The 55,905-nt window shown below is 67.7% G+C and carries 52 protein-coding genes, 1 pseudogene and 1 riboswitch; of the genes and pseudogenes, 20 read left to right on the top strand and 33 right to left on the bottom strand.

Annotated elements, in window-relative coordinates:
- The 3 genes from E0T84_RS26060 to thiC form a co-directional block, all read right to left on the bottom strand.
- On the bottom strand, window positions 1-633 hold a 633-nt coding region (locus E0T84_RS26060; protein ID WP_070946568.1), incomplete at its 3' end, for an alpha/beta family hydrolase.
- Window positions 630-1,466 carry a bifunctional hydroxymethylpyrimidine kinase/phosphomethylpyrimidine kinase gene (gene thiD / locus E0T84_RS26055; RefSeq protein ID WP_070185153.1) on the bottom strand — a complete coding sequence of 279 codons (837 nt, stop codon included), beginning with the start codon at window positions 1,464-1,466 and terminating at the stop codon, window positions 630-632. The genes thiD and E0T84_RS26060, both read right to left, overlap by 4 nt.
- On the bottom strand, window positions 1,463-3,097 hold the full coding sequence (gene thiC / locus E0T84_RS26050; protein ID WP_371726361.1) for a phosphomethylpyrimidine synthase ThiC: 1,635 nt from the start codon (window positions 3,095-3,097) through the stop codon (window positions 1,463-1,465). Before thiC ends, thiD begins: the two co-directional genes overlap by 4 nt.
- Window positions 3,086-3,195, bottom strand: a riboswitch (TPP riboswitch). It overlaps the preceding gene by 12 nt.
- Before the next feature lie 225 nt (window positions 3,196-3,420).
- On the opposite strand from thiC, the gene E0T84_RS26045 reads away from it, so the two are divergent.
- Genes E0T84_RS26045 through E0T84_RS26035 form a run of 3 tightly spaced genes read left to right on the top strand, consistent with a single transcriptional unit; the run spans window position 3,421 to window position 6,588 of the window.
- Window positions 3,421-5,190, top strand: a complete 1,770-nt coding sequence (locus E0T84_RS26045) for an MFS transporter (RefSeq protein WP_171055180.1) — start codon at window positions 3,421-3,423, stop codon at window positions 5,188-5,190.
- 22 nt (window positions 5,191-5,212) lie between these two features.
- Window positions 5,213-5,854, top strand: a complete 642-nt coding sequence (locus tag E0T84_RS26040) for a class I SAM-dependent methyltransferase (protein WP_070185155.1) — start codon at window positions 5,213-5,215, stop codon at window positions 5,852-5,854.
- Window positions 5,851-6,588, top strand: a complete 738-nt coding sequence (locus tag E0T84_RS26035; RefSeq protein ID WP_070185156.1) for a TIGR00730 family Rossman fold protein — start codon at window positions 5,851-5,853, stop codon at window positions 6,586-6,588. Before E0T84_RS26040 ends, E0T84_RS26035 begins: the two co-directional genes overlap by 4 nt.
- On the opposite strand, the gene E0T84_RS26030 is transcribed toward E0T84_RS26035, so the two are convergent.
- The 7 genes from E0T84_RS26030 to E0T84_RS31965 form a co-directional block, all read right to left on the bottom strand.
- Window positions 6,566-7,882, bottom strand: a complete 1,317-nt coding sequence (locus E0T84_RS26030) for a CoF synthetase (protein ID WP_110764893.1) — start codon at window positions 7,880-7,882, stop codon at window positions 6,566-6,568. The genes E0T84_RS26035 and E0T84_RS26030 overlap by 23 nt on opposite strands.
- Window positions 7,875-8,489: a hypothetical protein gene (locus E0T84_RS31970; protein ID WP_070185158.1), complete on the bottom strand. Its 615-nt coding sequence runs from the start codon at window positions 8,487-8,489 to the stop codon at window positions 7,875-7,877. The genes E0T84_RS26030 and E0T84_RS31970 overlap by 8 nt, the downstream gene beginning before the upstream one ends.
- On the bottom strand, window positions 8,482-10,350 hold the full coding sequence (locus E0T84_RS26015; RefSeq protein ID WP_070185159.1) for a VWA domain-containing protein: 1,869 nt from the start codon (window positions 10,348-10,350) through the stop codon (window positions 8,482-8,484). The genes E0T84_RS31970 and E0T84_RS26015 overlap by 8 nt, the downstream gene beginning before the upstream one ends.
- Complete coding sequence (locus tag E0T84_RS26010; protein WP_070185160.1) at window positions 10,347-10,964, bottom strand: hypothetical protein; 618 nt, start codon at window positions 10,962-10,964, stop codon at window positions 10,347-10,349. The genes E0T84_RS26015 and E0T84_RS26010 overlap by 4 nt, the downstream gene beginning before the upstream one ends.
- Window positions 10,961-12,529 (bottom strand): MoxR family ATPase, encoded by a 1,569-nt coding sequence (locus tag E0T84_RS26005; RefSeq protein WP_070185161.1) that lies wholly within the window; start codon window positions 12,527-12,529, stop codon window positions 10,961-10,963. Before E0T84_RS26005 ends, E0T84_RS26010 begins: the two co-directional genes overlap by 4 nt.
- A gap of 93 nt (window positions 12,530-12,622) precedes the next feature.
- Window positions 12,623-13,435, bottom strand: coding sequence for an exodeoxyribonuclease III (locus E0T84_RS26000; protein WP_070185162.1), 813 nt, complete (start codon window positions 13,433-13,435; stop codon window positions 12,623-12,625).
- Window positions 13,436-13,439: 4 nt separating this feature from the next.
- A complete protein-coding gene (locus E0T84_RS31965; protein WP_159437508.1) occupies window positions 13,440-13,610 on the bottom strand; it encodes a hypothetical protein in 171 nt (56 codons plus the stop codon).
- Between E0T84_RS31965 and E0T84_RS25995 the strand changes: the two are divergent.
- A pseudogene (locus E0T84_RS25995) lies at window positions 13,597-14,073 on the top strand (SDR family oxidoreductase); the annotation flags it as partial. The gene E0T84_RS31965 and the pseudogene E0T84_RS25995 overlap by 14 nt on opposite strands.
- Here the strand turns inward: E0T84_RS25995 and E0T84_RS25990 are convergent.
- Together E0T84_RS25990 and E0T84_RS25985 are read right to left on the bottom strand one after the other, a co-directional pair.
- Window positions 14,060-14,989 carry a GNAT family N-acetyltransferase gene (locus E0T84_RS25990; protein ID WP_070185163.1) on the bottom strand — a complete coding sequence of 310 codons (930 nt, stop codon included), beginning with the start codon at window positions 14,987-14,989 and terminating at the stop codon, window positions 14,060-14,062. The pseudogene E0T84_RS25995 and the gene E0T84_RS25990 overlap by 14 nt on opposite strands.
- Entirely contained in the window at window positions 14,989-15,582 is a 594-nt protein-coding gene (locus E0T84_RS25985; protein ID WP_070185164.1) for a peptide deformylase, read from the bottom strand. The genes E0T84_RS25990 and E0T84_RS25985 overlap by 1 nt, the downstream gene beginning before the upstream one ends.
- Before the next feature lie 138 nt (window positions 15,583-15,720).
- Here E0T84_RS25985 and E0T84_RS25980 point away from each other — a divergent pair, with 138 nt between their 5' ends.
- The 6 genes from E0T84_RS25980 (at window position 15,721) to E0T84_RS32095 (ending at window position 19,306) form a co-directional block, all read left to right on the top strand.
- A complete protein-coding gene (locus tag E0T84_RS25980) occupies window positions 15,721-16,032 on the top strand; it encodes a DUF3263 domain-containing protein (RefSeq protein WP_070185165.1) in 312 nt (103 codons plus the stop codon).
- Window positions 16,033-16,107: 75 nt separating this feature from the next.
- Entirely contained in the window at window positions 16,108-16,578 is a 471-nt protein-coding gene (locus E0T84_RS25975; protein ID WP_070185166.1) for a LytR C-terminal domain-containing protein, read from the top strand.
- Window positions 16,579-16,588: 10 nt separating this feature from the next.
- Window positions 16,589-17,299, top strand: a complete 711-nt coding sequence (locus E0T84_RS25970; RefSeq protein WP_070185167.1) for a superoxide dismutase family protein — start codon at window positions 16,589-16,591, stop codon at window positions 17,297-17,299.
- Complete coding sequence (locus tag E0T84_RS25965) at window positions 17,280-18,410, top strand: glutamate--cysteine ligase (protein ID WP_070185168.1); 1,131 nt, start codon at window positions 17,280-17,282, stop codon at window positions 18,408-18,410. The genes E0T84_RS25970 and E0T84_RS25965 overlap by 20 nt, the downstream gene beginning before the upstream one ends.
- Window positions 18,411-18,449: 39 nt before the next feature.
- Window positions 18,450-19,076 carry an LON peptidase substrate-binding domain-containing protein gene (locus E0T84_RS25960; RefSeq protein ID WP_070185169.1) on the top strand — a complete coding sequence of 209 codons (627 nt, stop codon included), beginning with the start codon at window positions 18,450-18,452 and terminating at the stop codon, window positions 19,074-19,076.
- Between the two features lie 17 nt (window positions 19,077-19,093).
- Window positions 19,094-19,306 carry an alpha/beta fold hydrolase gene (locus E0T84_RS32095; protein ID WP_070185170.1) on the top strand — a complete coding sequence of 71 codons (213 nt, stop codon included), beginning with the start codon at window positions 19,094-19,096 and terminating at the stop codon, window positions 19,304-19,306.
- A 98-nt stretch (window positions 19,307-19,404) separates the two neighbouring features.
- Here the strand turns inward: E0T84_RS32095 and E0T84_RS25950 are convergent, their stop codons facing one another.
- From E0T84_RS25950 to E0T84_RS25905, 10 genes are all read right to left on the bottom strand, one after another.
- On the bottom strand, window positions 19,405-20,307 hold the full coding sequence (locus E0T84_RS25950) for an SAM-dependent methyltransferase (protein ID WP_070185171.1): 903 nt from the start codon (window positions 20,305-20,307) through the stop codon (window positions 19,405-19,407).
- Entirely contained in the window at window positions 20,294-20,647 is a 354-nt protein-coding gene (locus tag E0T84_RS25945) for a monovalent cation/H(+) antiporter subunit G (RefSeq protein ID WP_070185172.1), read from the bottom strand. Before E0T84_RS25945 ends, E0T84_RS25950 begins: the two co-directional genes overlap by 14 nt.
- On the bottom strand, window positions 20,644-20,928 hold the full coding sequence (locus E0T84_RS25940; RefSeq protein ID WP_019345791.1) for a monovalent cation/H+ antiporter complex subunit F: 285 nt from the start codon (window positions 20,926-20,928) through the stop codon (window positions 20,644-20,646). Before E0T84_RS25940 ends, E0T84_RS25945 begins: the two co-directional genes overlap by 4 nt.
- Window positions 20,925-21,464, bottom strand: a complete 540-nt coding sequence (locus E0T84_RS25935; protein ID WP_070185173.1) for a Na+/H+ antiporter subunit E — start codon at window positions 21,462-21,464, stop codon at window positions 20,925-20,927. Before E0T84_RS25935 ends, E0T84_RS25940 begins: the two co-directional genes overlap by 4 nt.
- Window positions 21,461-23,059 carry a Na+/H+ antiporter subunit D gene (locus tag E0T84_RS25930; RefSeq protein WP_070185192.1) on the bottom strand — a complete coding sequence of 533 codons (1,599 nt, stop codon included), beginning with the start codon at window positions 23,057-23,059 and terminating at the stop codon, window positions 21,461-21,463. Before E0T84_RS25930 ends, E0T84_RS25935 begins: the two co-directional genes overlap by 4 nt.
- Window positions 23,059-23,520, bottom strand: a complete 462-nt coding sequence (locus E0T84_RS25925; RefSeq protein WP_070185174.1) for a Na(+)/H(+) antiporter subunit C — start codon at window positions 23,518-23,520, stop codon at window positions 23,059-23,061. Before E0T84_RS25925 ends, E0T84_RS25930 begins: the two co-directional genes overlap by 1 nt.
- Window positions 23,517-26,369 carry a Na+/H+ antiporter subunit A gene (locus tag E0T84_RS25920; RefSeq protein ID WP_070185175.1) on the bottom strand — a complete coding sequence of 951 codons (2,853 nt, stop codon included), beginning with the start codon at window positions 26,367-26,369 and terminating at the stop codon, window positions 23,517-23,519. Before E0T84_RS25920 ends, E0T84_RS25925 begins: the two co-directional genes overlap by 4 nt.
- Window positions 26,370-26,603: 234 nt before the next feature.
- Window positions 26,604-27,053 (bottom strand): DUF1707 domain-containing protein, encoded by a 450-nt coding sequence (locus E0T84_RS25915; RefSeq protein WP_070185176.1) that lies wholly within the window; start codon window positions 27,051-27,053, stop codon window positions 26,604-26,606.
- 61 nt (window positions 27,054-27,114) lie between these two features.
- A complete protein-coding gene (locus tag E0T84_RS25910; RefSeq protein ID WP_070185177.1) occupies window positions 27,115-27,609 on the bottom strand; it encodes a hypothetical protein in 495 nt (164 codons plus the stop codon).
- Window positions 27,606-27,995 (bottom strand): hypothetical protein, encoded by a 390-nt coding sequence (locus E0T84_RS25905; RefSeq protein WP_070185178.1) that lies wholly within the window; start codon window positions 27,993-27,995, stop codon window positions 27,606-27,608. Before E0T84_RS25905 ends, E0T84_RS25910 begins: the two co-directional genes overlap by 4 nt.
- 21 nt (window positions 27,996-28,016) lie before the next feature.
- Between E0T84_RS25905 and E0T84_RS25900 the strand changes: the two genes are divergently transcribed.
- Together E0T84_RS25900 and E0T84_RS25895 are read left to right on the top strand one after the other, a co-directional pair.
- Window positions 28,017-28,598, top strand: coding sequence for a TetR/AcrR family transcriptional regulator (locus tag E0T84_RS25900; RefSeq protein ID WP_070185179.1), 582 nt, complete (start codon window positions 28,017-28,019; stop codon window positions 28,596-28,598).
- A gap of 112 nt (window positions 28,599-28,710) precedes the next feature.
- A complete protein-coding gene (locus E0T84_RS25895; protein ID WP_110764898.1) occupies window positions 28,711-29,166 on the top strand; it encodes an SRPBCC family protein in 456 nt (151 codons plus the stop codon).
- Window positions 29,167-29,214: 48 nt separating this feature from the next.
- Here the strand turns inward: E0T84_RS25895 and E0T84_RS25890 are convergent, their stop codons facing one another.
- From E0T84_RS25890 to E0T84_RS25870, 5 genes are read right to left on the bottom strand one after another with little or no spacing between them, the layout of a single operon-like run.
- Complete coding sequence (locus tag E0T84_RS25890; protein ID WP_138745912.1) at window positions 29,215-31,428, bottom strand: AAA family ATPase; 2,214 nt, start codon at window positions 31,426-31,428, stop codon at window positions 29,215-29,217.
- Between the two features lies 1 nt (window position 31,429).
- Entirely contained in the window at window positions 31,430-32,311 is an 882-nt protein-coding gene (pssA, locus tag E0T84_RS25885) for a CDP-diacylglycerol--serine O-phosphatidyltransferase (protein WP_070185182.1), read from the bottom strand.
- A complete protein-coding gene (locus E0T84_RS25880; RefSeq protein WP_070185183.1) occupies window positions 32,308-33,006 on the bottom strand; it encodes a phosphatidylserine decarboxylase in 699 nt (232 codons plus the stop codon). The genes pssA and E0T84_RS25880 overlap by 4 nt, the downstream gene beginning before the upstream one ends.
- Before the next feature lie 39 nt (window positions 33,007-33,045).
- Window positions 33,046-34,242 carry a gephyrin-like molybdotransferase Glp gene (glp, locus tag E0T84_RS25875; RefSeq protein WP_070185184.1) on the bottom strand — a complete coding sequence of 399 codons (1,197 nt, stop codon included), beginning with the start codon at window positions 34,240-34,242 and terminating at the stop codon, window positions 33,046-33,048.
- Window positions 34,243-34,244: 2 nt separating this feature from the next.
- Window positions 34,245-35,168, bottom strand: coding sequence for an SDR family NAD(P)-dependent oxidoreductase (locus tag E0T84_RS25870; protein ID WP_070185185.1), 924 nt, complete (start codon window positions 35,166-35,168; stop codon window positions 34,245-34,247).
- A gap of 64 nt (window positions 35,169-35,232) precedes the next feature.
- Between E0T84_RS25870 and E0T84_RS25865 the strand changes: the two genes are divergently transcribed.
- Genes E0T84_RS25865 through E0T84_RS25850 form a run of 4 tightly spaced genes read left to right on the top strand, consistent with a single transcriptional unit; the run spans window position 35,233 to window position 39,041 of the window.
- Complete coding sequence (locus E0T84_RS25865; RefSeq protein ID WP_070185186.1) at window positions 35,233-36,228, top strand: HAD family phosphatase; 996 nt, start codon at window positions 35,233-35,235, stop codon at window positions 36,226-36,228.
- Window positions 36,225-36,719 (top strand): PH domain-containing protein, encoded by a 495-nt coding sequence (locus E0T84_RS25860; RefSeq protein ID WP_070185187.1) that lies wholly within the window; start codon window positions 36,225-36,227, stop codon window positions 36,717-36,719. The genes E0T84_RS25865 and E0T84_RS25860 overlap by 4 nt, the downstream gene beginning before the upstream one ends.
- Entirely contained in the window at window positions 36,716-38,200 is a 1,485-nt protein-coding gene (locus E0T84_RS25855) for a PH domain-containing protein (RefSeq protein ID WP_070185188.1), read from the top strand. The genes E0T84_RS25860 and E0T84_RS25855 overlap by 4 nt, the downstream gene beginning before the upstream one ends.
- 25 nt (window positions 38,201-38,225) lie before the next feature.
- Entirely contained in the window at window positions 38,226-39,041 is an 816-nt protein-coding gene (locus E0T84_RS25850) for an HAD-IIA family hydrolase (protein ID WP_070185189.1), read from the top strand.
- Between the two features lie 6 nt (window positions 39,042-39,047).
- Here the strand turns inward: E0T84_RS25850 and E0T84_RS25845 are convergent, their stop codons facing one another.
- The 5 genes from E0T84_RS25845 to E0T84_RS25830 form a co-directional block, all read right to left on the bottom strand.
- Window positions 39,048-41,339 (bottom strand): DUF1214 domain-containing protein, encoded by a 2,292-nt coding sequence (locus E0T84_RS25845; RefSeq protein ID WP_138745911.1) that lies wholly within the window; start codon window positions 41,337-41,339, stop codon window positions 39,048-39,050.
- Window positions 41,340-41,468: 129 nt separating this feature from the next.
- Window positions 41,469-43,175 carry a DEAD/DEAH box helicase gene (locus E0T84_RS25840; RefSeq protein WP_138745910.1) on the bottom strand — a complete coding sequence of 569 codons (1,707 nt, stop codon included), beginning with the start codon at window positions 43,173-43,175 and terminating at the stop codon, window positions 41,469-41,471.
- Between the two features lie 177 nt (window positions 43,176-43,352).
- Window positions 43,353-43,505: a hypothetical protein gene (locus E0T84_RS31960; RefSeq protein ID WP_171055179.1), complete on the bottom strand. Its 153-nt coding sequence runs from the start codon at window positions 43,503-43,505 to the stop codon at window positions 43,353-43,355.
- Window positions 43,472-44,263: a hypothetical protein gene (locus tag E0T84_RS25835; RefSeq protein WP_138745909.1), complete on the bottom strand. Its 792-nt coding sequence runs from the start codon at window positions 44,261-44,263 to the stop codon at window positions 43,472-43,474. Before E0T84_RS25835 ends, E0T84_RS31960 begins: the two co-directional genes overlap by 34 nt.
- Before the next feature lie 124 nt (window positions 44,264-44,387).
- A complete protein-coding gene (locus E0T84_RS25830) occupies window positions 44,388-45,311 on the bottom strand; it encodes an SDR family NAD(P)-dependent oxidoreductase (RefSeq protein WP_138745908.1) in 924 nt (307 codons plus the stop codon).
- 114 nt (window positions 45,312-45,425) lie between these two features.
- Here E0T84_RS25830 and E0T84_RS25825 point away from each other — a divergent pair, with 114 nt between their 5' ends.
- Both E0T84_RS25825 and E0T84_RS25820 read left to right on the top strand, forming a co-directional pair.
- Window positions 45,426-45,977: a TetR/AcrR family transcriptional regulator gene (locus E0T84_RS25825; protein WP_070184954.1), complete on the top strand. Its 552-nt coding sequence runs from the start codon at window positions 45,426-45,428 to the stop codon at window positions 45,975-45,977.
- The gene (locus E0T84_RS25820) at window positions 45,974-46,783 is read left to right on the top strand and encodes a sulfotransferase (RefSeq protein ID WP_070184955.1); all 810 of its coding nucleotides are present in this window, start codon (window positions 45,974-45,976) and stop codon (window positions 46,781-46,783) included. Before E0T84_RS25825 ends, E0T84_RS25820 begins: the two co-directional genes overlap by 4 nt.
- 147 nt (window positions 46,784-46,930) lie before the next feature.
- On the opposite strand, the gene E0T84_RS31955 is transcribed toward E0T84_RS25820, so the two are convergent.
- Window positions 46,931-52,366: a PE family protein gene (locus tag E0T84_RS31955; RefSeq protein ID WP_171055178.1), complete on the bottom strand. Its 5,436-nt coding sequence runs from the start codon at window positions 52,364-52,366 to the stop codon at window positions 46,931-46,933.
- A 461-nt stretch (window positions 52,367-52,827) separates the two neighbouring features.
- Here E0T84_RS31955 and E0T84_RS25810 point away from each other — a divergent pair, with 461 nt between their 5' ends.
- Together E0T84_RS25810 and groL are read left to right on the top strand one after the other, a co-directional pair.
- Entirely contained in the window at window positions 52,828-53,658 is an 831-nt protein-coding gene (locus E0T84_RS25810; RefSeq protein ID WP_070185067.1) for an LLM class F420-dependent oxidoreductase, read from the top strand.
- Window positions 53,659-53,958: 300 nt separating this feature from the next.
- Window positions 53,959-55,581 carry a chaperonin GroEL gene (gene groL, locus E0T84_RS25800; RefSeq protein ID WP_070185068.1) on the top strand — a complete coding sequence of 541 codons (1,623 nt, stop codon included), beginning with the start codon at window positions 53,959-53,961 and terminating at the stop codon, window positions 55,579-55,581.
- Window positions 55,582-55,905 lie beyond the last annotated feature (324 nt).

Genomic DNA, 55,905 nt, shown 5'->3' with positions numbered 1-55,905 from the left:
TGCTTCGACGATATCGACTGCCCTCAGCGCCGCGTCGACCGCAAGGGCCGGCACGTTCAGGCGCTTGGATCCGAGGTCGTGACGGGCACCTTCGATGACGACGAGTTCGGTCGGTCCGCTGACCAATGCCGCGGCCGCCGTGAGCTCGTCGACCGTGCCGAACGGATCGGACGTGCCACAGGTGAATACCGTGGGGACGGTGATGCGGGGCAAGTGCTCGGTGCGGGCGCGTTCCGGCTTGCCCGGCGGATGCAGCGGGTAGGAGAACAACGTCAACACGTCGGGTCCCGCCCCGTTGTCCTTATCGGCGGCCACCATCGATGTCATCCGCCCGCCGTACGAATGCCCGCCCGCGATCACCGGGCCATCGGCCAGGGTGCGGGCCAGCGCGATCGCCTCGGCGATCCCGTCCTGGTCTCCGGTCGCAGAGCCCGAGGGCGGCCCCTTCGGTCTGCGGCGGCGGTACGGCAGGTTGTAGCGGATGGCCAGCCAGCCGCGCGAGGCCCACTCGTCGCAGAGCTTGACCAGCATTGCCGAGTCGCGGTTTCCGCCGGCTCCGTGGGTGAGGACGACGACGCCGCGCGCCGGCCGGTCCGGTTCGTGCGCGACGCCTGCAATCGCCTCCAGGTTCATGGCTGCAACCGGAAGAGCGCGTTCACCGGGCCGTGGCCGTGGCCAAGCGGATAGTTGGCCCGAATGCATTCGGTGACCCAGGCCTTGCCGAACTCCACCGCCTGTGGAACCGAATACCCGTGTGCCAGAGCGCAAGCCGTGGCCGCGGCCAGAGTATCGCCGGCACCGTGGTCGTTACCGGTGTCGACCCGAGGGGCTTGGAACTCGTGGAAATCGGTGCCGTCGAACAGCAGGTCGGGGCTGGCCGCCGACGAGCGGAGGTGCCCACCTTTGACCAACGCCCACTGCGGACCGAGCGCGTGCAGCGCACGCGCGGCGTCGCGCTGCGAAGCGGTGTCGACGACCTCGATGTCCACCAGCAACCGGACTTCGTCGAGGTTCGGCGTGACCAGTGTCGCCAGCGGGAAGAGCTCCGTGCGCAGGGCCTCCAGGGCGCTGTGGTGCAGCAGCGGATCGCCGTGCATCGACGCACAGACCGGGTCGACGACCAACGGTACGGTTGCGGCCAGTCCTTCTGCCCGCCAGGTCTCGGCGATCGTGGTGATGATCTCCGAGGAGGCCAGCATCCCGGTCTTGGCGGCCTGGATGCCGATGTCGGAGGTCACCGCCGAGATCTGGCCGGCGACGACATCGAGCGGGACCTCGTGGAAACCCTTGACGCCGACGGAGTTCTGCACGGTCACCGCGGTGATCGCGACGCAGCCGTGCAGACCGAGCATCGCGAAGGTCCGCATGTCGGCCTGGATCCCGGCGCCACCGCCGGAGTCCGAACCGGCGATGGTCATCACCCGCCGCGGGGTGTCACCCGCGGAGGCCAGCGGCAGGTAGTTCACGTCGTCAAGGGTAGATAGACGCGGTTACCGTGGTCGGCGAACTCTTGGGACTTGGCGGCCATGCCGGCCTCGATATCTTCGGGCGCGACGCCGTCGGGGTAGGCATCCCGGATGTCCTGCGTGATGCGCATCGAGCAGAACTTGGGGCCGCACATCGAGCAGAAGTGCGCGGTCTTGGCCGGTTCGGCGGGCAGCGTCTCGTCGTGGAACTCGCGCGCGGTGTCAGGGTCCAGTGACAACGCGAACTGATCGTGCCAGCGGAACTCGAACCGCGCCTTTGAAAGCGCGTCGTCACGCTGCTGTGCGAGGGGGTGGCCTTTGGCGAGGTCGGCAGCGTGCGCGGCGATCTTGTACGCGATCACCCCGTCCTTGACGTCCTTGCGGTCGGGCAGGCCCAGGTGTTCCTTCGGCGTGACATAACACAGCATCGCGGTGCCGGCCTGGGCGATGATTGCCGCGCCGATCGCGCTGGTGATGTGGTCGTAAGCCGGGGCGATGTCGGTGGCCAACGGGCCCAACGTGTAGAACGGTGCCTCTTCGCAGAGCTCTTCCTCGAGCTTGACGTTCTCCACGATCTTGTGCATCGGCACATGGCCCGGGCCTTCGATCATCACCTGCGCGCCATGGGATTTCGCGATCTTGGTCAGTTCGCCCAGGGTGGTCAACTCGGCGAACTGGGCCTCGTCGTTGGCGTCGGCGATCGATCCGGGTCGCAGCCCGTCGCCGAGCGAGAACGTCACGTCGTACCGGGCCAGGATCTCGCAGAGTTCTTCGAAGCGCGTGTACAGGAACGATTCGGTGTGATGAGCCAGGCACCAGGCCGCCATGATCGACCCGCCGCGGCTCACGATGCCGGTGACCCGCTTGACGGTCAGCGGGATGTAGCGCAGCAGCACCCCGGCGTGCACGGTCATGTAGTCGACACCCTGCTCGCACTGCTCGATCACGGTGTCGCGGTACATCTCCCACGTCAGCTTGGTGGGGTCGCCGTTGACCTTCTCCAGCGCCTGGTAGATCGGTACGGTGCCGACGGGGACCGGCGAGTTACGCAGGATCCACTCCCGCGTCTGGTGAATGTCCTTGCCGGTGGACAGGTCCATGATGGTGTCCGCGCCCCAGCGGGTGGCCCACACCATCTTGTCGACCTCCTCGCCGATGGAGGAGGTGACGGCCGAATTCCCGATATTGGCATTGACTTTCACGCCGAACGCCTTGCCGATGATCATCGGCTCCGCCTCCGGGTGGTTGTGGTTGGCCGGGATCACTGCCCGGCCACGAGCCACCTCGTCACGTACCAATTCAGGTGAAACACCTTCGCGCTCAGCGATATACGCCATCTCGGCGGTGATTTCGCCGGCCCGGGCCCGCTGCAGCTGGGTGCCGCGGTCCTTGTGCACCCCGGGCCGCGGCGGCAGGCCGGCGTTCAGATCGACCGCCGCATCGTCGTCGGTGTAGGGGCCCGACGTGTCGTACAGGTCCAGATGCTCGCCGTTGGTGAGGTTCACCCGGCGAAACGGCACCCGCATCGTCGTGCCGTCATGGTTGATCTCGCGATAGACCTTTGTGCTTCCGGTGATCGGACCAATCGTGACCGACGGGTCGACCGAGTCGTTCACAAATACACTGCTCATTTCATCTCCCTACGCCGGCATGACCCGGTCAGGTTCGTACGGTCGACGGGCGTACCCGTCCTCTCAGCGCGCTCGTGCGCACTCCCGCGTGTGGTTTGCAGGCCCCAACCTAGCGCAGACGTTGCGGTCTAGGGAACCGGGTGGCGGGGTTTTCGACGTCAGGGCTGGTCGAACGCTCCGGGGCGACCTTGGCGTCGAAACCGGCGAAGCCGGGGGCGGGGTCGCTCAGCAGTTCTCGGGTTGCCTCAGCTTGATTTGCATAGCTAATATATGTGTTTTGCACTTATTGGGCCCAGCCCTCGATGGCACTAGAGCGAAGACGGATGACGACTGAGATGACGAACACGGCCGGCGACGTCGACGCTGCCGAGGCCGCGACCGCGCGTCGAAGCGGAGGCCTGGACTCCAGCCCTCTCGACGACCATCCGTTCTACAAGTGGGTGGTGCTGTCCAACACCACGTTGGGCATCCTGCTGGCCTCGATCAACGCCTCGATCGTGCTGATCTCGCTGCCGGCGATCTTCCGCGGCATCGGGCTGAACCCGTTGGCTCCCGGCAACGTCAGCTACCTGCTGTGGATGTTGATGGGCTACCTGGTGGTGACCGCGGTGCTGGTCGTGCCGTTCGGGCGCCTCGGTGACATGTACGGCCGCGTCCGCATCTACAACCTGGGTTTCGTGGTCTTCACCGTGGCCGCGATCGCGCTGTCCTTCCACCCGTTCCAGCTCGGTGGTGGCGCCGTCTGGCTGATCGGCTGGCGCGTCGTCCAGGGTGTCGGCGGCGCCATGCTGATGGCTTCGTCGTCGGCGATCCTCACCGACGCCTTTCCCGCCAACCAGCGCGGGATGGCGCTGGGCACCAACATGGTGGCCGCCGTCGCCGGATCGTTCCTCGGGCTGCTGATCGGAGGCTTCCTGTCCGAATGGCACTGGAAGGCCATCTTCTGGGTGGGCGTGCCGATCGGCGTCGTCGGCACCATCTGGAGCTACCGCTCCCTGAAAGAACTCGGGGTCCGCACCGCCGGACGGCTCGACTGGGCCGGCACGCTGACCTTCGGGCTGGGTCTGACCGTGCTCCTGATCGGCATCACCTACGGCATCCAGCCCTACGGTGACTCGACCACCGGCTGGACCAGCCCGTGGGTGCTGGGCTCCATCGCGCTCGGCCTGCTGCTCCTGGTGGCGTTCTGCATCGTCGAGCTGAACGTGCCCTCGCCCATGGTTGACATCCGGTTGTTCAAATCAGCCGCGTTCGGGATGGGCAACCTGGCGGGCCTGATGTCCTCGGTGGGCCGCGGCGGGCTGCAGTTCATGCTGATCATCTGGTTGCAGGGGATCTGGCTGCCACTGCACGGCTACAGCTTCGAGTCCACCCCACTGTGGGCGGGCATCTACCTGTTACCGGTCACCGTCGGGTTTCTGGTCGCCGCGCCGCTCGCCGGGTCGCTCTCCGACCGCATCGGAGCGCGGCCGCTGACCGTCGGCGGCATGCTGCTGATGGCGGTCACGTTCGTGGCGTTGCTGCTCATCCCGGTCAACTTCGACTACTGGCTCTTCGCGATCCTGGTCTTCCTCAACGGCCTGGGCGGCGGCATCTTCACCGCCCCCAACACCGCGGCCATCATGTCGAGCGTGCCGGCCGGTCAGCGTGGCGCGGCTTCGGGCGTGCGGTCCACGTTCTTCAACGCAGGCAATTCACTGTCGATCGGCATCTTCTTCTCACTGATGATCGTCGGGCTGGCCAACACCTTGCCGACGGCACTGACCACCGGCCTGACCCAGCAAGGTGTTCCGGCCTCGGTGGCCCATGACGTGGCGAACCTGCCCCCGGTCGGCAGCTTGTTCGCGGCCTTCCTCGGTTACAACCCGATGGCCGAGCTCCTCGCCCCCTACGACTCGCTGCACCAGACCGGGGTGAACGCCGACGTGATCACCGGGCAGACATTCTTCCCGCAGCTGATCACCGACCCGTTCCATTCCGGGCTGACCGTGGTGTTCACCGCCGCGGCGGTGATGATGGTGATCGGGGCGGTGGCGTCGATGTTCAGTGCCGGCCGCTATGGCACGGCGGCCGGAGCCGGCAACGAGGCCTGAGCGGCCGACCTAGACTCGGGCCGTGACCACCACACAGCGCCGTGGATTCAACGATGCCATCACGAGCTTCTGGAGCTTTGCCGCACCGGCCTACGACCAGGGCTGTCTCCAACGGTGGGTGTACCGGCCCGCCCAGGATGAGGTGATCGCCCAACTGCAGCAGCGCGGTGCCCGTGCGATCGCCGACATCGCTTGTGGCACCGGTATTCTGGCCGACCGCATCCAGCGGGAACTGTTGCCCGACGAGGTGTACGGCCTGGACATGTCCGACGGCATGCTCGCCCAGGCCCGCAAACGTTCCGACCGGGTGCGGTGGAAGTCCGCCCCGGCCGAGGAACTGCCTTTCGAGGACGGTTTCCTCGACGCGGTGGTCACCACCTCGGCGTTCCACTTCTTCGACCAGCCCGCCGCACTCGCGGAGTTCTCTCGGGTGCTGAGGCCCGGGGGGATGGTGGCCGTGACGACGATGAGCCCGCGCCGTACCTTCCTGCCGCTGCACGCGCTGTCGGCCGACTTGGGTGCCCCCGCGCACAGCCCCACCGAGAAGGAGATGCGCACGCTGTTCGAGGCGGCCGGATTCACCGTCGTCGAGCAACACCGGGTGCGCCGGCCGATCTGGACGCCGATCTCCGACGTCATCACTGTGGGCGTCAAACCCGCATGACCGAGAACGACGACAGCCCGCTGCAGATTCGCGGTTCGGTGCAACTGCGTCGCGAACGTTGCGCCGCCGCGACCGCCGACCAGCGGCTGCTGGACCGGCGCGGCCCCACCGACTGGGTGCACACCGATCCGTGGCGGGTGATGCGCATCCAGGGCGAGTTCGTCGACGGCTTCGATGCCCTCTCTGAAATGCCCAGGGCTGTCACAGTTTTCGGCTCAGCCCGCACGCAGCCGCATTCGCCGGAGTACCGGTTGGGCGAGGAGCTGGGCATCGCGCTGGTGCGGGCCGGCTACGCGGTGATCACCGGGGGCGGTCCGGGCTCGATGGAGGCGGTCAACCGCGGAGCCAGCGAGTCCGGCGGCTACTCCGTGGGGCTGGGCATCGAACTGCCCTTCGAGCAGCGCCTCAACCATTGGGTCGATCTCGGCATCAACTTCCGCTACTTCTTTGTCCGCAAGACCATGTTCGTCAAATATGCGCAGGCATTCGTGTGCCTGCCGGGCGGATTCGGCACCCTCGACGAGCTCTTCGAGGCACTGACGCTGGTGCAGACCCACAAGGTCACCGAGTTTCCGATCATCCTGCTCGGTGTCGACTACTGGTCGGGCCTGATCGACTGGATCCGCAACACGATGCTGTCCGGCGGAAAGATCTCCGAATCGGAGTTGGAGCTGCTGCATTGCACCGACAGCGTGACAGAAGCCGTGGAAATCATCGTCGCGTCGGCGCGATAGCGCAGGAGTAGCGCCGCGGCTTGCCGGGGCCCAGTTCGGCAAGTGTTGCCACCCGGGTGACCTCGACCGGGCGTCCCAGCAGGAGAGTCAGCGCCTCGGCCACCCGCCGGCGGTCACCGGAGGCGATCACCGCCGCGACACGGCCCGCCGAGTCCTGGTTGACGCTCCACCCGCGCGCACCGGCGGCCTGCAACTGCTGGGTAAGGTCGACGCACGGCACCGCGTCGTCGGTCGCCGACACGAAAACCGTTGCCTCCCGGCCTTCCAGATCGGCCAGGGCCGGACGGCCGCGATGGGTCACCAGGCGCGCGTAGTCGCCGGTGCGGTAGCGGACCAGCGGCAGGAACTGGTTCTCGCCGCACGTCACCACCACCTCGCCGGCCAGCACTTCGACATGCACGCGCCGCGCCGCCACCACGAACGGCCCGCCGTCGTCGCTGACCGCGATCGGCCGGGTCTCGTGCAGGCCGTAGACGTCCAGAACCGGACAGTCGTAGGCCACCTCGAGGGCCTGGCGCAACGGCCCGGTCAGGGTCATCGCCCCGGAGATCAGCGCCAGCGGCCGCAACGTGGCGACCAGCGCGGGCTCCAACAGCACTTCCAGCGACGTGGGCGTGCCGCTGATCACCTGGGGATCGGTGTGCCGCAGATACGCGTCGCGCTGCGCGCCGCCGCCTGCCCAGGCACCCGGATGCAGGTTGAGCCGGGCCATCAGGGCTTCCCCGAAACCCGGGACCACCGAGGTGTAGGTGAATGCCTGCCGTTGAAACACAGTTTGTGCCAGGGCTATTCGATGCACCACCGGTTCCCAGTGGGCACCCACCAGCCCCCGCAGCCAGTGAAATCCGCGGGCCAACTCATCGGGGTCATCGGGCATGACCAGGGCCGCGCCGGTGCTGCCCGAACTCGTGCCGTGCAGCATCCGGCTCAGGTCGGCACCGGGCGGGACGAACGCTGCGATGTCGTCGACGAGATCTTCGCGGCCGATCAGCGGGAAATCGGCGAGAGTGTCCAGCGGACCTGCATGGCGGCGATAGGCCGGCAGGGTGCGGGCCAGCGCGAGGTGTGACGGCAGCCAATTGTCCAGCGGCAGTTGCCGGGTGGCCTGCTGTTGCTGGTCCGGGGTGAGACGGTGCCCGACGCGGTGGCACCAGGCCGGTGCGTGCCGGTGCTGTTCCAGGGCGGCCAGCCGCGCCCGGCCGGAGGCCGACAGACCCGGCCAGCGCTGTTCGTCGGTGAGCGCCACCTGACCGAACGGCACGTAATCATCGAGCCGCAGCGGATCGTCACTCACTGTTGTACCGTGCCGCAGCTTCTTTGGCCTTGGCATCGGCCAGGCGGCGTTGCACAGCCATGCGATGTTCGTGATCGGCCAGTGCCTGGGCCAGCGCGCCTTCGCGGCGCACCGAATCACGCATCTCGAACAACGACCGGGCCTGCACGGCATCCTCGCCGTGCGGCAGCAGGCCATCCCAGAGCAGGAACGTGCGCACCGCCTCGTCCCGGCGGTCCGAATCGCTGAGCCAGCGGCCGGGCTCCACCAAGGGGGCCACCCGAAACGCCAACGCCAACAAGGCTGTCGCGGCCCTCCGCTCGTCGAGCGAGACGCTGAACGGGCCGATCAGATCCGCACTGGCGAACAACCACAACCCGATGGCGGCGCCGCGCCGCGAGGCCGGCGTCCCCCGCTCGGCGATGCGCTGGGCGGCGGCCGCACAGCCGGTGTGGTTGAACACGTCGCAGGCGAGGGCCACCACGTCGACCGTGTCGGCGAGGAACGGCTGCGGCGTGCTGGCCAGCCGGGCCGCGACCTCATCCACCGTGGGGCCGGGATTCAGGCCCGACCACACCGCCTGCTCGTCCAGCCCCTCGGCGAACCAGTTCGCCAATTGTTCAGCCACGCAACACCTCCCGCCGATATACCGCGATCCGTGCGGCCAACCTTGCGCAGACGGCCGGGGCATCTGCCATGTGGTCCAGATAATCGACCTCGTAGCCGGCCTCGGCGGCCGGGCCGGCCACCGACCGACGCCGGTCCTGCACCAACAGGGTGGCGGTATCGAGTTGGCGCCGTACCGCGGCGGCCACCGTCGAGTACTCCTGCTGGCTTGCGCCGAACAGCGACTTCAAGCCGTCATCGGACAGCACCACCAGGTGGCGCAGCTCGTCAGTGCCGTGGTCGCCGGGTGGGTACCGGTGTGCGAGCAGATCGAGGGGAAACACCGTGCCACCGCTGAAGAACGTCGTCAGTTGGCGCATGATCTCCGAGCGGTCGCGGGTGTACACGCTGTCACCGGCCACTTGACCCCGGCCCGACCATGACGTGACCCGAACGCGTCCACCACCTTTGAGTACCGACAGAGCGAGAATCATGCCGGCCAGCACGGCGGGAGAACCTCGATCGGGACGCGGCATCGAGCCGGACGAGTCGATGTAGAGATCCAGCGTCACCGCTTCGGTGGTGGCGACCGGATCGTCAGGCAGTTGGGTACGGCGCCGCGTCGTCACCCCGGGCACCACAACCGGGTTGGTGGCGAGGGTGGCCGGCCAGTCCAACTCGGTGGCATCGTCGCCGAGTTCCCACGTCTCCAGCGGCCCGGGGATCCCGTGAGCAGCGACGCCGCGCCCAGACTGCAGCAGCGGGCGGATCCACGGCCGGGCCTGCGACTCGTACCAGGCCAGCATCACGGCGTTGGGATCGGATCCGTCGAACAGGGCCAACGTCTCGGCGACACCGTAACCTTGGCCCGGCGCCTGACCCGTTTCGGTGGTTCCGACCGCGGCTGCTGCCGGGTGCACAGGTGGCTCGTCGAGCCGCGGGTCGGACAGTACCTCGGCGAGTTCGGCTGCGGTGGCCGGTGATCCGTCCTGTTCGGCACACCCGCCGCTCGGCATGCCCGCGCCGGCGGACACCATCGATTCCAGTACCAGATAGGGCACCAGGACCATACCGAAAGTCAGGGCCCCGCCCACCGGATCGGCGGCGAAGGTGCGTACCGCCTGCGCCACGTATTCGGCATCGGCAACCGGTTGTACCGGCTGACTGAGCAGCAGTTCATCCTGCAGGGCACGTACCCGCAGGGCGGCCGCCCGGTGGATGCGTTCCTTCTCCTGCAGATGCTCGCGGACCATCGACACGTCGAGTGTGGCCGGGTCGATGTGCTGGCGGGCCCGGGCCTCCTCCCGCGCCGATGCCGGCAGCACAGGTGGTTCATTGGGGCACAACGTGTTCGACGGCAGCGACCACAGCAACTCGTAGGCACGCATCAGCACCCACCACGGCGCGTCTGCGGCCGGCTCCCGGGTGGTCAGCGTGCGCCACAACGCGATCATGTCCGGTTCGGTGCCCGGGTACTGCCGGCGCTGCATCCGTACCACCCGGTCGTTGATCAGCAGGTCCGACCACAGGTTGGACAGCCTCCGGGCCGTGGCCGTGGCGGTGACGGGAATTGCCCGGCGCGGATCGCTGGCCACGATGGCCCGGGCCATCTGTTGCAGGAGTTTGAACGAGACCACGCGGGTGCTCGGCGACAGCACGTGATGGCCGATCTCGTGAGCGAACACGCTCACCAGATGGTGCTGGGCCCCTTGGCGGGCCAACTCGTCGATGTCGATCGAGATCGACGGCGGGAACGTGAACCACGCGAAGGTACCGGCGGCGCTGTCCCGCACCATGTTCGGCGGGTGCAGCTGAACGTTCCACAGATCCAGCGCGGCCCGCCAGGCCACCAGCTCGGTGTCGGTCGGCGTCCGCCCGGTCATGCCGGCCAGATCTCGGCCAGATAGGAGGTCGGCCGCACGACCAATTGGGCGGTACGGGGGCCGGCGTCCACGGCGCTCTCGGCGGGTGCGAAGGCCACTACGTGGCCGAATACGTCGGCGTCGATCTGCCAGCGCTGCGTGCCGACGTCCACGGTCCAGCGGCCCGGCCCGCACGGTGCGGGAGCGGTGGGTGGGTGATCCCACCTGCCGCCCAGGCCGGTGAAGCCGCCGATCCGGGCGATGAACTGACCCGGTGGGCGCAGCGGCCAGTAGAACCGGTCCACCGTCTGCCCATTGGTGAAGGGGACGACGGCATCGACCGGCAGGCCCAGCACCGTGGCCGCGACATCGATTGGTAGCAGCTGTAATCGGGACAGCGCATCGGCGCGGATCCCGAGCACCCCGGCCCGCCAGGCGGCAACCGCCGCGACGCTGACCATCGTCTCGGCCGGCAACGAGATGCCGTGCAACGCATGACGGTACCGGCGTGGATCCCCGCCGAAGCGGGCCACGTTGTCGGCCGAAAGGGCCAAGTCGAGTCCTGCCATCGCGGGAAGGTCGACGGCCGGCGCGGGTAGGTCGAGGTTGACCTGGTGGACGGCCCGGGCAATCACCGGCCGCTCTCCAGCCAATGCAGATAGTTCGAATACCGTTGGTAGAGATACTTCAACGCCACCAGGTCATCGAAATCCCGGCCGTAGACCTTGCCCACGCCGGACACCGCCGCGATACGTGATTCGATCGTGGTGAGGCGTCGCGAAACCTCGAGTGCGTCCAAGCCGTCGAGGCCGCGGCCGAACTCGGTGAGCAGCTCGGCCACCGGGTCCTCATCCTCGCGGGCCAGCGCGACGTACTGGCGGCACGAGGTATCGAACAGGTCGGTCAGCCAGCTCGCCGGATCGGATGCCAGCTCGCGGTCGGTGCCGGTGTCGAAGCGGGGATGCGCAGCGTTCGGTAACAGCTTGCCGCGCAATGCGAATGGCACCATCGCGCGGACGTCCTCGAGTGTGACGGTGCCGTTGCCGCGGAACCAGGCCAGCGCCTTGGCGTAGAGCACCAGGTTCTGCAGTGAGCGCACGGACACCCCGTTGACGGTCTGCGCGCCGAGATCGACCTGCAGATCGGCACCGGAGTTGGCGTCGATGATCCGCTCGACCTCAAGACCGGCAGTGGCCACCACATCCTTGGTCCGGTATTCGAAGCGACGGCCACCGTGCTGGACGAATTCGAAGTGGCTGACGAAGAACTCCAGGCGTCGGCGTACTTCGGTGGGTACCGGGATCGCGCGAATAGCCTCGACCATGGCGGCCTGCTCGGCCGCGGTGAACACCAGCTCGGCCGGCACGTTGTCCTCGGGGCGGTCACCGGCCTCGACCCGGCTCACCAGCTCGTCGAGGAACCGGCTGTTGAACCCGAAGGCCTGCACGGTCACGTCGATCCGGTCACGCAGCGCCTGGATCACCGGGAACGTGCCGCCCCCGCCGTCGTCGTTGGCGGTGAAGAACCAGCTCTGCACCCCATGTCCGGGTGCCGTGACGTGCATCTGGTCGTGGCTTTCGACGTACCCCTCGGCGACCATGGTCAGCAGCGCGGACTGGGTCTTGGTCGGAATCCGGTTGTACTCGTCGACGATCTTGACCGGCGCGGTCAGCCAGCTCTTCCAGGCGATGGTGATCTCGGCCAGGCTCCCGGCCTGCACCAGATCGCGGGGCAACGGAATCCCGACCAGGTCGCCCACGGTCAGCTGCGGCTGCCCCTGCTGGACGTGGCGGCGCACGTCGGCGGGCGCCGAGCCCGCGAGGACGCCCATCAGCACCGCCAGTGTGGTCTTGCCGCGGCCGGGGCCGCCGATCAACAGACACCGGCCCCCGACCGCGAAAGTCAGCAGTGGCACAAGGACGTTGGACGAATAGGCCGGCTGTTTCGGCAGGCTCAGGGAGGCTCCGGCATCACCGAGTGGATAGTTGACCGTGGTGTCCGAGCCGAACTCGACGTCATAGAACGGGGAGATGACGGCCTTGTTGATCAGCCAGAAGTAGGCGCGGCGCAGCTTCTCGTCGAGAGTGACGTCCGGCGCAGTGGGCGGGGTGAACAGGTCGGCGGCCGACAGGCCCGCGGCCGGTGTGTGCTCCACCGGCAAGGTCGGGGATTTGGAGACCGCGCTCCACCTCGTGGTCATCTGGCCCCTCTCGTCGGGCCAATGTTAACTGCCCAGCCCGGCCGGTCATGGCGTTGATCCTGAGGCCAGGGCGCAGAGTCGACCGCGGAATGCTCAGCCGAGCTCGACCACGACCGGGGCGTGATCGCTGGGCGCGGTGGTGCCCTTCTTGGGGCGACGTTCGTCCTTCACGATCTCTGCGTTGGTGACCCGCGAGGCCAGGCCGGGGGAGCCGAGGATGAAGTCGATGCGCATGCCGCGGCGCTTCTGGAAGGCCAGCTGGGTGTAGTCCCAGTAGGTGTAGATTCCCGGGCCTTCCGTGAAAGGCCGCACCACATCGGTGAATTGGGCGTCATGCATGGCCTGGAACGCCGCCCGCTCCGGGGCGGAAACGTGGGTGCTGCCGTCGAACGCGGCCATGTCCCAGACGTCTTCGTCCTTCGGCGCGATGTTCCAGTCACCGACCAGCGCGATGGGCTGATCCGGATCGTCCTTGAGCCAGCCGGCGGCGGTATCCCGCAGGGCGGCAAGCCAATCCAGCTTGTAGGTGTAGTGCGGATCGGCCAGGGTCCGGCCATTGGGCACATACAGGCTCCACACCCGCACCCCGCCGCAGGTCGCTCCGAGAGCGCGGGCCTCGGCGATCGCCTCCTCCTCGGGCTTGCTGCTCCAGGTGGGTTGTCCGGCGAATCCGATCTCGATGTCGTCCAGGCCGACCCGCGAGGCGATGGCCACACCGTTCCACTGGTTGAGCCCGATGTGGGCCACCTCGTAGCCCAGCGCGGCGAACGGCATCATCGGGAACTGCGCGTCGGTGCACTTGGTTTCCTGCATGGCCAGCACGTCGACGTCGGCCCGCTCCAGCCAATCGACCACACGGTCGACTCGGGTTCGGATCGAATTGACGTTCCAGGTGGCCAGGCGCATGGGGTTAGAGGTTACGGGCGCCGGCCAGACGCAGGAACGCCCGGGCAGCGGGGCCGGCGGCCGGGCCGACCGCCAGCGCCAACGTCCGGGTGGTCCGCGGGATCAGCGGGCGACTGACGATTCCGGGGTGCGAGCCGGTCAGGGACGGCAGAATGCTGACCCGCTTCGCGCGCATCGGCAGCATCGATCTGGACGACCTGTTCGAGACCTACGACCTCAACGTGCGGACCGCGGTTCAGGTCGTGCAGGCGGCGTTGCCGGGAATGCTGGCCGCAGGCTGGGGTCGCATCGTCAACGTGACCAGCCTGACCACGCTCGGGACCCCCGAACGCACGCCGTATGCCGCGGCCAAGGCGGCGTTGGAAACCGCCACCCGGATCTGGGCCGGTGAGCTCGCGTCGACCGGCATCACCGTCAACGCCGTCGCGCCCGGACCGACCGAGACCGAGATGTACCGCGAACGCAGCCCGCAGGGATCAGAACGTGAGCACCACATGCTGGGCACCATCCCGATGCGCCGGGTCGGTAAGCCGCACGAGATCGCCCACGCGATCTGTGCACTGCTGGACGAGGACGCCGGCTACCTCACGGGTCAGATCATCAGGGTCGACGGCGGGGGCAGCATCAGTGCGGCGTGACAATGTCTTCCACTGCGACATAACGGGTTTGGTGATGTAGCCGGAAACCCAACGAGGTGTACAGCGCGATCGCCTCGTGATTGTCGAGTTCCACCTGGACGTAGGCCCGGCCGGCACCAGTCGCAGCGCCCCAGGACAACAGCGCCTCGCACACGGCCCGGGCATGGCCCTGACGGCGGTGGGCCGGACCGACGCGGACCGACGAGATTCCCAGCCAGGCGGTGCCGTCCGGGGCGGTGGTCACCGCACCCCGGCCGACCGCGCAGCCCGCGACCGTCGCGAAGGTCAACTGGCCGTCGGCCACGGCCGTCAGGACGTCGACGGGGACCTCGCGTTGGTAGAGCTGGAGCCACTGTGCGTCCGGTTGCTGCGCCAGCGTGACGCTCGGCGGCGAGGGTTGCGCCGGCGTGACGCTCGGGGTGGGGAGAGCCGGGAGCTCACGCACCATCACCCGCGCCGGTTTGACGCCCGGGGTCCGTATCGGCAGGAGCCGCTCGGGCAGCGCCAGCCAGGCCGGCAGATCACGCTCCCGGTACCAGTCGCGCACCGCGGACAGGTCGGCGATCTGTGCCGACACACCCAGCGGGATCGCCGAATTGGCGCGGCTGGTGACGCCGTGCCCGGCGCGCAGCAGCCAACCGCCCAACCATTGCTGTTCGACGCCCGGCCAGGCCATCGCCGCGGCGTGTTCGAGCGCGCGGATCGCCGAGGTACGCACCGGAGCATGGGACAGCTCACGCACACTGACGATGTCGGCAGCCGAGACCTCGACCAACTCACCGTCCTTGGTGCGGATCAGCACCGTCGGCTCGACGCGTTCCAGATGGCCGATGACGTCGGTCAGCGGCTTGGCCGACCCGGCCGGCAGCCGGTAACGCAGGCTGACCCGGGACCCGAGCGCGGGCAGTGCCGGCATCAGTGCCCGAATGGGTCGGGAACCTCGCCTGGCATCCAGGACAGGCCGGGCACGCCCCAGCCGTTGCGCTTGACGGTCTTCTTGGCCGCCCGCGCATACCGGCCCACGAGGCGGTCGATGTAGAGGAATCCGTCGAGGTGCCCGGTCTCGTGCTGCAGCATCCGGGCAAACAAGTCGGTGCCCTCGAGAGTGACCGGTGAACCGTCGGCGTCCAGCCCGGTGACCCGCGCCCAGTCCGCCCGTCCGGTCGGAAAATTCTCCCCCGGTACGGACAGGCAACCTTCCTCGTCGTCGTCGGGGTCGGGCATCGTCTCGGGGACCTCGGAGGTCTCCAGCACCGGGTTGATGACCACCCCGCGGCGGCGGGTGGTGTGGCCGCGGGTCGGTGCACAGTCATAGACGAACAACCGCTTGCCCACACCGATCTGGTTGGCGGCCAAGCCAACCCCGTTCGCGGCGTCCATGGTGTCGAACATGTCCTGAATGAGTTGGGGCAGGTCCGCGGGCAGTGAACCGTCCGGGCCGACGGGCACCGGGGCGGTCGGTGTGTGCAGAACGGGATCTCCGACGATGCAAATCGGTAGGACGGCCATGGGGGAAGCTTAAAGTGGCAATGCTTCTCACCCGACTCGCGGGTTTATGTGTCAGCCGGACCCAGCAAGCCGTGGTTGAATAATCGCCGAACCACAGTGATGTCATTTCTCAAGTGTCGGAAGGGTCCAAGGAGCGATATGGACGGCGCCATGGCGCGGACTGAGCAATCCGGGGGCGACTCTGACCTGAGCGATGGGCTCACCCGGCGCGAGCACGATATTTTGGCCTTCGAACGCCAATGGTGGAAGTACGCCGGAAGCAAGGAAGACGCGATCAAAGAGCTCTTCTCGATGTCGGCCACCCGTTACTACCAGGTGCTGAACGCGCTGGTGGACCGTCCTGAGGCGCTGGCAGCCGATCCGATGCTGGTCAAGCGGTTGCGGCGGATGCGGGCCAGCCGGCAGAAGGCACGGGCTGCGCGGCGGCTCGGCTTCGATATCAGCACCTAAAGATCTTCCCCGCACGCGAGGAGGACAAATGGCCGGAGTGAGGGATCGGGCGGTTCGCTCGATACAGTGGTGGCGATGAATCAGCGAGACTCCTCCGGGTTGCCCCTGCGTGCCATGGTGATGGTGCTGTTGTTCCTCGGGGTCGTGTTCCTGCTGGTCGGTTTCCAGGCCCTCGGCTCCGACGACGACTCGTCGGATCAGTCGTCGTCCGTGGCCACGACCACCACGACGACCACCACGAAGACCTCGGCAAAGGCCGAACCCGCACCAGAGGTCAAGGCCGACGTGCGTGTGTACAACGTCTCCGATGTCGCCGGCGCGGCCGAGACCACGGCCAACCGCCTGCGCGAGGCGCACTGGAATGTCACCGAGACCGGCAACCTGACTATGGAAGGTGTTGCCGGCACGACGGTGTTCTTCGGTGAGACCGAGGGAGAGCAGGAAGCTGCCGAGGCCGTGGGCAAGGCGATCCAGGCGCCTGTCGAACCCCGGCGTCCGGAACTTCTCGAGCAACCACCGGGCGTGATCGTGGTAGTCACCGGCTAGGCTTTGGGCCATGCTGAAGCCCGTCAGTGTTGCCATCCTGTTCGCTGCCCCCGTTGTCGCGCTGAGCGCCTGCAGTCCGCCCGGAGAGGTGCCGTCCGACACGCCCGGCACCACCCCGGCGATCTGGACCGGATCGCCGTCGCCCTCGGCCGCTCCCGGTGAGCACGGCGAGGGCCACGGCGCACAGGGCACCAGCGGTGGTGAGACCCTGACCGCGGAGCTCAAGGCCGCCGATGGCACGTCTGTGGCAACTGCCGACCTCCAGTTCGCCGACGGATTCGCCACCGTCACCGTCGAGACCACCGCCCCGGGCAAGTTGGCCCCCGGCTTCCACGGTCTGCACATCCACTCGGTCGGCAAGTGTGAGGCCAACTCGGTGGCCCCGACCGGGGGCGCGCCCGGCGACTTCAACTCGGCCGGCGGCCATCTTCAGGTGTCCGGACACTCCGGCCACCCCTCCAGCGGAGACCTCAGCTCGCTGCAGATCCGTGCTGACGGCTCGGGCAAGTTGGTGACCACCACCGACGCCTTCACCGCCGAGGATCTGCTGGGCGGCGCCAAGACCGCCATCATCATCCACGAGAAGGCGGACAACTTCGCCAACATTCCGCCGGAGAAGTACCAGCAGGTCGTTGGTGGCGCCCCCGGCCCCGATCAGGCGACCTTGGCCACCGGCGACGCCGGCAGTCGGGTGGCGTGCGGTGTTATCGGCGCAGGCTGACAGCCGGATCGATTTTGCCGGGTCGCCCCGGCCCACCGTCGGCGTCGAATGGGAGTTCGCTCTCGTCGACGCCGACACTCGTGATCTGAGCAACGGCGCCGCCGAGGTGATCGCCGAAGTCGGCGAGAGCCCGCACGTGCACAAGGAGCTGCTGCGCAACACCATCGAGATCGTCACCGGCATCTGTGAGAACACCGGTGAGGCGATGGACGACTTGCGCAGCACGCTCGGCCCCGTGCGCAAGATCGTGCACGACCGCGGCATGGAACTCTTTTGCGCAGGCACCCACCCGTTCGCGAAATGGTCGGCCCAACAGCTGACCGACGCGCCGCGGTATGCCGAACTGATCAAGCGCACCCAATGGTGGGGTCGCCAGATGTTGATCTGGGGTGTGCACGTGCACGTCGGGGTGTCCTCGGCGCACAAGGTGATGCCGATCATCTCCTCGCTGCTCAATCAGTACCCACACCTGTTGGCGCTCTCGGCGTCCTCACCGTTCTGGGACGGTGAGGACACCGGCTATGCCAGCAACCGGGCGATGATGTTCCAGCAGTTGCCCACCGCAGGCCTGCCGTTCCAATTCCAGACCTGGCCGGAATTCGAAGGCTTCGTCCACGATCAGAAGAAGACCGGCATCATCGACCATCTCAACGAGATTCGCTGGGACATCAGGCCGTCGCCACACCTGGGCACCGTCGAGGTACGGATCTTCGACGGAGTCTCCAACGTGCGGGAGCTGGGTGCGCTCGTGGCGCTGACCCACTGCCTGATCGTCGATATGGACCGCAGGCTCGATGCGGGCGAGCAGTTGCCGACGATGCCGCCCTGGCACGTACAGGAGAACAAGTGGCGAGCGGCCCGCTACGGCCTGGACGCCGTGATCATCCTGGATTCCGACAGCAACGAGCGGTTGGTCACCGAAGACCTCGATGACTTGCTGAATCACCTTGAGCCGGTGGCCAAATCACTGGGATGCTCCGAAGAGCTCGCCGCGGTGACCGACATCTATCGCGGCGGCGCTTCCTATCAACGGCAGCGCCGGGTGGCCGAGGAGAGTGACGGTGACCTGCGCGAGGTCGTAGACGCCCTCGTCGGCGAACTCAAGCTGTAGCGCATTGACCAACCCAGGGGCGAGGACCATCCTGGCCTCATGATGGTCTCACCGATGTTTCCTCTCGAAGTAGCCATGTTGCCCGGTCAGGAACTGCCGCTGCGGATCTTCGAACCGCGCTACGTGGCGATGGTGGGCGACTGCATGGCCATGCCGGAGCCGTCTTTCGGGGTGGTGTTGATCTCGGCCGGCCGGGAGGTGGGCGGCGGTGACCGCCGGTGCGATGTCGGGGCACTGGCCAAGATCGTGGACTGTCAGGAATTCGGTGTCGGCAAGTTTCGGCTGCTGTGTGTGATGGGTGAACGAATCCGGGTGCAGCGCTGGCTCGAGGACGATCCGTATCCACGCGCCGAGATCGAACTCTGGCCCGACGAAACCGACGGGCCGGCGGATGCCGCCCGCATCGGCGATGTCGAAGACCGGATGGTGGCCCTGCTCGACCGCATCGGCGAGGCACGCGGCACGCCGATCCGTAGCCGTGAGATCGTGGAATCGGCCGGAGTGGATCCGGAGAATCGCTTGTATGCCTTGGCTGCTCGGCTACCCATGGGGCAAGCCGACCGTTATTCGCTGCTGGCCGCGCCTTCAGAAGCGGCCCGGCTCGACGTGCTCAGTGAGGCGGTGGACACCGTCACCGCGATGGTGGAGTTTCAGCTTTCGGAGTAGACCCGGATACTCAGCTCATGGCTTCGCACCTGACCGCCTCGGACGGAACCGAACTGGTTGTTGAAGTCGAAGGCGTCGGACCGCCCGTGGTTTTCGTGCACGGGTCCAACGGTGGTCTGGATTCGTGGGCCGAGATCGCTGCGCGGCACTTCGCCACTGCCACGGTGCCGGACCACGTTGCCGATGTGCTTCAGAGCTTCTTTGCAGCTGTACACGGTTCGCGTTCGTAGCGCTGTGGCGGAGATTTCGCGATTCTGTCGCCACAGCGCTACGAACGCAGACACCAAACCTGTTCGTTCGCAAGGAAACCAGCTCGCCATCCCGAAAATTATTCGGTCAGAACACCTTCGACGAACTCGGTGGCCATCGATCCCTCGGTGATGTCGGCGGGCATGCTGCGGTGGTAGCGCGCCATCAGGTCGTCGGCCGGCAGTGCGCCCACCTCCCAGCAGTGTTCGCTGAGCCAGTCGGGGACGTGGGCGCGGTCTTCGATGAACCACAGCTGCTCCGGATCGGGCATGTCTTCACCGGCTTCGGCAGCCTCGGCGCGCATCTTCTCGATGTGCGCGCGACGGCGGGCCAGGTGATCCTCGGAAAAGAATCCGGCGCTGAAAGCCTCGACTGCGATCCGGCTGTCCCGCGCCGACAGTTCGGTGATCCGCTCGAACAGCAGGTCCTGCGCGTCGGCGGGCAGATACGGCAGCAAGCCTTCGACCGACCACGCCGTCGGCTCGGTCACGTCGAAACCCGCATCCAGCAAAGCCTTCGGCCAATCCTGGCGTAAGTCGACCGGAACGGCCACCTGCCTGGCCTTGGGCACAACCCCGTGCGCCGCGAGGACCTCCTCCTTGAACTGGAGCACCTGCGGCTGGTCGATCTCGAACACCACGCTGTCCTGGATCCAGGGCAACCGCCAGGCGCGAGCATCCAGGCCGGCGGCCAGGATCACCGCCTGGCGGATCCCCGCCGCGCCCGCGGCGACGAAGAACTCGTCGAACCACTTGGTGCGGGACGCGGCGTAACCGCCGATGGCGCGAATGCGCTGGGCCATCGCGCCGGTGGGCGGACTCCAGCCCCGCGCACCCGCGGCGTCGAGAAACATCTGGGCATACGGGTCGGTGAACAGCGGAGTTACGGCGGCGGACTCTGCAGCGCGAGCCATCGCCACCCCGAGCGCGGTGGCGCCCACGCTCTCGGTGACGTCCCAGCTGTCGTCGTTAGTTCTGGTCATCGGTTCCAGTCTCCCCGAACTCGGCCATCTCGTCTCGGGTCAGCAGGTTCTCGCGGTTGCGCTGCTCCCGGTAGGCCAATTGCCCGACGCGGTTGGCGATCACGGGCGCGGTGATCAGCGTGAACATGCCGGTGAGGATCACCATGCCGATATCGGTGTGGCCCCGCAGCCGGATCGCGGCGCCGGCCAGGACCAGCAGCAACCCCAGCACCTGTGGCTTGGTCGCCGAATGCATCCGCGACATGGTGTCGCCGAACCGCACCACGCCGATCGCGGCGGTGAGTGCCAGTGTCGAGCCGGCCAGGATCAAGACCGCGGTGACGATGTCGAGGATGTTCATGGCGCCCGCTTCCGCCGCGGCTCATCGGTGTCGGGCACACGGAAGCGCGCCACGCTGACCGAACCGACGAAGCTGATCAACGCCAACGCGGTCAGGCTGTAGGTCACCGTGGTGTCCAGGCTGTACGCCGCCCAGGTTCCGATACCGCACAGCGTGACGGCCACCAGGGTGTCCAGCGCGACCAACCGATCCAAGGTGCTCGGCCCCGCCAACAGACGAAACATCGTGATCGCCGCGGCGGCGGTCAACATGACCGCGGCGATCGTCCACACGGTACTCATGCGCGATCCGCCTCCTTGTTGGCCACGGGACGCCAATCGGCCTCACGCTCGAAAGCCGCCACCAAAAGCCGCTGCAGGGTGTCGATCTGGTTGTGGAAATTTTTGATCGCCCGGTCGGAACTCACGTCGACGACGTGTACGTAGATCAACCGCCGGGTCTGATCGATCTCCAACACGATGGTTCCCGGGGTCAGGTTCAAGATGTTGACCCCGAGGGCCAGGACCAGATCCGACTTGATCGCCAGATGTGCCCGCAGCACCGCATTGACCGGCGGGGGTCCGGGGCGGACAGCAAGCCACGCCATCTGGAACGAAGACATGAACAGCCAGACGCTGACCCGAATGACCAACCGCGCCAACGACAACAGATGGACCCGGCCCTCCACCGGGACGGCGGGCAGTGGCAGCAAGTACGTGATCAGCAGGGCGATGGCCAGGCCCGAGAGAATGTTGGCCGCCGAGACGTTGCCCCACAACAGCATCCACACCAGGATCAGCCAGCACACGATCCAGGCCCGAAGCAGCAGCCACCTCATAGTTGAGCACCCCCCAGCACCGCCGAGATGTACTGTCCGCGATCCAATACCTCGGCCGCGGCGCGCTCGCTGTAGGAGAAGATCGGCCCCGCGGCCACGGTCAAGGCCAGCCCCACCACGATCAAAGCGCCGGTCGGAGCCAACATTCCCACCGGCATGCGCCCCACGCTGTCGCGATCGGCGAACGCGATGTCTTGGCTGTCGTCGAGCAACACGGCCGGGGCCGCCGCGGCCAGATGACCTTCGGGCGCATCAGCGCGGGCCCGCCAGAACGCCTTCGTCCACACCCGGGCCACCACGTACAGCGTCAGCAGGCTCGTGACCACACTGCCGGCGACCAAGATCCAGGCCAGCACGGAACCGTTCGCGGCGCCGGCTTCCAACAGCGCCACCTTGCCGATGAAGCCCGAGAAGGGGGGAATGCCACCGAGGTTCAGCGCGGGCACCACGAAAACGAACGCGAGCACCGGGCTGGCCGCGGCGAGCCCGCCCAACCGCTGCAGCGTCGACGCCCCCGCCTGCCGCTCGATCAGGCCGACCACCAAGAACAGCGTGGTCTGCACCACGATGTGGTGGGCCACGTAGTAGATCGCGCCGGACATGCCGAGTTGGTTGGCCAACGCGACGCCGAACACCATGTAGCCGATGTGGCTGACCAGGGTGAAGGACAGCAGCCGTTTGATGTCGCTCTGGGCGATCGCACCGAGGATGCCCATGATCATGGTGAGCAGACCCGCCACCAGCAGCACATTGTCCAGCTCACCACCCGGGAACAGCAGGGAATGTGCCCGGATGATTGCGTACACACCGACTTTCGTCAGCAAGCCGGCGAATACCGCGGTGACCGGTGCGGGCGCGGTGGGGTAGGAGTCGGGCAGCCACGTCGACAGCGGAAACACCGCGGCCTTGATGCCGAACGCCACGAGCAGCACCGCGAACAATGCCGTGCGGGTGCCCGTCGAGATGTCACCGAGGCGCAGCGCCAGCTCGGCCATGTTGAGCGTCCCCGTCGCCGCGTACACCAGCGCGATGCCGAGCAGGAAGATCAGCGACGACACCATCGAGACCAGCACGTAGGAGATGCCGGCCCGGACCCGGTCCTCACTGGCACCGATGGTCAGCAGGACGAAGCTCGCGGCCAGCAACACCTCGAAGCCGACGAACAGGTTGAACAGGTCACCGGCGAGGAAGGCGGTGCACACACCGGCCGACAGCACCATGTAGGTGGGCAGGAAGATCGACGTCGGCTGGCGTCCGTCGCCGTCGCGGATACCCTGCCCGATGGCGTACGCGACCACCGCCAGCAACACGATGGCCGAGACCACCAGCATGAGCGCCGAAAGCCGGTCCACCACCAGCGTGATGCCCAACGGTCCCATCCCCGGCACGCTCTGCCCCCACCCGCCGACGTGCAGCACCAAGGTGCCGTCCCGGTCGGCCAGGTAGACCAGCGTCGCGCACACCACGACCACGGCCGTCAGGGCGAACTGGGCGATGATTCGCTGCAACCGGGGACGGCGCCCGGCCACCAGCGTCGCCGCCGCAGCCAGCGCCGGGATCAACACCGGCAACGGGATCAAGGCCTGAGCGGTTATCACTTCGACCCCTCGAATCCCGGCAGCGCATCGAGTTCGTCGGGCGCATCGGTGTCGCGGTGCGGCTCGGCCACCGGAATGACTTCTTCTTCCTGAGCACTCGACCGCTGGGAGACGCGGGTGTCCTCAGGATCGTTACCGACCTCTTCGACCGTGGTCAGTCGATACGAACGGTAGGCCAGCGCCAGGACGAATGCGGCCAGCCCCATGCTGATGACGATCGCGGTGAGGATCATCCCCTGGGCCAGCGGATCGGCATCGGTGGTGGCGCCGTTGCTGGTACGCCCGCGGATCGGCGGATTGCCCCCCCGGCCGCCGACGGTCAGGATCAACAGGTTGACCGCATTGCCGATCAGCAACAGCCCCAGCAACATCCGGGTCAGATTGCGCTCGAGCAGCAGGTACACACCGGCGCTGGTGAGGCCGCCGATGATGATCAGGGTGATCAGGAACGTCGTCATCGGGCGATCTCCGTATCCACGCGGGCGCCGAGGCTACGCAAGATGTCCAGCACCAAACCGACGACGATGAGATACACCCCCAGATCGAAGAACAACGCGGTCACCATCTTGACCGAACCCAGCACCGGCACGTCGAACTGCAGGACCGCAGAGGACAACGCGGGCGCGCCCAACAGGATTGAGGCCACCGCCGTACCCGCCGAGAGGCCGAGTCCGGTGCCGAGGATCTTGCCCGCGTCGAGCGGCAGTGTCTCGCCCAACTCGTAGCGGCCACCGGCCAGGTACCTCAGCACCAGCGCCAGGCCGGCGGTCAGCCCGCCCGCGAAACCGCCGCCGGGGGTGTTGTGGCCGGCGAAAAAGAAATACGCCGAGAGCACCATGATGAGCGGGAAGATGACGCGCGTCGCGACTTCCAGTACCAGGGAGCGGTGTCGCGGGTCGCGTAGCTCACTGCCGCGCAGCCAGGTGACGTCGCCGACGGCCGGGCTGTATGCGCCGATGGGGCCGATGTCGGGCTGGCCGACGGCCGTGCTGACCCGCGGTGCGGAGCCGAATCGCTGATGCCGGAACACCAGCGACGCCACACCCGTGGCGGCGACCAGCAGCACCATCACCTCGCCCATGGTGTCCCAGGCGCGGATGTCGACCAGTAGCACGTTGACCGCGTTGTTGCCGTGCCCGCGGTAGTAGGCGGCGTCGGGAATCAACTCGGCGACACCCGCGCCCGTGCGCGCGGCCATCGCGAACACCGCCAGCGTCGTGACTGCGGCGCCCACCGCCAGTGCCAATGCCGCGCGCGGCAGCCGGTGCCGGTTGATGTTGGTGGCGTCGGCCTCGGCGGGCAGGATCCGGAGGACCAGCACGAAGATCACCAAAATCAGTGTCTCGACCAGGAATTGGGTCAATGCCAGATCGGGCGCACCGTGGAAGGCGAAGATCGCGCCGCAGCCGTAACCGGTCACCCCGACCAGCAGCACCGCGGCCAGCCGGTTGCGCATCACCGTCGCGCCGATCGCGGCGGCCAACATCAGCAACCCGACCACCACCTGCAGCGGTGAATCCCACAGCGCGATATCCGGACGGTCCCTCGCTCCCAGCGCCAGCATCACGATGGGCAGCACCACCAGCGTCGTCAGGATCACCGACTGGGTGGCCGGCAGCGAGCCGCGCTGAGTCTCGCCTGTCAGCCGCACCGAGGCGATGTCCAGGCCGCGGATCACCGCGTCATACATGCGGTCGGCGTTACCGAGTGGCCGATAGGCGAACCGGGTTCGGGGCAAGCGGTTCCGTCCGAAGAACACCGCGGTGCCGACGGCGAGCACCACCACCGACAACAACAGCGGCAGGCCGAGTCCGTGCCACAGCGCCAGGTGGTAGCCCGACCCGCCTGGCATGGTGTCGGCGTATTCGTCGAGCACCGAGTCCATCCCGGCCGGCCACAACCCGAAGCCCAGGCCGGCGGCGCCAAGGACCGCCGGTGCGGCAAGGAAAGTCACTGAAGGACGGTGCATTTCAGCGACCCGGGTGCTCGGCTGCGGCCGGCCCTTGTCGGAGAACGCGCCCCACATGAAACGCAAGCTGTACATGGTGGTGAACACCGAGCCGACGACGATGCCGGTCAGCACCCACGGAGCCGATGAACCGAGCGCCGGGCTGTGCATGACCGTTTCGAGGTCGGCCTCCTTGGCGACGAACCCGAAGAACGGTGGCAGCGCGGCCATGCTCGCGGTCGCACACGCGGCGATGATCAGCAGCGGCTTGCACTGGCGCCCCAAGCCGGCGAGGCGGCGGATGTCGCGGGTGCCGGTGGCGTGGTCGATGATGCCCACCACCATGAACAGCCCGGCCTTGAACATCGCGTGTGCACACAGCATGGCCAGCCCGGCCAGCATCATGTCGCTGCCGCCGGTGCCCACCATCACGGTGATCAGGCCGAGTTGGCTGACCGTGCCGAACGCCAGGATCAACTTCAGGTCGTATTCACGGACAGCCCGCCAGCCGGCCAGCAGCATCGTGAGCAACCCGAGGCCGATGACCATCGGCCGCCACAGCGGTGTCTCGGCGAAGCCCGGCGCCATCCGAGCCACCAGATACACACCGGCCTTGACCATCGCCGCGGCGTGCAGGTAAGCGCTGACCGGAGTCGGTGCGGCCATCGCGCCCGGCAGCCAGAAGTGCATGGGCACAATCGCCGACTTGGACAGCGCGCCGATGAGGATCAGTGCTATTCCGATCGCGGCCGCGGTGCCGCCCGGGGGAGAGGCGATCAACTCCGAGAGCCGATAGGTGCCCGACAGGTGGCCCAGTATGACGATGCCGACCAGCATCGCCAGCCCGCCGAACGTCGTCACCAACAGCGCCTGGGTGGCCGCGCGTCGGCTCGTCGCGCGCTCGGCGTAGTGTCCGACCAGCAGGAACGACAACACCGTGGTGGTTTCCCAGAAGATGTAGAGCACCAGCATGTTGTCGCTGACCACCAGGCCGAACATCGATCCGGAGAAGGCGACCAACTCGGCGGCGAAGCTGGGCAATCGTTTCTCGATCTTGCCGTCGTGGTGGTGGAAATACTCGCCGCAATAGAACAGCACCAACGCGCCGATCGCGAGCACCAGCACGCTCATGATGGCGGCCAGCGAGTCGAAGCGCAGGGAGATGTCCATCGACAGCTCGTGCACCCACGGGATGCGCACGGTCGGGACGCGGTCGTGGCTCGGCCAGTTCATGCCGACCCAGATCAGGGAGCCGAGCGGCACCAAGGCCAGGGGATAGAACGCTCGTCGGCCCCATTTGGCCACCAGGAGTGGCGCCAGCGCGGTGGCGACCGCGTGGGCGAGCAGAACGGCGAGCATGGCACTCCGATCGGGTGTGGGTCGGGGTGTCGGCTACCGATGAGCGCTTGCGCGAAGAGCACCGGCAGAGAGCTATGTACTGATTAGTGGCATTCTACGTGGGCCGTTTCCCGCCGCGAGAGTGACGCAATTGTTGTGAATTCGCCATGAGGGCGACCACTGCGTCACTCTCGCGCGATTGAGCACCGCCCGCAGAAGTGCCGCAGCCAGACCTACACCCAGGCCGGGGCGCCGTTATGAGAGCCGGGCCGGGCTCATCGAACCGTGAGCCCAGATCGGAATGGCATGTGACGCTACGCCGATGCCCCAACCCATTACCGGCCAGACCGGCCAGAAGTACCAGCCGCCACCGCCGAGTCCCACCGCCAGCCAGATGCCGAGCATGAGCAGAGAGCCGGCGACGTAGGCCGCGAGGTGGATCGTGACGCTCAAGCGCGCGGCCCGCTGTTGGGCGGCATGGCGTCGGGGATCGTTGCGCCGGAGACGGTTGACGGGTAAGTCGGCGACGAGGCGGTGCAACTCGCCGGTGGTCTGCGCCCGGAAGGCCGACTGCAGCCGATCCTCGTACTCGGGCATGGCCAGGTAGCCCTGGGTGAGGGCCTGGCCGAGGTCGTTGGCGGTGCGTTCGCGCTCCCGGTCGCCGGCGCGGGCGGTTTCAACGGTGTGTAAGGCGGTGTCGGCCATCGTCAACTCCCGTGAATCTAGTCAGTGACTAGTTGAACTATCCCACCGGAACTTGGCAGTGTCAAGATTTGGTTGTGGCCGCTTCTCGTTCCGCGAGGTCGCGCAGGGTGATCAGCTGTTTGCGCATCATCACCACGTCGCCCAAGGCCAGCGCCCATCCGACGACCCGCGGGCCGCCGAAGCGCACCCGCACGTGCAGCCGGGTGCCGCCGGCGCTGCCGTGGACGGCATAGGTGACGGCGACCTGCCCAGACTGCACCGTCACATGCTCGTCTTCGCTGAATGAGCGCAGCGTGAAAATCTGCATGAATCGCTGGCCGGTGCTCAGCTGTGCCAGTGCCGGATCTCGGGTGTGTGGGCTGCGGCGGCCGAAGTTGTCGATCAGGTCGTAGCTATAGGGCGCGACGCGCAACTGGCAGAGCCAGCCGAACACGGTCGACGTGGGTGCGTCGATACTGATCGCCCTGTCCGCCGACAGCGCGGAACCGGCGAGCAGAGCGTCGCACGGCAGGGTGGCGCGCTGCTCCTGGGCCGTGGCGCCCCAATTCAGGATCACGTCAGTACATCCGGACGCGGGCGCAGTTGTCCCGCAATGCGTTTCAGGGTCTGGCGCACCGCCACCACATGAGCGCCCGAGCTGATAACCAGGGTGCGGTAGATCTTTCCGTGCAGGCCCGGGAAGGCTGCCCAGGTCTGTGATCGCACCCGGGTGCGGTGCGGACCCAGATCGTCCAGTTCGAAGACCCATTCGTAGATCGAGAACGGGTGGCGACCCTTGAGGACCAGGCGCTGACGCGGCGTGCACTCGCCGATTTTGAAACCGAAGGGTGCGCGCGGCTCGGCGGGATCACCGCACATTGCCCGCAGAACCGCGGCCCATGTCGTAGCAACGTCGGCGTCGACGGTTATGGCATGCTCATCGATATAGGGTAAACGTTCCATATAGAAGGAATGTACTAGATCATGGCACCTCCGCGGAAGCATGAGACCGACGCGATCTTGGACGCGACGCGGGCGCTGGTGCTTGCCGAAGGCCCCAGGGCGGCAAGCGTCGCGGCGATCGCCAAGGTCAGCGGAGCCCCGGCGGGCACGCTGTATCACCGGTTCGGCAATCGAAACGGCGTGTTGACGGCGGCCTGGCTGCGGGCGCTGGAGCGGTTTCAGTCCCGGGCCATGGCGGCGACGGGCGACTCTCCGCTGGAGGCGGCGGTCGCCATGGGCGTGGCTGCCGTGGAGTTCGCGCGTGCGGGTCCCGCAGATGCTCGCCTGCTGCTGACCATCCGGCCCAGCGACCTGCTCGACGGGGCGCCGGACGCGGAGTTCACCGCGACGCTGACGGAGATGAACACCCCACTGGTCGAGCGGCTACGTGAGTTGGCCCTGGGGATTTTCGGTGACGACGGCGCCCGCACGATGGACGCCATGTCACGCGCCGTCGTCGACCTGCCCTACGCCGTCGTGCGCCGACATGCCAACGATGCCGAGTTGCCGGACTGGATGGAGGAGGACCTGGCCGACGCGATCCGGAAGTTGTTGGTTCGGTGACGTCTGTGCCGGACGCAGTGACGAGCGCACAGCTTCTTGGCGGTGTTTCAAGGCATTTCGTGTCAACAAGCTGCACACTCACCACAGTGCACCGGGCGGTATCGTCATGGGGGTGGAATCCGAGACCGAAGCATCACGGGTTGTCTCAACCAGTCGCGAGATCGCCGCACCGGTGGAGGTCATCTTCGAACTCATCGCCGACCCATCGCAGCAACCGCGGTGGGACGGCAACGCGAACCTGGCCGAGGCGCCCTCCGGGCAGCGGGTGCGCGCGGTTGGAGACGTATTCACCATGACGATCAAGCAAGGCGGAAACCGCGAGAACCACATCGTGGAGTTCGAAGAAGGCCGGCGGATCGCGTGGCGGCCATCCGAAGTTGGCAAGGAGCCGCCCGGTCACCTGTGGCGCTGGGAGCTGGAACCGTTGGGCGACAACCGCACCCGGGTCAGCCACACCTATGACTGGACGCAGCTCACCGACGAGAAACGGCTGGTCCGCGCACGGGCGACCACCGCGGACAAGCTGCAAGAATCCATCGACCGGTTGGCGGCTATCGCTGAGACTTAGGAACGGGGCCGGCCAACGCGGCTTGGGGAAACCCCGTGGCTGCGAACCTCAGCGCCCGGCCGCGAACTCCCGCAACGATTCCACCTGCGCCGCATCCAGTGACGGCCGCACGGTCTCACGCGCCTTGGCGACGTCGGCCGCAGTGACGTCGGCGGCGTCGATGGATCGGCGCATCGCCGTCAGCGCGGCCTCCCGCAGCAAGGCCACGCAATCGGCCGCGCTGTAGCCGTCCAACTCGGAAGCCAGACCGTCGAGATCGACGTCGGAGGCCAGCGGAATGGATTTTCCTGCGGTACGCAGGATTTCGCGTCGCGCCTCGGAGTCGGGCGGCTCGACGAACACCAACTTCTCCAACCGGCCCGGTCGCAGCAATGCGGGGTCGATGAGGTCGGGGCGGTTGGTCGCGCCCAGCACGACGACGTCGTTCATCGGTTCGATGCCGTCGAGTTCGGTGAGCAGGGAGGCCACCACGCGATCGGTCACCCCGGAGTCGAAGCTCTGCCCGCGGCGCGGGGCCAACGCATCGATCTCATCGAGGAACACCAGTGACGGAGCCGAGTCACGCGCCCGCGCGAACAGCTCACGCACGGCTTTCTCGGAGGAGCCGACCCACTTGTCCATCAGCTCAGCACCTTTGACGGCATGCACGGACAGCCGTCCGGAACTTGCCAGGGCCCGCACCAAGAAGGTCTTGCCGCACCCGGGCGGGCCGTACAGCAGCACACCGCGCGGCGGCTGGACGCCGAGCCGCTGGAACGTCTCGGGGTGCTGCAGCGGCCACAACACCGCTTCGGTGAGGGCCTGTTTGGTCTCGACCATGTCGCCGACATCGTCGAGGGTCACCGAGCCGACCGACACCTCCTCGGCCGCCGACCGCGACAACGGACGGATCACCGTCAGGGCCCCGGTGAGGTCTTCCTGCCACAGCACCGGCTCATTGCCGTCGGCGCTGGCCCGTGATGCGGCCCGCAGCGCACCCTCCCGGACCAGTGCGGCCAGGTCAGCCACCACGAAACCCGGTGTACGGTCGGCGATCTCGCCGAGATTCAGCTCGGCGGAGGGCACGCCGCGCAGCAGCACCTCCAACAGCGACTTGCGGGTGGTGGCATCCGGCAGGGTCAGGGCGAGCTCACGGTCACACAGATCCGGGGCCCGGAGCCGGGGGTCTACCCCGATGGGAATGGCCGAGGTGGCGACGAACGCCACGCCGCGAGTGGCCACGGCCTCCCGCAGCTCGGCAATGATCAGGGCCGCAACAGGTTCGGGTGTCCGGTCGGCGGCAGTCGCCGGTAACAAGGCGTCGACGTCGGAGATCAGCAACACCCCGCCGCCGTCACGCACCGTGGCGACCGCGTCGGACACCCGGCCCAGCCGGTCATCGGCGGCCAGCGCACCCACTTCCGGCCCGTCGAGTTCCACCAACCGCCGCTCGGCGCACACCGTCCGGACCATGGTGGCCTTGCCGACGCCGGCAGGCCCCGAGATCATAACTCCGAGATTCGGGGCGGCGCCGAGGGTTTCGAGAAGCTCAGGCTCGTCGAGTGACAGTTTGAGCCACTCGGTCAGCTTGCCGGCCTGGACATGGGAGCCCTTGAGATCGTCGAAGCTCACCGCCGGCTCCGTGCGTGCGGGGCTGATCGTGTGCGCGCCGGTGGAATCCGACCGGCTCGGCTCCAACCCCGCCCCCCACGACACCACCGAATTCGGCTGAATGCTCACCGGCCCGGCCGGATCGACCCCGGTCACCGTCAGCAGCTCCGAGGTCCAGGTGATGCCCACCGAAGACGCCAGCGCCGCGGTGGCCGCCGATGTCGACGTGCCCGGCCCCAGATCCCGGGGCAGCAGTGACACGGTGTCTCCGACCGTCATCACCTTGCCCAGCAGGGCTTGCCGCAGCGTCGCCGACGAAATCGAGTCGGTCGCCAGCTTCGACCCGCTCACCGTGACCGCCCGGGCCCCGTACACCGTCACCGGCGCCACGATCACCGTGGCGGTTTCGCGCACCCCCGCATTGGACAGCGTGACGTCATCGAGCAGGGCCGTTCCGGTCGGCGTACCGCTGGGGGCGACCCCGACGACAGCGGCCGTGGTGCGGGAACCGGTCAACGAAACCGCGTCCCATTCGCGCAGTCCCAGCGCTGCGATGGCCTCCGGATGCAACCGGACCACACCGCGACGCGAGTCGAGTGCCGAAGTGTTCAGACGTGCCGTCAGGCGCAGATGCCCGAGCGCGTGATCCTCGTCGACCTCGAGCTGCGACATGTCAGCGGCCCGGCTTTCTCAGCCCGAGCCGCGCCATCGACCGCCGGTGCGGCTGTGCCCGGCGAATCGCACGCCGGGCGGCGCGGCGCTGTTGCGGTTTGTCGTCCCAGGATTCGGGGTGGCTGGCCACCCACTTCTTGGTGCGGATAGCGAACGGTATGTGGATCACGTAGGCCACGATGATCACCATGATCACGATGTAGCCGTAGAACACCGACGCTGCCACGCCGATCGCGACCAGCGCCAGCAACGGCGCCACCATGTTCGGCGACACCGAGAAGGTGTGGATCTTGCGCATGGGGATCCGGCTCACCACGAGCAGCGAGACGCCGATCATCCAGATCGACACCGCCCACTCGCTGGTCCACCAGCCTTCGCCGAACTGCATCTTGGCGGCCAGCAGACCGATCGCGCCGATGGCACCGGCCGGCGCGGGCATTCCGACGAAGTACTCCTTCTCGTACGCGGGCTGATCCACGTCGAGCAGGGCGTTGAAGCGGGCCAGCCGCAACACGATGCACACCGCGTACAGCAGCACCACGATCCAACCGATCCGCGAGTGCGACAGCAGCGTGCCGTACACGATGAATGCCGGTGCCACACCGAAATTCACCGCGTCGGCCAGCGAGTCGATCTCCTCGCCCATCTTGGAGGTGGCATTGAGCATCCGGGCCACCCGGCCGTCGAGCGCATCGAGGATCGCCGCGACGGCCAGAAATGCCATCGACTCGGTAGGCCGGCCGTCGAGCGCCATCTTGACCGACGACAGACCCAGGCAGATCGCGGCCACCGTCATCGCGCTCGGCAGCATCCGCACGCTGAACGGCGGCGGTTTCATGCGGCCCCTGATCAACGAAGGCGGCCTCACACGCGGTTTGATCATGGCAACTCCGCCAGGACGGTCTCTCCGGCCAGCGTCCGCTGGCCCCGGGTGACGAGCACTTTCGAACCAGCGGGCAGGTAGGTGTCCAGCCGGGAGCCGTAGCGGATCAGCCCGTACGTCTCGCCGATGTCGAGCTTGTCGCCGACGTGCGCGTCGCACACGATGCGGCGGGCGATCAGCCCGGCGATCTGCACGGCGATCACCTCAACCCCCTCGGGAGTACGGATGACCACGCTGTTGCGTTCGTTGTCCTCGCTTGCGGCTTCGAGCTCAGCGGAGTGGAAGCGTCCGGGTCGGTGCTGCACGGCCACCACGTCACCGCCGATCGGGGCCCGCTGCACATGTGCGTCGAGCACTGACAGGAAAATGCTGATCCGCGGCCGCGGGGTGGCGGGCAGGCCCAGCTCCGCGGGCGGGTCAGCGTCCTCGATCAGACACACCAGCCCGTCGGCCGGGGCGACCACCACCCCGGGGCGGGTCGGTGCCACCCGCGGCGGGTGCCGGAAGAACGCCGCGTTCGCCCCGGCAGCCAGCAGGCCGGCCCGGCGCACCCAGCGCCGCTTGCGGCCAAGGGCCGCGACGGCGAGGCTGGCGCCGACGAACGGGAGGCCCGCCGAGTGCATCGGCGGAACACTGGATCGCACCAGCGCCACAAGGCGTTCTGGTCCGGACTGGAGATCGGGGCGTCTGGCCATCGGGAGGATTCTACGTGCGCGGGGTGTCAGGATTGCGCGTCAGGATTGCCGGCTGAGGTCCCACACCGGAACAGCCGACCCGGCCGCAAGTTCGGTGGTGTCCTCGGCGATCTCCAACAGGCAGTTCGCCGAGGCGAGCCAGCGCAGATGATGCGAAGCCGGGGGACCGTAGCTGCTCACCGAATCCCCGGTCAGCACACCCCGCCGGAACTGCCGCTTTCCGCGCGGCGACGTCAGATCCTCGCTCAGCTGTGCGGTGCGCCGCGGCCGGTCCGGTTCGGCCAGGCCCATCGCGGCACGCAGCGGCGAACGGACGAACACCTCGAACGACACGAGCGCACTCACCGGATTGCCGGGCAATGTGATGATCGGGACTCCGTTGACGGTGCCCGCGCCCTGGGGCATACCGGGCTGCATCGCCACCTTCACGAACTCCACCTGATCCGACAATGAGTCCTTGACCACCTCGTACGCACCCGCACTGACGCCGCCGGTGGTGATGATCAGATCCGCATCGCCGGCGTGCTCCGCCAGGGCGGCGCGGAAGGCGTCGACGTCGTCGGCGGACATCGGGGCGATGGTGGCCTGGGCGCCGGCGTCGCGGGCCGCGGCGGCCAGCATCACCGCATTCGACTCATAGATCTGCCCCGGCTGCAGCTCTGCGCCGGGAGCCACCAACTCGGTGCCGGTGGACATCACCATCACCCGTTGCGGCGGCAGCACGGGCAGAGTGGCCAGCCCCAACGCGGCAGCCAGGCCGAGCGTGGCGGGGGTGATCACCTGACCGGCGTGCAGCACTGTGGTGCCGGCGGTGACGTCCTCACCGGCCCGGCGGATGTGCTGGCCGCCCCGGGCCGCCGCGCGGATCGTCACGGTGTCCGTCGCCGCATCGGTGGCCTCGACCGGGACCACCGCGGTGGCGCCGGACGGCAACGGTGCCCCGGTCATGATCCGGTGCGCGGTGCCGGGCTGCAGCGTCAGCAGGTCGGTGCGGCCGGCCGGGATGTCCTCGGCCACCGGCAGCCGCACCGGGGTGTCCTCGGTGGCGGACGCGACATCGTCGGCGACGACGGCATAGCCATCCATCGCCGAGTTGTCGAAACCCGGTAGGGACAGCGGGGCCACCACGTCGGCGGCCAGCACCAACCCGAGCGTGTCGTTCAACGGAAGATCTTGTGGTGGCCGGGCTTTGATCAGCCCGGCGACCACCAACTGGTGTTCTTCGACCGTCCGCATGGTCACACCGGGAAGGTGACGCCGGTGAGCTCCTCGGAAACCGCCCACAGCCGGCGCTGCAATTCTTGGTCGTGCGACTGCTTGCTGGAGGACACGAGCTCCGGGTAGCCGCGGACTTCCCGGAATCCGTCCGGTCCGTAGTACTGACCGCCGCGAACCTCGGGATCGGTGGCCGCGCGCAGCGTGGCCAAAGCGCCCTTCTGCGCGCTGTTGACGAGCAAGGCGGTGACCTGGTCGACACCGGGCAGCCCGGCGCCGGGGATGTGGCGGGTGAGCTCGGTGGCCGAAACTCCGGGATGGGCGGCGACCGCGATGGTCGGCTCGTCCTTGGCGGCCAGGCGGCGCTGCAGCTCGTAGGTGAACAGCAGGTTCGACAGCTTGGACTGACCGTAGGCGGCGACGCGGTTGTAGCTGCGCTCCCACTGCAGGTCATCGAAGTGGATGGCGGCCTGGATGCGGTGCGCGACGCTGGCCACCGCGACGACGCGTGACCCGTCGACCGGCAGCAGGTGATCGAGCAGCAGACCGGTCAGCGCGAACGCACCCAGATGGTTGGTGCCGAACTGCAGCTCGAAGCCGTCGACGGTGGTCTGCTTGGGCGGGTACATCACGCCGGCGTTGTTGATCAGCAGGTCGATCCGCGGATAGGCGGCCTTGAGTTCGTCGGCCGCGGTGCGGACCGAATCCAGCGAACCCACATCCAGCTGCTGCAGCTTGAGGTCCGCCTTCGGCGCCGCGGCGGTGATCCGGTCGACGGCCTGGCGGCCCTTGTCCAGGTTGCGTACCGCGACGACGACGTGCGCGCCCCTGGCGGCGAGCACACGCGCGGTCTCGTATCCCAGACCGGTGTTGGAGCCGGTGACGATCGCGATCCGGCCGGACTGATCGGGGACGTCGGCCTCTGTCCACTTGGAATTGGCGCTCATGAGTGTTGAACATACGGAACGCGGGTGCTGGACGGCACCCCGGAGCCATAGCAGGGTGGGAGTCATGCGCAAACTGCAGGCAGTCGTGCTCACCGTGCTGCTGTGTCTGGCCGGCTGTTCCTCGAACGACTCGGCCGCAGATCCGTTGTCCGAGTGGAACGACGCAGCGGCGAAGAATTCCATCACCGAGTTCGTCGCGCGGGTCACCTCCGCGGACACGCCGGATTTCGTCGCGCCGCAGGAGCGCATCGCGGTATTCGACAACGACGGCACGTTGTGGGCCGAAGCGCCGCTACCGTTCCAGGCGGCGTTCGTCATCGACGAGCTCAAACGCCGGGCACCGCAAGAGCCGGCGCTGGCCGCCGACCCGATGGTGCAGGCGGCGCTGCAGGGCGATGTCGCGGCCCTGCTCGCCGGTGACCGGCATGAGGGGCTGCTGCGTGTGCTGGCGCTCACCCACACCGGGATGACCACCGACGAGTTCAACCAACGGGTGACCGACTGGATGGCGACCGCGCGTCATCCCCGATTCGACAAGCCCTACGACCAACTGACCTATGAGCCACAGCAACAGCTTCTGAAATACCTGCGGGACAATGGTTTCCGTACCTTCATCGTTTCCGGTGGCGGAGCGGATTTCATGCGGGTGTTCTCGCAGCGGGTGTACGGTATCCCGCCCGAGCAGGTCGTCGGCTCCACCGGCACCACGAAATACGAACTGCGCGATGGTAAGCCAGTGCTCGTCAAGACCCTGGACTACGTGTTCGTCGACGACAAGACCGGCAAGCCGTCGGGGATTCACGAGTTCATCGGCCGTCGCCCGATCCTGGCGGTCGGCAACAGCGATGGTGACCAGGCGATGCTGGAGTACACCACGATCGACAACCCACGCCCCAGCCTCGGTGTACTGGTCCACCACACCGACGCCGACCGCGAGTACGCCTATGACGCCCACCCGCCGTCGTCCGGAAAACTGGTCAGCGCGCTGCAGGCGGCCGGCCCCAACGGCTGGGCCGTCGTGGACATGAAGAACGACTGGAAGACGGTGTTCGCCCAGTGAAGTTGGTTGATCCGGCCCACCCGCCCAGCGCCAAGGCGCCACTGGTCTGGGCGCTGAGCGCAGCCATCCCGTGGGCGGCGCTGATCCTGGCCCAGTTGATCTGGCTGGCAATCGATCCCCGGATGCCGTGGCTGCACGGTGCCGCTGCGGCCGTCACCGTCCTGGGTGCGGTGATGTTCATCGTGGTGGTCCCGATGTGGCGGTACCGCGTGCACCGGTGGGACATCAACGTCGGATCCGGAACGCCCGCGGTGTACACCCGCACCGGTTGGCTGGTGCAGGAGCGGCGCATCGCGCCGATCTCCCGGGTGCAGACCGTGGACACCTACCGAGGGCCGCTGGACCGGCTCTTCGGGCTGGCCAACGTGACGGTGACGACGGCGTCCTCGGCCGGGGCCGTGCGGATCGTGGCACTCGACGACTATGTCGCCGAGCAGGTGGTGGCGCAGCTGACCGATATCGCGGCGATCGGCGAGCAGGACGCCACGTGACCACACCGGCCGGGCCGCCCACCGACCGGCAGTGGCAGCGGCTGAGCCCCCGCATGCTGCTGGTCCACCCGGTCCATGAAGTCCTGCAACAGATACCGCTGCTGATCGGCGCGGTGGTGCTCGGCTCGGCGACCGGCAACCAGGGGTGGACCATCGCGGCGATAGGCCTGACCGTCGCCGTGGGTCTGGCACGGTGGTTCACCACCAGCTACCGCATCGAACCCGACGAGGTGCAACTGCGCACCGGGTTGCTGCAGCGCAAGGTGCTCGCGGTGCCGCGCAACCGGATCCGGTCGGTATCCACCGACGCCCGGCTGCTGCACCGGATGCTCGGGTTGACCGTGTTGAAGATCAGCACCGGGCAGGAAGCCAAGGGAGACACCGAGTTTGCGCTCGATGCGGTCGAGGCGCAGCAGGTGCCCAGGCTGCGCGCGATCCTGCTGGCCGACGCCGAACCGGCCGCCGATGCGCCGGCAGGCCGCCAACTGGCCCGCTGGCAACCGTCCTGGCTGCGCTACAGCCCGCTGAGTTTCACCGGCCTGGCCATGATCGCCGCCGCGGCCGGCGTGATCTACCAAGCCGGTGCGGGTGCGGCACTGCGGGCACCGCTGGCGCACTATGGGATCGTGGTCGCCGAACGGCTGGGCGTGCTGGTCAGTGTGGTGGCCGGCGCCGTGGTGATCGTGATGGCCTCGGTGACGCTCTCGGTGCTGCGGTCCCTGCTCACCTACGGAAACTTGGTACTGACCCGCAGAGACATTCCCGGAAAGAACGGAGTGCTGCACCTGCAGCACGGGCTGCTGCGGCTACGTGAGCACACCTACGACATGCGGCGGATGCGCGGCGGCACCTTGCGTGAGCCGCTACTGGTCCGCGCGTTCGGCGGCGCGCGCCTGGACGCGGTGATGACCGGTATCGGCGGTGAGGGCGAGGCCTCCCTTCTGCTACCGCCGTGCCCGGCGGTCACCGCCCGGACCGTGCTGGCCGAATTGATCGACGATCCGGAGGCCGTAGAGGCCCCGCTGCAGGCCCACGGACCGGCGGCGGTGCGGCGGCGCTGGACCCGTGCCGTGGCCCTGCCGGTGCTGGCCGGTGTGGCGCTGGCGCTGGTGGGCGTGCCGGTGTGGGTGTGGGTGCTGTGGGCGCTGTTGCTGGGGTGCGCCTGCCTGATGGCGGCCGACCGGGCCCGGTCCCTGGGGCATCTGGTGCGCGACGGCTGGCTGGTGGCCCGCGCCGGAAGCCTGGAGCGCCGCCGGGATCACCTGGACACCGCCGGCATCATCGGATGGACGGTGCGGCAGACGTTTTTCCAGCGTCGCGCCGGAGTGGCCACCTTGATCGCCGCGACGGCGGCAGGGGAGAAGCGCTACCAGGTGCTCGACGTGCCGGCCGAACAGGCCTGGTCGGTGGCAGCGGCCGCCACCGCGTGGGTGGCCGACAACGCGTGGGCAACCGGGCCGGAAGGCCCCGAGTTGCGCTGAATTCGAGGGCGTTTACTGTCGCTGCATGGCTATCGGTGGAGTGCTGTTCGACATCGATGGTGTGCTGGTGACCTCCTGGCAACCCATCGACGGGGCGGCCCAGACACTGCGGGTACTGGCCGACAACGAGATCGCCCGGTCCTACCTGACCAACACCACCACCCGCACCCGTGCGCAGATCGCCGACCTGCTGACCGAGGCCGGCATGGACGTCGCCGCCGACGAAGTCATCACCGCCGCGGCGCTGACCGCCGAATATGTGCGCGACCGCTATCCCGGTGCCCGATGTTTCCTGGTCAACAGCGGGCAGATCGGTGAGGACATGCCCGGCGTCGACATCGTCTACTCCAGCGACTTCGCCGGACCGGCCGCCCCCGACACCCCGGACGTGGTGCTGCTCGGCGGGGCCGGTCCGGAGTACAACCACCTCACGCTGAGCTGGGTCTACGACTGGATGGCACAGGGTGTGCCGGTGGTGGCCATGCATCGCAGCACCGCGTGGACCACCACCGACGGGTTGCGGGTGGATACCGGCATGTATCTGGCCGGCATGGAGGAGACCTCGGGGCGCAGGGCCACCGCCGTCGGCAAACCCGCTCCGGAAGGATTCCTGGCAGCGGCCAACCGGCTCGGCGTCGACCCCGAAGAGATGTACATGATCGGCGACGACCTGAACAACGACGTCCTGGCCGCCCAGGTGGTGGGGATGGCCGGGGTGCTGGTGCGCACCGGGAAGTTCCGCCAGGCCACGTTGGATCGTTGGGCCGCAGACGAATTCGCGATGCAGCCCAATTTCGTGATCGACTCGGTCGCAGACCTTCCCGAACTGTTGGGGCTGTAGCCCCGGCTACACCGTGTAGCGGCGGTCGTACCCGGCCTGGCGATCGGCGATCTGCTGCGCGCGGTCGTAGGTCAACTGGTCGGCCGTGGTGTTGGGGTCGTTGGCCAAGATGTCCTTGACCTCCGAAACATTCACCACCTGCGTCGTCACCGCCGGCATGTTCTCGGCATCGGGATCGACACCCTGGAAACGCATCGAGATGGTGCCCTGATTCAGCCCGCCGGTCGACACCCAATTGGCCACGCCCGGATCGTTTTTCGACACCACGATGGTGTACGTGCCGTCGGCGTTCTTGACCGCCTGACTGTTGTTCAAGCTGGTCTGCTGATTGCGGGTGTCGTTGGTGATGGTCCAGTCGTTGGTCACCGGCACCACGAAGTACTCGGCATCAGCGGGATCGACGGTGATGATCATCGCCTCGTCGTCTTTGAGCTGGAAGTAGCCGGCGCTCTGCAACTGCGTGGAGAGGAACTGGGCGTTGTGCTGCGGCTGAGACAGCGTGTTGGGTTCGCCGGTGGCGCCGGTGGCCACCGACATGTAGGTGTTCTCACCGCTGATCCCGGTGACCAACATCAAGATGGCGGTCTCGGTGGACGACACCAGCAGCGGTGCCTTGTCGAACGCCGGAATGATCGACACGAGCGAGAGCAGGAGCGGGTTCTTCACCACCGTCTCGCCGATACCCGGGATGGCGAACCCGCCGATCTGGCTGAACAAGCTACTGGGCGGCCCGGCGGTCTTCTCGATGGTCAGCCTCATCGGCGTCTCGGTATTCCAGTCGCCCAAGGTGTTTCGCGTGGCGAGGATGGTCGAGTTGGCCGGGGCCTGAACGTAGTTCATGCCCTGTTCAGGGTTGGCCGGCGCGGCATCGGGGCTCACCACGATGGTGAACGTCCCGTCGTCGCGGATACTCAGCTGCTCACCGTCGAGGTTCGCCGCTGTCACACCGTTGATACCCGTCAGCACACTGAAATTGGTGTTCGCGGAGGTGGGGTGCGTGCTCGGATCATCCGGATCGTAACCCTCGATCGTCCCGTCGATCTTGTAAGTCGACGCACCATTGATCCCGGTGAATCGATAGACCGTGTCGGGGTTGTCGTACCAGATCCGGGTACCGCCGGCGTCCTGCCCGTTCCAGCTGTGCGGCGGGTTGACCTGCAGCAGCAGCTTCGGATCGTTGGAGTTGAGCAGCAGGAACTCCGTCGCCGACTGATTGGCGAACTCGGTGGCGGCCTCGTTGAGCTGTGACAGGTTGGTCCAGTCGGGGCCGCCGACAGCGGAGAAGTTCTTGGCCGCCTCCACGTACCAGGCCGCCATCAGGACCAGCTTGGCCACCTGGACGATTGGCGTGTTGACGATCTCGCTGACCTGCTGCTCGGCGGCGAGCTGATCCTCGGTGGCGAGGATGCTCGTCGCCTCGTCGGTCGCCTCGTCGGTCACCTCCGAAGTGGTGACGACGCTTTCGGTCTGCTGGCCTTCCCAGCTTCGTCCGAACAGATTGACCGATGTGCCCTGTTGCCCGTCACGGCGCGACCAGCCCAGCAGCGCCGCCAGCCCGAGGTCCTGGACCGGATTCACCGGCGTGTCCGGGATGAGTGGCTTGAGCCGCTCCGTCACCGCCGCCACCATGTGCGGTATGGGCTGCGCCGCCGGTGCCTGGCTACGGGGCGTTGACGCCGGGATCAGATGTTCGGCAACGTCTTTGGCCACCGTCTTGGTGACGACCGTGAGCGTTTCGAGCGGAGCGGCGGCGGTGTCGGCTTCGGTGCCGGCCGCGGGCCGGTTGTCGAGCACGGCCTGCTGACTCGGGGAGGCGTCCGTGGTCTTGGCGGCGGCACGCGAAACCGACTGCCGCAGTTTGCCGACGGCGGTCTCGACGGTGTCGGACACGGCGCTGGGCTTGGCGGAGTCCTTACTGTCCTTACTGTCCTTGTCTTCCTTGTCTTCCTTGGCTTTCCGCGCAGTCGGTGTGATCGACCCGGTAAAGGTTCGATGTGTGCCGGCCTTCGAGTTGCCGAAGGCGGACTCCACCTTGGCGGTCACCTCGGTGACCCGTTTGGCCAGCTTGTCCGGGCCCGACAACGACGGTTTGCGGGGGCCGCGCTTGGATGCGGAGCCCACTGATTTCGGGCTGCTGCCGGCTCTGGACGAAGTGTCCGACGAATCCGAACCACCGGTCTGCGCGGATGCGACAGGGGTGCCGTTGGCAACCGCCACCCCGATCCCCAGGGCTACGGCCAGCGCCCCCACCCGTCCGATGAATCGTGCCCCGCCAGCGGTAGCGGACGTCGTCGTCATGTCGCCTCCCCCAACTGTTCTGACTGCTGCAGAACGCAATTGGCCGACTGTAACAAGTTGCAGTTCGGTCGCGGGTGAGTTTGGCGGACTCTGAATCTATTCAGCCGCTGACGACGTGCTCGGCGGTGGTCAGGCCTTCAGGTCCCGCACGGCTTCGATGCGCGCTTTGAGCTGATCGGTGGTCGCCGCAGCCACCGGCGGTCCGCCGCAGATGCGCCGGAGCTCGTTGTGGATCCAGCCGTGCGGCTTACCGGTGCGGTGGTGGGCGATGGTGACCAGCGCATTGAGCTCGCGACGCAACTCGCGCAGCTGACCGTGCGTGGTGCGCGGAGGTGGCGGGCCACCCGATACCGCGGCCTCGGCCGTGCGCTTGGTGATCTGTTCATCTTGCCTGCGGCGCAACAGGTCTCGCATCTGCTCGGCATCGAGCAGACCGGGGATACCCAGGTAGTCGGCTTCCTCGTCACTGCCGGCGGGTGTCGCTGTACCGAACGAGGCGCCGTCGAAGATGACCTGGTCCAACTCGGCGTCGGCACCCAGGTACTCGACGCCGTTCTCCAGCTCGCTCTTCTCGTCCTTGCGCTTCTCGGCGGCTTCCAATGCCTCGTCGTCCAGCCCGTCCGATTCCCGGTGGGGCTTGCCCAGCACGTGGTTGCGCTGAGCTTCCATCTCGCTGGCCAGCAGCAGCAGATTCGGCACCGACGGCAAGAAGATGCTGGCCGTCTCGCCGGTGCGGCGCGACCGCACGAAACGGCCGATGGCCTGAGCGAAGAACAACGGTGTCGACGCGCTCGTGGCGTAGACACCGACCGACAGCCGCGGCACGTCGACGCCTTCGGACACCATGCGCACCGCCACCAGCCACCGGCTGGTGCCGGCCGAATACTGGCTGATCCGATCCGAGGCAGCCGGATCGTCGGAGAGCACCACCGTCGGAACCTCGCCGGTGATCTTGGTGAGCAGATCGGCGTAGGCGCGGGCAGTGGTCTGGTTGGTGGCGATGATCATGCCCCCGGCATCGGGCACGTGCTGACGCTTCTGCTGCAGCCGTTTGTCGGCGGCCGCGATGACCGCGGGCATCCACTCTCCGGCGGGGTTCAGCGCGGTGCGCCAGGCCCGCGCGGTCTGCTCGGCGGTCAGTGGCTCACCGAGGCGTGCCGCATGTTCCTCGCCGGCGCTGTCCCGCCAGCGGGCCTCACCCGAATAGGCCAGGAACACCACGGGCCGCACCACGCCGTCGGCCAGTGCATCGGCGTAGCCGTACACGTGGTCGGCCGTGGATTGTTGGAAACCGGCGGTGTCCGTCTCGTAGCTGACGAACGGGATCGGGCTGTCGTCGCTGCGGAACGGGGTGCCGGTGAGCGCCAGCCGTCGCGTCGCGTCGTCGAATGCCTCGCGCATCGCGTCGCCCCAGGTCTTCGAGTCACCGCCGTGGTGGATCTCGTCGAAGATGACGAGGGTCCTGCGATTCTCGGTGCGCACCCGGTGCCGGGTGGGATGGCTGGCCACCTGGGCATAGGTGACGACCACACCGTGGTACTCGGCGGAGGTCTGTGAGTTGGAGTTGCTGAACTTCGGATCGAGCGCGATGCCGTTGCGCGCGGCCGATTGGGCCCACTGGATCTTGAGATGCTCGGTGGGCACCACCACGGTGATCGCGTCGACCGTGCCGTCACTGAGGAGTTCAGCCGCGATCCGCAGCGCAAACGTCGTCTTTCCCGCGCCTGGGGTCGCCACCGCAAGGTAATCCCGCGGTTTGGCGGTCAAATACTTCACCAGCGCTTTGCGCTGCCAGCCCCGAAGTGCCTGGGTGCTGGGCGCTGCATCAGCCCGCACCCGAGGCCTCCTCTCAGTCGGAAAGCAGTCTAGGCCAGTGGGTTCCGCCGGCGCATCTCTGCAGGAACATGCCGGGCGTGTCGCTTGCCGAACAGGCTACGGGGTCCTGGATCAAGCCGTTCCCGGACCAGCATGGGCCCGCGCCGGCCCCGACGGAGTGCGGCGCGGAGCAAACGCTCAGCAGCGCTCGTACACCTGCGCCAGCTGGGTCTCGAGCGGGCGCGGGACATGAGCCTTGTCGTGCTGGAAGCAGCCGCCGATCGTGACCTCCACCCAGCTGTTGCCGCCTTTGATGGTCAGATCGACCGGCCGGCCGAGCCGGGCCAACACCACCGCATGGGGTCCGCGATCGCGTAGTCCCTGGGCTCGGCTCCGGGCTTGACACTGATCTCGATCGCGGATGTCGCGACACCGGTCACCGGGTCCGGGCGGAATGTGCCTTTGACCAGATGCGGCCCCGCGATCCGGACGACCTCGGTCCAGGCCTGCGCAGTGGCGGCGTCGGGAATCATGCCGTATGAGGTGTAGGTGCTGGTCGACTCGAACGGGTAAGCCGGTGGCACCTGCAACAGCCACTGTGCCGTGCCGAGCTGCGGATGCCGGTGGACCAGTTCTTCCGTGGCGAGAGTGTCGACGGGCTGGCGCAATGTCACGATCGCGGGATTGCCGGCAGTCATCGCGACGCGATCGACCACGGGAGACGACATCGTGTCGAACCACAGCGTGACAGCTGCGGTGGTTTGGCCGACGTCGTCGGCGAGCGGACGTAGCTCGACACCGCCCCTGTCGTTGCCGATGTGCAGCACGACGTAGTGGGAGGCGAAATCGACGTCGCCGGCAGCCGCCACGAATGTGTGGACCACGTCCTGGGCCTGCTGCGCGGTGGCTGCAGCGTCGAGCTCGACGTCGAGGTTGAAGTGCTCGCCGTGGGTGAAGCTGTCGTCATAGTCGACCTCGACGGCACCGACGCCGGGTAGCTCGCGGATCGTTGTGCCGATGGACCGGGCCTCGCTGTCTCGGCCGGATGCACAACCCGCGAGCATCGTGGATGCCAACGCGGCGCAGACGAGCATCAGCCGGCGGCTCACGCGGTGATCAAGTGGTCGTCCTTCTCGATGAACCACTCGGCGTGCGCTCCTCCAGGGATGGGGCGGCACAATTCTGGGATCCCAGAGCGACACGGGCGCCAGCCTAGCCGCGGCGCGGTGGAAGTCAGGCGCGCGCGTCCTGCGGTTGGGGATAGGTCACGCCGGTGAGTTCCTCGGACACCGCCCACAGCCGGCGCTGCAGCTCGATGTCGTAGGACCGCTCGTTGGAGGTCACCACCTTCGGGTGGCCCTTCTGTTCGCCGAGCCCGTCGGGGCCGTAGTACTGACCGCCCAGGGCACCCGGGTCCGTGGCGGCGCGCAGGGTCGGCAGCGCACCCATGGCGGCCTCCTGGAAGAGCGGACGCAGCAGCGGGACGGCGCGCTGTGCGGCGCGGGGCAGATGGCGTGCCAGTTCGGTATCGGAGCCGCCGGGGTGGGCGGCCAGGGCGGCGGTCTGCTGCCCGATCAGGCGGCGTTGCAGCTCATAGGTGAACAGCAGATTGGCGAGCTTGGATTGACCGTAGGCGTGGAGCCGGTTGTAGCTGCGCTCCCACTGCAGATCGTCGAACCGGATTCCGGGCGTGAAGCGGTGGCCCATGCTGCTGACCGTGACGATGCGTGACCCGGTCACCGGCAACAGGCGGTCGAGTAGCAGGCCGGTGAGTGCGAAGTGGCCGAGGTGGTTGGTGCCGAACTGCAGCTCGAAACCGTCGGCGGTGGTCTCCTTGGGCGGGGTCATCACGCCGGCGTTGTTGATCAGCAAATCGATGTGGTCGTGCTTGTTCCGGATTGCGTCGGCGGCTTCGCGTACCGAAGCCAGGGAGCCCAAGTCCAGGCGCTGCAGTTCGAGATCGGCGTGGGGGACCGACCGCGAGATCCATTCGGCGGCGGCCTCGCCCTTGGTCAGGTTGCGGACGGCGAGTACCACGTGGGCGCCCTTGGCGGCCAGGGCTTTCGCGGTTTCGAGCCCGAGACCGGTGTTGGCCCCGGTGACGATGGCCGTACGGCCCGTTTGGTCCGGAATCTTGGCGGCGGTCCACTTGGTCATGAGAGACTCCTGGTAGGGGCTAAACGGGGCGAGCGCTCCGGTTGTGACCGACTATACGGAACGTGCGCCCCGGTTTGTCAATGCTCTGTCGACGGCTGTGTGAGGTGATGGCGAATGCGTGCTGATGCGGCACGAAACCGTGCCAGGGTGCTCGCGGTCGCCTATGAAACTTTCGCGGCTGACGGCTTGTCCGTGCCTGTCGACGAGATCGCGCGGCGGGCCGGTGTCGGGGCCGGAACCGTCTACCGGCATTTCCCGACCAAGGAAGCGTTGTTCCAAGCGGTGATCGCCGAGCGGATCCGCGGCGTAGTCGAAGAGGGGCGGACCCTGCTCGCCGAGGCCGATCCAGCCGACGCGATATTTCTGTTCTTGCGGTCGATGGTGCTGCAGTGGGGCGCAGCTGACCGTGGGCTGGTCGACGCGCTTTCGGGGTCGGGCATCGACGTCAACACCGTGGTCCCCGAGGCCGAGGGCGAATACCTCGCCGTACTCGGCGATCTGCTGGCCGCCGCCCAAAACGCGGGCACAGTGCGACGCGACGTCGCGGTGTCTGACGTCAAGGCGCTCCTGGTCGGCTGCCAGGCCATGCAGAGCTACAACGCCGACGCGGCCGAGCACGTCACCTCCGTGGTGTTCGATGGGTTACGGGCGAAGGGAACACAGTGACCACGCTGCATTTCATCTCAGGTCTGCCCCGATCGGGTTCGACACTTCTGGCCGCGCTGCTACGACAGAACCCGCGCTTCCAAGCGGGAATGTCAGGTCCGTTGGCCGGCTTGTTCGATGCCCTGCTCGCCCAGATGAGCGCCCGCAACGAGTTCTCGGTATTCCTCGACGACGCCAAACGCGAGCGGATGCTGCGCGGGCTGTTCGCCAGCTACTACTCCGACTGCACCGCCGAGGTGGTCTTCGACACGAACCGTGGCTGGTGCGCGCGCATGCCGGCCATCGCGCAACTGTTCCCCGACGCGAAAGTCATTGCCTGCGTGCGTGATCTGCCGTGGGTGATCGACAGCATCGAGCGCTTGGTCCAGCGCAACGTGTTCAGCCCGTCGTCGATCTTCAACTACAGCCCTGGCGGCACCGTCTACACCAGAGCCAATGACGTTGCCGGACAAGACGGTATGGTCGGCGGCCCCTACGATGCCCTCAAGCAGGCGTGCTACGGCGCCCAACGTGACCGCCTGCTGGTGGTGCAATACGACACCCTGACCTCTGAGCCTGCCGAGGTGATGCAGGCCATCTACGACTTCATCGGTGAGCCCGCCTTCGAACACGACTTCGGTCATGTCGACTACGACGTCACCGAATTCGACAATCGGGCCGGGACCCCTGGCCTGCACACCGTGCGTGGCGAGGTGAAAGCCCAACCCAGGGAGACCGTGCTCCCGCCGGATCTGTTCAATCGCTTTGTTCACGATGCGTTTTGGCGAGACGCGGGCAAGATTCCAAGCGATCTGCGTGTGGTGTGAGGGGCCGGGACTCATCGTTTTCGACCTGAGGGTCGCTGCGCCGCGCTCGCAACAGCCCTGCGGTAGAAACTGGCGAGCGGGATGGGACATGCGAAAGGTCCCGCACGCCAGGGACGATGTGCGGGACCTTCGCTTGTGTGCCGTCGGCTACGGGTTGTCGGCTCCGTCGGCGGTGGTAATCACCTGGTTCTCGATCGGGCTTCCGGGATTGGCGGTAGCCCCAGGAGCGGATTGCGTGAGGTTCGCGCCGTTGCCCCCGGTGAACCCGACGCCGGTGCCGCTGCCTCCGTCGCCTGCCGTCATCGAGTTGTTGGTGTAGGTGGCGCCGGCAGGATTGTTGAAGCTGTAGGCGCCGATCTGGAAATATCCGCCCTTGCCGCCGGTGCCGCCGTCTATCCCGTCACCACCGTCGCCGCTGAATGCGGTGACACCGGTCGCTATCGCATCCGGCCCCAGTGCGCTGATCGAGGAAATACCCGAATCCCCGCCACCGGTACCGCCGTTGGTGGCGTTGCCGCCCGTGCCGCCGGTGATGGCGCCTTCGGCGATGGCATCTTGGCCGGCGGCGTTGATAGCCACTCTGCTGCCGTTGCCGCCCTTGGAACCTGTTGTGCCGGTGGCAGATCCACCGTCACCGCCGATCACGGTGCCGTGGGCGAGGGCGTTGTTGCCGGGGGCTATGGTCAAATTGCCGCTGGGACCGGACACCACCAAATTGTCCCGGCCGGCACTCATGTAACCGAACCCGCCTTCGCCGCCCAGGTTGCCGGCGCCATCAGCGTCACCGCCGCTCCCACCCCGGACCTCACCGTAGACGGTGCCGCCATGCCGAGCCACAAATTCGGTCTGGCCGCCACCGGCCCCATTGGTGCCGCCGGCCCCGCCGGTACCGCCGTTGGTTCCGTCGCCACCGTCGCCGCCGATGACGGTCGCAGCGTGGTCGGCAGTTCCGATCTGGCCACCGGAGTCGGCGGTCATCTTGACGTCTCCGCCCTTGCCGCCGATGCCGCCGTTGGTATCTCCGGTTCCAGCGTTGCCGCCGGTTGCCGTGGCGTTGGTGATGGCGGTGCCGGTGCCGGAAGCACTGACGACGACATTGCCGCCAACCGCGGTGTCAGATCCCTTGCCGCCGGTCGCGGAGCTGTCAGCGATCTTGGCGCCGCCGGTCACGGTGATCGACGCGTTGCCACCACTCCTGCCGCTCCCCGCGTCGCCGCCGGCGACGTGGGTGTTGGTGACCGAACCAGTCGAATTGCCGGTGACGTCGATGCTGGCTCCGCCGCCGACGGCCCCCGCGGTGTCATTGCCCGCAACGGCGGAGCTGTCGGTGATCGTGCCCAAACTGGTGTTGAGCGACGCGTTGTTACCGTTGGCCCCCGTGACTCCGTCACCGCCGGCCGCGGTGCTGCCGGTGATGGAATCACCGGTGCCCCGCGCTGTGATCGTCGCCCCGCCACCGGTGCCGCCATTGACTCCGTTCTGGCCCGTGCCGCCGTCGCCGCCGGTCGCGGTGCCCGCGGCCGTGCTGTTGGCGCCACCGGTTCCGGAGCTCTGGCCCGCGCTGATGATGGCTTGACCGCCATTGCCTCCGGTGACGGCGATGCCGTTTCCGCCATCGCCGGCGGTGGCAGTGCCGTCGGCTTGAGAACCATTGCCCTTGGCAACGATTTGAGCTCGCGCCCCTGCGCCGCCGGTCCCTCCGGCAGAGCCGTCGCCGCCGGCCCCGCCGTACGCGGAACCGCCTGCGGTGGAGCCGTTCCCGGTGGTGATCACGGTCGCGAAGCCACCGGCGCCGCCGTGGCCGCCGGTGGCCGCATCGCCGCCGGCACCACCGCGGGCATACCCGTCGGCCTTGCTGCTGTCGCCGAGACCGGCGTAGAGCCCGGTCTGCACCCAGCCGCCGGCACCGTTGCCGCCGGTGCTACCTGCCCCGTCGGCAGATCCGCCGCCACCGCCGATGCCCGTGCCGGTGGCCGTGCTTCCGGTCCGCTGGGCGATGACCCCGCCCTGGGCACCGGCACCACCGGTGCCACCGTTGCTGCCGTCCCCGCCTGCGCCGCCGGTTCCCGCGCCGCCGGCGGTGCTGCCGGCGGACGTGGCCGAGACGATCCCCTCACCACCGGCACCTCCGTGCCCGCCATTGGTGCCGTTGCCGCCGTTGCCACCGGTGGCGGCCGCATCGGTGACTGCGCCTCCGTTGCTCGCGGTGACGGTCGCCGCGCCACCGTTGCCTCCCGTACCGCCGTTGGCGTCACCGAGTCCGGCGTTACCGCCGTTGGCGTCGGCATTGGTCACAGTGCTGCCGGTACCGGTGGCGGTGATGGTGGCATTGCCGCCGATCGCGGTCTCGCCGTTTTGGCCGCCGGCCGCGTGGCTGCCCGAAATGGTGCCGCCATTGGTGGCGCTGACCGTGGCGTAGCCACCCAGCCCACCCGAGTTGCCGTCGGCGCCGGTGGCGCTGCTGTCGGTGATCGTCCCGTTGATCGCCTGGACCATGCCGATCCCGCCCTGGCCGTTGACGGAGTCACCGCCGATCGCGGTGGCGCCGTCGATGTCGCCGCCACTGTTCGGGTCACCGAACGTGCCGGCGAAGACATAGGCCTGTCCACCCAGGGCGCCGGTTGCGCCGTCGGCGTCGCCGCCGGCTCCGCCGGTTGCGGTGCTGTCGACGGCCTGGCTGCCGGTGGCGTTGGCGACGATGCGGCCCTGGCCACCGCTGCCGCCGTGACCAGCGTTGGTGGCGTCGCCACCGTCACCGCCGGTGGCGGTGCCGCCGGCCTCGCTGTCCACACCGAAGGCCTGGATGTTGCCGATTGTGCCGTCGCCGCCCACGCTTCCGGCGCCGGTGCCGTCGCCACCGTCGCCGCTGCGCGCGGTGCCACTTGCCTTCGCGCCGTCCGCCAGGGCTGCGATCTGACCGTTGGTGCTCTTGCCGCCCGTGCCGCCGTCGTAACCGTTGCCGCCGTTGCCGCCGATGGCGGTGCCGCTGGCCTCCGCGCCGGTGCCGCCGGCGACGATGCTGCCGATACTGCCCGCGCCACCTTGGCCGCCGCCGGTTGCATTGCCGCCCGTGCCGCCGGTCGCGGTGCCGCTGGCCGATCCGTCGTTTCCGCCGATGCCGGTCCTGACGAAGCCGGCCTGAATGCTGCCGTTGCCGCCGTTACCGCCGACGCTGCTGGTGCCGGTGGCATTGCCGCCGGCGCCCCCGGTGGCGTCGCCACTTGCAGTGCCGCCGGTGCCGCCCTCGTAGCCTGCGGTGACGTTGGCCGCACCGCCCTGGCCGCCGGTGCCGCCGCTGGAGCCGTATCCGCCGGTGCCGCCGCCGGCGCTCGCGTCGGTCACGACTCCGCCCAGCTTGGCGCCCAGGAGCGCGTCGCCGCCCTTACCGCCGGTTCCGGTGCCGAAGGAGGTGCCGCCCTCGCCGCCGCGAGCAGTGCCGCTGGCGCTGCTGGTGGCACCGTCGGCCGAGACGGTGCCGATGCCGCCGGTTCCGCCCTCTCCGCCGGCCGCGGTCACCGAGCCGTTGCCGCCGCGGCCACCGTCACCGCCGATGGCCGTGCCGTCGACGGTTCCGCCGTTGGTCTCGCTCAGCACGGCTCCGCCGCCGCCACCACCGCCGCCGCCGCCATGACCGGCTCCGGCGGTGGTGGACTGGGCGCCGGACCCGCCGGCTCCACCCGCTCCGCCGGTCGCCGTTCCGGAGGCGCCAGGGGTGATGAGACCGAAGCCCTTGCCACCCGCCCCGCCGTCGCCGCCGCTGCCCTGATTGCCGGTGCTGCCTGCGACGCCGCTGTGGCCCAGGAGGTTGAAGAAACCGCCGCCGGCTCCGGCCGCGCCGCCGATTCCGCCGGTACCACCGCCGGTACCGCCCGTTCCGCCGGTGCCTCCGCTGAGGTGAGTGGCGTCGCCCTCGGCACCGACTCCACCGACACCGCCGGTGCCGCCGTCCCCGCCATCTCCACCGTTGCCGCCGCTGGCGAACACGAATCCGGTGGCGTCACCGCCATCGCCGCCGTTGCCGCCGTTGCCGCCACCGACACCGCCGTCCTGGCCGTTGCCGAATCCGTTGCCGTAGTCGATGTCCCAGTCGCCTGCGGCCCCGCTCGTACCGGTGATGCCGTTGCCGCCGCGGCCGCCGTCCCCGGCGATGCCGAAGAACCAGCCGTTGGCGTCGCCGCCGTGGCCACCGTCGCCTGCGGGCTGGCCGTTGGTGGACGCCCCGCCGCTGCCACCGCCACCGCCGATGCCCATGAAGCTGCCGCCGTCACCACCGTCGCCGCCGTCCATGCCGGCCCAGCCGTCACCGCCCTCTCCGCCATCGCCGAACCAGCCGGCATCACCGCCGTCGCCGCCGGCCTGACCCGTGGCGGCACCGTCGTAACCGTCGCCGCCATCGCCGATCCACAAGCCGCCGTCACCGCCGTCGGGGTTGGCCGCGGTGCCGTCGGCGCCGTTGCCTATCAGGTACTGCCCCGAGATCTGATTGATCGCGCCGCCGACGGCAGAACCGAGCGGGCTGGTGATCCACAGCTGGGTGCCGTAGTGCACCGGCTGGTAGATCCAGCGGTTGACGACCTCGGTCGGGTCGAGCACCGCCGAGTTGAGGGTCGGGGCCACCAGGGTGTTGCGCGCGGCGGCCGTGTTGTTGTCCATGGTGTACGCGGATTGCCTACGCGCCCAGGCCATCACGGCCCAGACGCCCGGCATGTCGGCCGGCTCCGTCGGCGCGTTGGGGACCATGGTCGTGCCCAGGGTGACCGCGGACAGCAACCCGGTGATCGGGCTGATCGGTGTGGGTGCCGGTGCGGGCGTCGCAGCGACAAATGTCTGTCGAGCGGCTGGAGCGGGGTCTGTTGGTCGACCGCCGAGCAGTGCGAGGGTGACGCCGGAGTCCGGCTGCTTGCCGTCGGTGACGGGAGCCGGTGGCGCGGCCGTCACCCGGTCGGCAAAGTCGCTGATGCGGTGCGAAATTGTTTTGTCTGCAAGCACATTCGCGGCTGTCCGCTTCCACTGCTGCTGCTTCGGCTCGTTCGCGGTGGTGGGTGCTGGCCCGTCGTTCGAGTCGGCCTTGGCGGCCGCTGGTGACTTCGGTCGGCGCAGCGGGCCCCGGTCGTCGTTGTCCCCGGTGGTGTTGCCGCGTTTGAGCCCCACACCGTCGGCGATATCGTCGACAACCTTCTTGGCTTCGGCCGCGCGGCCGTTGAAGGCCTTGGTGGCTTCGGCAGCGCGGTCGTTGAAGGCCTTGGTGGCTTCGGTAGCGCGCTCACGTAGGCGCTCTTGCACATGCTTGACGTCGGGGTGACGTTGTTTTTTTGCCTTGGAGTTGGGCCCGGAGGTTTCAGAGCTGCCCGCGGTACCGGCGCTGTCCGAAGGCTTGCCCGCATCGGAGTTGCCACCACTGCTCGGGCCCTCGGTGTTGACCAGCCGCACGTCGGCGGCCACCGACCTCATCGTCGGCGAGTCCGGGCCCAAAAGGAGCATGACGCCGGCACCTGCCAACGCGATGCTCGCCAGTCCTGCCGTGGCAATCGGGCCCGCCGCGCCTTTGCGGCCACGGCCATGCGCCATGCTGTGCTTCCCCACGATCCCCTCGCTCTCCGACAGGGACGGTTGACGTCTCCGTCAATATCTGCGCGGAGACTGGTACCAGTCGCTGACGACATTGCTCCAGTAGTAGTGAAATCCCCTTGGACCAGGGGTGACCCGTGACCCGAGGGGAAATCTACGCACCGTCTGTCGAAAATCTCAGTTTTTTCTCAGGCAGCCGCGGGTGGTGCTTGCGCATGCAAGCAATCCGGGAGCCCCCTTGCTTGCCGCAAGGCTTTGGGGGTGGTCAAACATGCAGATGAATCCAGATCTTGAGATTTGCCGGGATTTGATGATTCGGTCGATTTCTGTCTGAAAAGAGTTGCTGGCTGCGGCATGGTTCGCTTGAACACCACTGTGACGCCGGGGAACTTGAGAAGGCCCGAGTTGGCCAGAGCCCGGCCCCGCCCTGCCCTTCGCCCACTGTCGGGCCTGCCTGCACGGGTAGCGTCGGCGAAATGAAGTTCGGCATCGCCACCTTCGTCGACGACGACAGCATCGATCCGGTATCGCTTGCTCGCGCGATCGAGGAGCGGGGGTTCGCCTCGCTCATCGTTGCCGAGCACAGCCACATCCCCGTGAGCCGCGAGTCGCCATATCCGAACGGCGGGGACCTGCCGGCGTGGTACTACAACACGCTCGACCCGTTCGTCACCCTTGCTGCGGCCGCCGCGGTGACTTCCACGATCGACCTCGTTACGGGCGTCGCGTTGCTGATTCAGCGCGACCCGATCCACACCGCCAAGGAAGCCGCGAGCATCGACCTGATCTCCGGCGGCCGGTTCGTGCTGGGCGTCGGCGCCGGCTGGAACCTGGAGGAGATGCGTGACCACGGCACCGACCCGAAAACCCGTGGCGCACTGCTGGACGAGAGCATCGAAGCGGTCAAGACGTTGTGGACCGACGAGCCGGCCGAGTATCACGGCAGCTACGTCAACTTCGATTCGTCGTACTGCCGGCCCAAGCCGGTCCGCCGACCACATCCGCCCATCTACGTCGGCGGAAACTCCGATGCCACGGTCAAGCGCGTGATTCGCCATGAGGCGGGATGGATTTCGAATCCACTGCCCAGGACGGAGCTGACCAAACGGATCGGACAGATGCGTGACGGCGGTGCCGACGACGTGCCGCTGATGATGTTCGGCGCACCCGTCAAAACCGACTACTGGCGTGCCGCTGAGGATCTCGGCTTCGGCCAGCTGGGCCTGTTCCTGCCGTCCGTCGGCAAGGATGAGTCGCTACGCCTACTTGATGAGTTCGCAGAACAGGTACGCCAGTACCAGTCGTAGGCCCATTGGTCTGGAGCGCTGGTGTCGCCGCTTTCCACCCAGGGGTCGCCAGGGCGCGCGGGCGACGGCGCAGCGGTAGATAGCGGGGAGGCGTAACCCCATGGCCGGGCCACGGCCAGACGACCTTGCACTCGCCCTGGTCGAGTGCTAAGAATGCAGTTGGCACTCTCGATCAGTGAGTGCTAGGTCGGGACGGTGAGACCGGGGCCGCACCTGCGGGAGCACACCCTGGTCGTCCGTCGCGGGCACTGAACCCGACCAACGAACGTGCGATCCCCTAACCGGAGGAATCACTTCGCAATGGCCAAGACAATTGCGTATGACGAAGAGGCCCGTCGCGGCCTTGAGCGGGGCCTGAACGCCCTCGCTGACGCGGTAAAGGTGACGCTGGGCCCCAAGGGTCGCAACGTCGTCCTGGAGAAGAAGTGGGGCGCCCCCACGATCACCAACGATGGTGTGTCCATCGCCAAGGAGATCGAGCTGGAGGACCCGTACGAGAAGATCGGCGCTGAGCTGGTCAAGGAAGTCGCCAAGAAGACTGACGACGTCGCGGGCGACGGCACCACCACCGCCACCGTTCTGGCCCAGGCCCTGGTTCGCGAAGGTCTGCGCAACGTCGCTGCCGGCGCCAACCCGCTCGGCCTGAAGCGCGGCATCGAGAAGGCCGTGGAAAAGGTGACCGAAGGTCTCCTCAAGTCCGCCAAGGAGGTGGAGACCAAGGAGCAGATCGCTGCCACCGCCGGTATCTCCGCCGGTGACCAGTCCATCGGTGACCTGATCGCCGAGGCCATGGACAAGGTCGGCAACGAAGGTGTCATCACCGTCGAAGAGGCACAGACCTTCGGTCTGTCGCTGGAGCTCACCGAGGGTATGCGCTTCGACAAGGGCTACATCTCGGGTTACTTCGTGACCGACGCCGAGCGTCAGGAAGCCGTCCTGGAGGATCCTTACATCCTGCTGGTCAGCTCCAAGATCTCGACCGTCAAGGACCTGCTGCCGCTGCTGGAGAAGGTCATCCAGTCCGGCAAGCCACTGCTGATCATCGCCGAGGACGTCGAGGGCGAGGCCCTGTCGACCCTGGTGGTCAACAAGATCCGCGGCACCTTCAAGTCTGTGGCCGTCAAGGCCCCGGGCTTCGGTGACCGCCGCAAGGCCATGCTGCAGGACATCGCCATCCTCACCGGTGGCCAGGTCATCAGCGAAGAGGTCGGCCTCTCGCTGGAGACCGCCGATGTCGCGCTGCTGGGTCAGGCCCGCAAGGTCGTCGTCACCAAGGATGAGACCACCATCGTGGAGGGCGCCGGCGACAGCGACGCCATCGCCGGTCGCGTGGCCCAGATCCGTGCCGAGATCGAGAACAGTGACTCCGACTACGACCGCGAGAAGCTGCAGGAGCGCCTGGCCAAGCTGGCCGGCGGTGTTGCGGTGATCAAGGCCGGCGCTGCCACCGAGGTGGAGCTCAAGGAGCGCAAGCACCGCATCGAGGACGCCGTCCGCAACGCGAAGGCCGCCGTCGAAGAGGGCATCGTCGCCGGTGGCGGCGTGGCCCTGCTGCAGTCGGCTCCGTCGCTGGAGGAGCTGCAGCTCACCGGAGATGAGGCCACCGGCGCCAACATCGTGCGTGTCGCGCTGTCGGCCCCGCTGAAGCAGATCGCCCTCAACGGTGGCCTGGAGCCCGGCGTCGTCGCCGAGAAGGTCACCAACTCGCCCGCCGGCACCGGCCTGAACGCCGCCACCGGTGAGTACGAGGACCTGCTCAAGGCCGGCGTTGCCGACCCGGTCAAGGTCACCCGCTCGGCGCTGCAGAACGCGGCGTCCATCGCGGCGCTGTTCCTCACCACCGAGGCCGTCGTCGCCGACAAGCCGGAGAAGGCGGCCCCCGCGGCCGACCCGACCGGTGGCATGGGCGGTATGGACTTCTAAGTCCTGCTCTTTACGGGAAATCCCCGGTGCGCCTGGCGCGCCGGGGATTTTTCGTCGGACCGAGCGGTCGGTTTGCTCGTCTGCACCCCATGGGCGCTGTGGCAAACCCGTGACCGGTGGGGTGAGATCACCGTGATACGGTGCGGGCGCTGATAGCTGTCGTGGTTTGTTTCGGGGGGAGATCGAATTGTCGACGTTCCGCGCGCGCAGGTTTGCTGCGTGACTCATCCGCCGCATTCGCCGTTCGGGGGACCGAACCCCGTCGACGACCATACGCCTCAGAATTCCGGCTATCGGCAAGCGCCGCCCCCGCCGCCCCCACCG

Origin of the sequence: Mycobacterium sp. DBP42, assembly GCF_005924235.1 — a bacterium.
GTDB lineage: Bacteria > Actinomycetota > Actinomycetes > Mycobacteriales > Mycobacteriaceae > Mycobacterium > Mycobacterium syngnathidarum.
This window is presented reverse-complemented; position numbering and strand designations above follow the sequence as displayed.

Coding starts and splice junctions, on each gene's coding strand:
- thiC (WP_371726361.1), bottom strand. CDS start 3,097: ATGAGCAGTGTATTTGTGAACGACTCGGTCGACCCGTCGGTCACGATT.
- E0T84_RS26045 (WP_171055180.1), top strand. CDS start 3,421: ATGACGACTGAGATGACGAACACGGCCGGCGACGTCGACGCTGCCGAG.
- E0T84_RS26035 (WP_070185156.1), top strand. CDS start 5,851: ATGACCGAGAACGACGACAGCCCGCTGCAGATTCGCGGTTCGGTGCAA.
- E0T84_RS26015 (WP_070185159.1), bottom strand. CDS start 10,350: ATGACCGGGCGGACGCCGACCGACACCGAGCTGGTGGCCTGGCGGGCC.
- E0T84_RS26005 (WP_070185161.1), bottom strand. CDS start 12,529: ATGACCACGAGGTGGAGCGCGGTCTCCAAATCCCCGACCTTGCCGGTG.
- E0T84_RS26000 (WP_070185162.1), bottom strand. CDS start 13,435: ATGCGCCTGGCCACCTGGAACGTCAATTCGATCCGAACCCGAGTCGAC.
- E0T84_RS31965 (WP_159437508.1), bottom strand. CDS start 13,610: ATGCGCGCGAAGCGGGTCAGCATTCTGCCGTCCCTGACCGGCTCGCAC.
- E0T84_RS25990 (WP_070185163.1), bottom strand. CDS start 14,989: ATGCCGGCACTGCCCGCGCTCGGGTCCCGGGTCAGCCTGCGTTACCGG.
- E0T84_RS25985 (WP_070185164.1), bottom strand. CDS start 15,582: ATGGCCGTCCTACCGATTTGCATCGTCGGAGATCCCGTTCTGCACACA.
- E0T84_RS25980 (WP_070185165.1), top strand. CDS start 15,721: ATGGACGGCGCCATGGCGCGGACTGAGCAATCCGGGGGCGACTCTGAC.
- E0T84_RS25975 (WP_070185166.1), top strand. CDS start 16,108: ATGAATCAGCGAGACTCCTCCGGGTTGCCCCTGCGTGCCATGGTGATG.
- E0T84_RS25970 (WP_070185167.1), top strand. CDS start 16,589: ATGCTGAAGCCCGTCAGTGTTGCCATCCTGTTCGCTGCCCCCGTTGTC.
- E0T84_RS25960 (WP_070185169.1), top strand. CDS start 18,450: ATGATGGTCTCACCGATGTTTCCTCTCGAAGTAGCCATGTTGCCCGGT.
- E0T84_RS32095 (WP_070185170.1), top strand. CDS start 19,094: ATGGCTTCGCACCTGACCGCCTCGGACGGAACCGAACTGGTTGTTGAA.
- E0T84_RS25950 (WP_070185171.1), bottom strand. CDS start 20,307: ATGACCAGAACTAACGACGACAGCTGGGACGTCACCGAGAGCGTGGGC.
- E0T84_RS25945 (WP_070185172.1), bottom strand. CDS start 20,647: ATGAACATCCTCGACATCGTCACCGCGGTCTTGATCCTGGCCGGCTCG.
- E0T84_RS25940 (WP_019345791.1), bottom strand. CDS start 20,928: ATGAGTACCGTGTGGACGATCGCCGCGGTCATGTTGACCGCCGCCGCG.
- E0T84_RS25935 (WP_070185173.1), bottom strand. CDS start 21,464: ATGAGGTGGCTGCTGCTTCGGGCCTGGATCGTGTGCTGGCTGATCCTG.
- E0T84_RS25925 (WP_070185174.1), bottom strand. CDS start 23,520: ATGACGACGTTCCTGATCACCCTGATCATCATCGGCGGCCTCACCAGC.
- E0T84_RS25920 (WP_070185175.1), bottom strand. CDS start 26,369: ATGCTCGCCGTTCTGCTCGCCCACGCGGTCGCCACCGCGCTGGCGCCA.
- E0T84_RS25915 (WP_070185176.1), bottom strand. CDS start 27,053: ATGGCCGACACCGCCTTACACACCGTTGAAACCGCCCGCGCCGGCGAC.
- E0T84_RS25905 (WP_070185178.1), bottom strand. CDS start 27,995: ATGGAACGTTTACCCTATATCGATGAGCATGCCATAACCGTCGACGCC.
- E0T84_RS25900 (WP_070185179.1), top strand. CDS start 28,017: ATGGCACCTCCGCGGAAGCATGAGACCGACGCGATCTTGGACGCGACG.
- E0T84_RS25890 (WP_138745912.1), bottom strand. CDS start 31,428: ATGTCGCAGCTCGAGGTCGACGAGGATCACGCGCTCGGGCATCTGCGC.
- pssA (WP_070185182.1), bottom strand. CDS start 32,311: ATGATCAAACCGCGTGTGAGGCCGCCTTCGTTGATCAGGGGCCGCATG.
- E0T84_RS25880 (WP_070185183.1), bottom strand. CDS start 33,006: ATGGCCAGACGCCCCGATCTCCAGTCCGGACCAGAACGCCTTGTGGCG.
- glp (WP_070185184.1), bottom strand. CDS start 34,242: ATGCGGACGGTCGAAGAACACCAGTTGGTGGTCGCCGGGCTGATCAAA.
- E0T84_RS25870 (WP_070185185.1), bottom strand. CDS start 35,168: ATGAGCGCCAATTCCAAGTGGACAGAGGCCGACGTCCCCGATCAGTCC.
- E0T84_RS25865 (WP_070185186.1), top strand. CDS start 35,233: ATGCGCAAACTGCAGGCAGTCGTGCTCACCGTGCTGCTGTGTCTGGCC.
- E0T84_RS25850 (WP_070185189.1), top strand. CDS start 38,226: ATGGCTATCGGTGGAGTGCTGTTCGACATCGATGGTGTGCTGGTGACC.
- E0T84_RS25845 (WP_138745911.1), bottom strand. CDS start 41,339: ATGACGACGACGTCCGCTACCGCTGGCGGGGCACGATTCATCGGACGG.
- E0T84_RS25830 (WP_138745908.1), bottom strand. CDS start 45,311: ATGACCAAGTGGACCGCCGCCAAGATTCCGGACCAAACGGGCCGTACG.
- E0T84_RS25825 (WP_070184954.1), top strand. CDS start 45,426: ATGCGTGCTGATGCGGCACGAAACCGTGCCAGGGTGCTCGCGGTCGCC.
- E0T84_RS25810 (WP_070185067.1), top strand. CDS start 52,828: ATGAAGTTCGGCATCGCCACCTTCGTCGACGACGACAGCATCGATCCG.
- groL (WP_070185068.1), top strand. CDS start 53,959: ATGGCCAAGACAATTGCGTATGACGAAGAGGCCCGTCGCGGCCTTGAG.